At 69.3% G+C, this 57,671-nt stretch carries 45 protein-coding genes, 8 pseudogenes and 3 CRISPR repeat arrays (1 of these 56 running past the window's edge); of the genes and pseudogenes, 23 read left to right on the top strand and 30 right to left on the bottom strand.

Annotation, left to right across the window (positions count from 1 at the left end):
• A partial coding sequence (locus tag K7G61_RS02290) for an Ig-like domain repeat protein (protein ID WP_225844866.1) occupies window positions 1–1,518 on the top strand: 1,518 nt, incomplete at its 5' end.
• Window positions 1,519–1,922: 404 nt separating this feature from the next.
• Window positions 1,923–2,012: pseudogene (locus K7G61_RS02295) on the top strand (GntR family transcriptional regulator); the annotation flags it as partial.
• A gap of 308 nt (window positions 2,013–2,320) precedes the next feature.
• On the opposite strand, the gene K7G61_RS02300 reads toward K7G61_RS02295, so the two are convergent.
• Entirely contained in the window at window positions 2,321–3,106 is a 786-nt protein-coding gene (locus tag K7G61_RS02300) for a hypothetical protein (protein WP_225844867.1), read from the bottom strand.
• A gap of 180 nt (window positions 3,107–3,286) precedes the next feature.
• Window positions 3,287–4,201 (bottom strand): hypothetical protein, encoded by a 915-nt coding sequence (locus tag K7G61_RS02305; protein WP_225844868.1) that lies wholly within the window; start codon window positions 4,199–4,201, stop codon window positions 3,287–3,289.
• 393 nt (window positions 4,202–4,594) lie between these two features.
• Here K7G61_RS02305 and K7G61_RS02310 point away from each other — a divergent pair, with 393 nt between their 5' ends.
• Complete coding sequence (locus tag K7G61_RS02310; RefSeq protein WP_225844869.1) at window positions 4,595–5,038, top strand: adenylyltransferase/cytidyltransferase family protein; 444 nt, start codon at window positions 4,595–4,597, stop codon at window positions 5,036–5,038.
• 231 nt (window positions 5,039–5,269) lie between these two features.
• Here the strand turns inward: K7G61_RS02310 and K7G61_RS02315 are convergent.
• Window positions 5,270–5,476 (bottom strand): annotated as a pseudogene (locus K7G61_RS02315) (hypothetical protein); the annotation flags it as partial.
• Window positions 5,401–5,876 (bottom strand): annotated as a pseudogene (locus K7G61_RS02320) (winged helix-turn-helix domain-containing protein). The pseudogenes K7G61_RS02320 and K7G61_RS02315, both read right to left, overlap by 76 nt.
• 265 nt (window positions 5,877–6,141) lie before the next feature.
• On the opposite strand from K7G61_RS02320, the gene K7G61_RS02325 reads away from it, so the two are divergent.
• Both K7G61_RS02325 and K7G61_RS02330 read left to right on the top strand, forming a co-directional pair.
• Window positions 6,142–6,345 carry a hypothetical protein gene (locus K7G61_RS02325; protein WP_225844870.1) on the top strand — a complete coding sequence of 68 codons (204 nt, stop codon included), beginning with the start codon at window positions 6,142–6,144 and terminating at the stop codon, window positions 6,343–6,345.
• A 274-nt stretch (window positions 6,346–6,619) separates the two neighbouring features.
• Window positions 6,620–7,183, top strand: a pseudogene (locus tag K7G61_RS02330) (chloramphenicol phosphotransferase CPT family protein); the annotation flags it as partial.
• Between the two features lie 125 nt (window positions 7,184–7,308).
• On the opposite strand, the gene K7G61_RS02335 reads toward K7G61_RS02330, so the two are convergent.
• Together K7G61_RS02335 and K7G61_RS02340 are read right to left on the bottom strand one after the other, a co-directional pair.
• The gene (locus tag K7G61_RS02335; protein WP_308190573.1) at window positions 7,309–7,806 is read right to left on the bottom strand and encodes an ankyrin repeat domain-containing protein; all 498 of its coding nucleotides are present in this window, start codon (window positions 7,804–7,806) and stop codon (window positions 7,309–7,311) included.
• Between the two features lie 294 nt (window positions 7,807–8,100).
• Window positions 8,101–8,541 carry a hypothetical protein gene (locus K7G61_RS02340; protein WP_308190574.1) on the bottom strand — a complete coding sequence of 147 codons (441 nt, stop codon included), beginning with the start codon at window positions 8,539–8,541 and terminating at the stop codon, window positions 8,101–8,103.
• Window positions 8,542–9,405: 864 nt separating this feature from the next.
• Here K7G61_RS02340 and K7G61_RS02345 point away from each other — a divergent pair.
• Window positions 9,406–9,954: a hypothetical protein gene (locus tag K7G61_RS02345; protein ID WP_225844876.1), complete on the top strand. Its 549-nt coding sequence runs from the start codon at window positions 9,406–9,408 to the stop codon at window positions 9,952–9,954.
• An 11-nt stretch (window positions 9,955–9,965) separates the two neighbouring features.
• On the opposite strand, the gene K7G61_RS02350 is transcribed toward K7G61_RS02345, so the two are convergent.
• Together K7G61_RS02350 and K7G61_RS02355 are read right to left on the bottom strand one after the other, a co-directional pair.
• The gene (locus K7G61_RS02350; RefSeq protein ID WP_374204027.1) at window positions 9,966–10,358 is read right to left on the bottom strand and encodes a hypothetical protein; all 393 of its coding nucleotides are present in this window, start codon (window positions 10,356–10,358) and stop codon (window positions 9,966–9,968) included.
• 67 nt (window positions 10,359–10,425) lie between these two features.
• A pseudogene (locus tag K7G61_RS02355) lies at window positions 10,426–10,836 on the bottom strand (protein spdB); the annotation flags it as partial.
• A 41-nt stretch (window positions 10,837–10,877) separates the two neighbouring features.
• Between K7G61_RS02355 and K7G61_RS02360 the strand changes: the two are divergent.
• A complete protein-coding gene (locus tag K7G61_RS02360) occupies window positions 10,878–11,606 on the top strand; it encodes a hypothetical protein (RefSeq protein ID WP_225844878.1) in 729 nt (242 codons plus the stop codon).
• 641 nt (window positions 11,607–12,247) lie between these two features.
• Here the strand turns inward: K7G61_RS02360 and K7G61_RS02365 are convergent.
• From K7G61_RS02365 to K7G61_RS02375, 3 genes are all read right to left on the bottom strand, one after another.
• On the bottom strand, window positions 12,248–12,898 hold the full coding sequence (locus tag K7G61_RS02365; protein WP_225844880.1) for a hypothetical protein: 651 nt from the start codon (window positions 12,896–12,898) through the stop codon (window positions 12,248–12,250).
• Between the two features lie 558 nt (window positions 12,899–13,456).
• Window positions 13,457–16,519 carry a hypothetical protein gene (locus tag K7G61_RS02370; protein WP_225844882.1) on the bottom strand — a complete coding sequence of 1,021 codons (3,063 nt, stop codon included), beginning with the start codon at window positions 16,517–16,519 and terminating at the stop codon, window positions 13,457–13,459.
• Window positions 16,520–17,106: 587 nt separating this feature from the next.
• On the bottom strand, window positions 17,107–17,427 hold the full coding sequence (locus K7G61_RS02375) for a hypothetical protein (protein ID WP_225844884.1): 321 nt from the start codon (window positions 17,425–17,427) through the stop codon (window positions 17,107–17,109).
• A 444-nt stretch (window positions 17,428–17,871) separates the two neighbouring features.
• Between K7G61_RS02375 and K7G61_RS36830 the strand changes: the two genes are divergently transcribed.
• Window positions 17,872–20,946, top strand: a complete 3,075-nt coding sequence (locus K7G61_RS36830; protein ID WP_225844886.1) for a VCBS repeat-containing protein — start codon at window positions 17,872–17,874, stop codon at window positions 20,944–20,946.
• A gap of 92 nt (window positions 20,947–21,038) precedes the next feature.
• Here the strand turns inward: K7G61_RS36830 and K7G61_RS02385 are convergent, their stop codons facing one another.
• The 3 genes from K7G61_RS02385 to K7G61_RS02395 all read right to left on the bottom strand — a co-directional run bounded on the left by K7G61_RS02385 (window position 21,039) and on the right by K7G61_RS02395 (window position 24,516).
• Entirely contained in the window at window positions 21,039–21,401 is a 363-nt protein-coding gene (locus K7G61_RS02385) for a hypothetical protein (protein ID WP_225844888.1), read from the bottom strand.
• 316 nt (window positions 21,402–21,717) lie between these two features.
• Entirely contained in the window at window positions 21,718–22,224 is a 507-nt protein-coding gene (locus tag K7G61_RS02390; protein ID WP_308190575.1) for a DUF6000 family protein, read from the bottom strand.
• 551 nt (window positions 22,225–22,775) lie between these two features.
• Window positions 22,776–23,779: direct repeats of the CRISPR family, unit length 29 nt; unit sequence GGGAACAGCCCCGCGCGTGCGGGGAGCAG.
• A gap of 176 nt (window positions 23,780–23,955) precedes the next feature.
• Entirely contained in the window at window positions 23,956–24,516 is a 561-nt protein-coding gene (locus tag K7G61_RS02395) for a hypothetical protein (RefSeq protein WP_225844889.1), read from the bottom strand.
• Window positions 24,517–24,625: 109 nt separating this feature from the next.
• Between K7G61_RS02395 and K7G61_RS02400 the strand changes: the two genes are divergently transcribed.
• A complete protein-coding gene (locus K7G61_RS02400; RefSeq protein WP_225844891.1) occupies window positions 24,626–25,549 on the top strand; it encodes an FkbM family methyltransferase in 924 nt (307 codons plus the stop codon).
• 156 nt (window positions 25,550–25,705) lie between these two features.
• Here the strand turns inward: K7G61_RS02400 and K7G61_RS02405 are convergent, their stop codons facing one another.
• Window positions 25,706–25,912 carry a hypothetical protein gene (locus tag K7G61_RS02405; RefSeq protein ID WP_225844893.1) on the bottom strand — a complete coding sequence of 69 codons (207 nt, stop codon included), beginning with the start codon at window positions 25,910–25,912 and terminating at the stop codon, window positions 25,706–25,708.
• A gap of 82 nt (window positions 25,913–25,994) precedes the next feature.
• Between K7G61_RS02405 and K7G61_RS02410 the strand changes: the two genes are divergently transcribed.
• Window positions 25,995–26,186, top strand: coding sequence for a hypothetical protein (locus tag K7G61_RS02410; RefSeq protein WP_225844894.1), 192 nt, complete (start codon window positions 25,995–25,997; stop codon window positions 26,184–26,186).
• A gap of 555 nt (window positions 26,187–26,741) precedes the next feature.
• Window positions 26,742–28,013: an alpha/beta hydrolase gene (locus tag K7G61_RS02415; protein WP_225844895.1), complete on the top strand. Its 1,272-nt coding sequence runs from the start codon at window positions 26,742–26,744 to the stop codon at window positions 28,011–28,013.
• 402 nt (window positions 28,014–28,415) lie between these two features.
• Here the strand turns inward: K7G61_RS02415 and K7G61_RS02420 are convergent, their stop codons facing one another.
• The 5 genes from K7G61_RS02420 to K7G61_RS02440 all read right to left on the bottom strand — a co-directional run bounded on the left by K7G61_RS02420 (window position 28,416) and on the right by K7G61_RS02440 (window position 30,568).
• Window positions 28,416–28,739 (bottom strand): hypothetical protein, encoded by a 324-nt coding sequence (locus tag K7G61_RS02420; RefSeq protein WP_225844896.1) that lies wholly within the window; start codon window positions 28,737–28,739, stop codon window positions 28,416–28,418.
• A gap of 174 nt (window positions 28,740–28,913) precedes the next feature.
• Window positions 28,914–29,375 carry an ATP-binding protein gene (locus tag K7G61_RS02425; RefSeq protein ID WP_225844897.1) on the bottom strand — a complete coding sequence of 154 codons (462 nt, stop codon included), beginning with the start codon at window positions 29,373–29,375 and terminating at the stop codon, window positions 28,914–28,916.
• On the bottom strand, window positions 29,362–29,970 hold the full coding sequence (locus K7G61_RS02430) for a GntR family transcriptional regulator (RefSeq protein ID WP_308190576.1): 609 nt from the start codon (window positions 29,968–29,970) through the stop codon (window positions 29,362–29,364). Before K7G61_RS02430 ends, K7G61_RS02425 begins: the two co-directional genes overlap by 14 nt.
• Entirely contained in the window at window positions 29,859–30,116 is a 258-nt protein-coding gene (locus tag K7G61_RS36250; protein WP_308190577.1) for a GntR family transcriptional regulator, read from the bottom strand. The genes K7G61_RS02430 and K7G61_RS36250 overlap by 112 nt, the downstream gene beginning before the upstream one ends.
• A gap of 143 nt (window positions 30,117–30,259) precedes the next feature.
• Window positions 30,260–30,568 (bottom strand): hypothetical protein, encoded by a 309-nt coding sequence (locus K7G61_RS02440; RefSeq protein WP_225844898.1) that lies wholly within the window; start codon window positions 30,566–30,568, stop codon window positions 30,260–30,262.
• 116 nt (window positions 30,569–30,684) lie between these two features.
• Here K7G61_RS02440 and K7G61_RS02445 point away from each other — a divergent pair, with 116 nt between their 5' ends.
• The gene (locus K7G61_RS02445) at window positions 30,685–31,437 is read left to right on the top strand and encodes a GntR family transcriptional regulator (RefSeq protein WP_225844899.1); all 753 of its coding nucleotides are present in this window, start codon (window positions 30,685–30,687) and stop codon (window positions 31,435–31,437) included.
• Between the two features lie 85 nt (window positions 31,438–31,522).
• Here the strand turns inward: K7G61_RS02445 and K7G61_RS02450 are convergent, their stop codons facing one another.
• From K7G61_RS02450 to K7G61_RS02470, 5 genes and pseudogenes are all read right to left on the bottom strand, one after another.
• The gene (locus K7G61_RS02450) at window positions 31,523–33,337 is read right to left on the bottom strand and encodes a P-loop NTPase fold protein (RefSeq protein WP_225844900.1); all 1,815 of its coding nucleotides are present in this window, start codon (window positions 33,335–33,337) and stop codon (window positions 31,523–31,525) included.
• A 368-nt stretch (window positions 33,338–33,705) separates the two neighbouring features.
• On the bottom strand, window positions 33,706–34,476 hold the full coding sequence (locus K7G61_RS02455) for a glycosyltransferase family 2 protein (RefSeq protein ID WP_225844901.1): 771 nt from the start codon (window positions 34,474–34,476) through the stop codon (window positions 33,706–33,708).
• Entirely contained in the window at window positions 34,473–35,261 is a 789-nt protein-coding gene (locus tag K7G61_RS02460) for a GntR family transcriptional regulator (protein WP_225844902.1), read from the bottom strand. Before K7G61_RS02460 ends, K7G61_RS02455 begins: the two co-directional genes overlap by 4 nt.
• Window positions 35,262–35,790: 529 nt before the next feature.
• A pseudogene (locus tag K7G61_RS02465) lies at window positions 35,791–36,078 on the bottom strand (transposase); the annotation flags it as partial.
• A gap of 116 nt (window positions 36,079–36,194) precedes the next feature.
• Window positions 36,195–36,920, bottom strand: coding sequence for a dienelactone hydrolase family protein (locus K7G61_RS02470; protein ID WP_225844903.1), 726 nt, complete (start codon window positions 36,918–36,920; stop codon window positions 36,195–36,197).
• Between the two features lie 268 nt (window positions 36,921–37,188).
• Here K7G61_RS02470 and K7G61_RS02475 point away from each other — a divergent pair.
• Window positions 37,189–37,752: pseudogene (locus tag K7G61_RS02475) on the top strand (chloramphenicol phosphotransferase CPT family protein); the annotation flags it as partial.
• A gap of 125 nt (window positions 37,753–37,877) precedes the next feature.
• Here the strand turns inward: K7G61_RS02475 and K7G61_RS02480 are convergent.
• From K7G61_RS02480 to K7G61_RS02490, 3 genes are all read right to left on the bottom strand, one after another.
• On the bottom strand, window positions 37,878–38,309 hold the full coding sequence (locus K7G61_RS02480) for an ankyrin repeat domain-containing protein (protein ID WP_308190578.1): 432 nt from the start codon (window positions 38,307–38,309) through the stop codon (window positions 37,878–37,880).
• A gap of 93 nt (window positions 38,310–38,402) precedes the next feature.
• Window positions 38,403–38,807 carry a hypothetical protein gene (locus tag K7G61_RS02485; RefSeq protein ID WP_225844905.1) on the bottom strand — a complete coding sequence of 135 codons (405 nt, stop codon included), beginning with the start codon at window positions 38,805–38,807 and terminating at the stop codon, window positions 38,403–38,405.
• 266 nt (window positions 38,808–39,073) lie between these two features.
• Window positions 39,074–39,580, bottom strand: coding sequence for an SMI1/KNR4 family protein (locus tag K7G61_RS02490; protein ID WP_225844906.1), 507 nt, complete (start codon window positions 39,578–39,580; stop codon window positions 39,074–39,076).
• A gap of 254 nt (window positions 39,581–39,834) precedes the next feature.
• Here K7G61_RS02490 and mobF point away from each other — a divergent pair.
• A pseudogene (mobF, locus tag K7G61_RS02495) lies at window positions 39,835–41,196 on the top strand (MobF family relaxase).
• A gap of 179 nt (window positions 41,197–41,375) precedes the next feature.
• A complete protein-coding gene (locus K7G61_RS36255; RefSeq protein WP_263983810.1) occupies window positions 41,376–43,256 on the top strand; it encodes an ATP-dependent RecD-like DNA helicase in 1,881 nt (626 codons plus the stop codon).
• Window positions 43,257–43,494: 238 nt separating this feature from the next.
• On the opposite strand, the gene K7G61_RS02510 is transcribed toward K7G61_RS36255, so the two are convergent.
• Entirely contained in the window at window positions 43,495–43,779 is a 285-nt protein-coding gene (locus K7G61_RS02510; protein WP_225844907.1) for a hypothetical protein, read from the bottom strand.
• Between the two features lie 90 nt (window positions 43,780–43,869).
• A CRISPR array of direct repeats spans window positions 43,870–44,305; the repeat unit is 29 nt; unit sequence GGGAACAGCCCCGCGGGCGCGGGGAGCAG.
• A gap of 383 nt (window positions 44,306–44,688) precedes the next feature.
• Here K7G61_RS02510 and cas3 point away from each other — a divergent pair.
• The 8 genes from cas3 to cas2e all read left to right on the top strand — a co-directional run bounded on the left by cas3 (window position 44,689) and on the right by cas2e (window position 54,233).
• Window positions 44,689–47,601, top strand: coding sequence for a CRISPR-associated helicase Cas3' (gene cas3 / locus K7G61_RS02515; protein WP_225844908.1), 2,913 nt, complete (start codon window positions 44,689–44,691; stop codon window positions 47,599–47,601).
• A gap of 7 nt (window positions 47,602–47,608) precedes the next feature.
• The gene (casA, locus tag K7G61_RS02520) at window positions 47,609–49,363 is read left to right on the top strand and encodes a type I-E CRISPR-associated protein Cse1/CasA (RefSeq protein WP_225844909.1); all 1,755 of its coding nucleotides are present in this window, start codon (window positions 47,609–47,611) and stop codon (window positions 49,361–49,363) included.
• Window positions 49,360–50,076 (top strand): type I-E CRISPR-associated protein Cse2/CasB, encoded by a 717-nt coding sequence (gene casB / locus K7G61_RS02525; RefSeq protein WP_225844910.1) that lies wholly within the window; start codon window positions 49,360–49,362, stop codon window positions 50,074–50,076. The genes casA and casB overlap by 4 nt, the downstream gene beginning before the upstream one ends.
• Window positions 50,077–50,264: 188 nt before the next feature.
• Entirely contained in the window at window positions 50,265–51,464 is a 1,200-nt protein-coding gene (gene cas7e / locus K7G61_RS02530) for a type I-E CRISPR-associated protein Cas7/Cse4/CasC (protein WP_225844911.1), read from the top strand.
• Window positions 51,461–52,171, top strand: coding sequence for a type I-E CRISPR-associated protein Cas5/CasD (cas5e, locus tag K7G61_RS02535; protein WP_225844912.1), 711 nt, complete (start codon window positions 51,461–51,463; stop codon window positions 52,169–52,171). The genes cas7e and cas5e overlap by 4 nt, the downstream gene beginning before the upstream one ends.
• Window positions 52,171–52,869, top strand: coding sequence for a type I-E CRISPR-associated protein Cas6/Cse3/CasE (cas6e, locus tag K7G61_RS02540; RefSeq protein WP_225844913.1), 699 nt, complete (start codon window positions 52,171–52,173; stop codon window positions 52,867–52,869). Before cas5e ends, cas6e begins: the two co-directional genes overlap by 1 nt.
• A gap of 3 nt (window positions 52,870–52,872) precedes the next feature.
• Window positions 52,873–53,832 carry a type I-E CRISPR-associated endonuclease Cas1e gene (cas1e, locus tag K7G61_RS02545; protein ID WP_225844914.1) on the top strand — a complete coding sequence of 320 codons (960 nt, stop codon included), beginning with the start codon at window positions 52,873–52,875 and terminating at the stop codon, window positions 53,830–53,832.
• Complete coding sequence (cas2e, locus tag K7G61_RS02550; protein WP_225844915.1) at window positions 53,829–54,233, top strand: type I-E CRISPR-associated endoribonuclease Cas2e; 405 nt, start codon at window positions 53,829–53,831, stop codon at window positions 54,231–54,233. The genes cas1e and cas2e overlap by 4 nt, the downstream gene beginning before the upstream one ends.
• Before the next feature lie 173 nt (window positions 54,234–54,406).
• Window positions 54,407–54,862: direct repeats of the CRISPR family, unit length 29 nt; unit sequence CTGCTCCCCGCGCACGTGGGGCTGTTCCC.
• Window positions 54,863–55,219: 357 nt separating this feature from the next.
• Here cas2e and K7G61_RS02555 read toward each other — a convergent pair.
• A protein-coding gene (locus K7G61_RS02555) for a hypothetical protein (protein WP_225844916.1) crosses the window boundary here: on the bottom strand, window positions 55,220–57,671 show its 3' end. Its footprint extends 3,581 nt past the window's final position; only the last 2,452 of its 6,033 coding nucleotides appear in the window; its start codon lies beyond the right edge, outside the window — the gene reads right to left on this strand; its stop codon occupies window positions 55,220–55,222.

The following is a 57,671-nucleotide window of genomic DNA, read 5'->3' on the forward strand; positions in this document are numbered from 1 at the left end:
ACACCGACGGACACACCGACCACCACCCCGACCCCGCCCCCGGCGAACCCGGTGACGCTCGGGCAGTTCCCGGGGCCGTGGCCGGGCATCTGGGGGCCGGGAATACTCGACACCAACCCGTCGAACCCCGGCGTCCTGGCCATCGGAGAGACCGGCATCTCCACGGACTCGATGTCGGTGGTCGACGTCTCCACCGGCACTCCGCAGTCGACCGCGTGGTACTTCGGCGACTACACCCTGAACTCCGGTATCTCGGACATCGACCTGGTGCCCGGCAGCACCCCGCAGGTACTGGTGAACGGTACGCAGCGGGACGGCTACTCGGGTGGCAAGTTCACTGCCGCGGGGGCCTACCCGGCCGGTGAACGCGCCGACATCGCCGCGAACGGACTGGTCGCCCAGGCGTCCGGCACCAATGTGATGGTGTACAAGCCGAACGCCACCCAGCCGCTGCACAAGTACGCCGTCGGAGGCACCGGAGCCGCCGCGCTGACATGGGCCCCGGACTACTCCCGGATCTTCGCGCTCGTGGGGAACGGCAGCACCTACACCCTCAAGGTGCTCACCGACCCGACGAAGAACGTCCCGACCCTGACACTGAGCGCCCCCGCGACCGCCACCCGCGGCAAGGCCCTCACCGTGAAGGGGAAGCTGTCGGCGACGGTGCCGGTGAGTTCCGGCGCCACCCTCCAGGTCCTGCGCGTGGACCTGGAGAGCCCCAAGGGCAAGGCGCTGGCGGCCGTCCACCCCAAGGCGGACGGGACGTTCGCGTTCAGCGACACCCCGCCGGCGGGCGGCACGGTGACGTACAAGCTCTCCTACGCGGGCGACGCCACGCACACGGCGGTCAGCGCGTCCCGCAACGTGGCGGTCTCCCGCACCGCGACGACGCTCACCGTCAACAACACCGGGAAGGTCTACAACTACAACACCAAGGTGACCTTCACCGCGCACCTCGGGGCCACCTACAGGAACCGCACGGTCGAGATCTGGGCCGACCCCTACGGCGGGGACAAGCCCAACAAGCTCGTGCGTACGGGGACGGTCAATTCCCGGGGCTACATCAGCACGACCGTACAACTGGTGCGGGACACGGCCATCACCGTCGTCTACAAGGGGGACGCCCGCAGCGCCCCGCGGACGGTGAAGGGGACCGCGTACACGCGGGTCGCGATCTCGACCGGCATCAGCAGGTACTACAAGACCGGCAGGATCGGCTCGAGGTCGTACTACTGGTTCCACAAGTCGACCGCTCCGTACGTGACGACGGTCATGACGGCCTACCCGCGCCGCGCCCAGCGCCTGGATCTGGAGATCTACTACGCCGGCAGGTGGTACGCGACGGACTCCGAGTACTTCCTGCTCAGTAGGACCGGAAGGTCGGTCGTCGACCTCGGGGCGCCGGGGGAGTCCGGCATCAGGGCCCGGATCAGGGCGGCGTACATAGACACGTCGTCCGGCGACTACGTCAACACGACGACATACGGGGCCTGGAAGTACCTGTACTTCTCCAACTGAGCCTGTTCGAGCCTTCCCATCGGGGTCAATGCGACGCGCCGCCCGGACACCTTCCGGGCGGCGCGTCGCGAATCCAGCCCTCGGGCCGGGGCCACCTCGACGTTCTGGTCATACGGGGTGAGGCGCCGCCGGCCCGGACGCCAGTCGCCGCACTCCCGGCCCGCCCGTCCTCTCGTCACCGGCGACGAGATCGCTCGTCCGGCCGGGGTCACTCGGGCCGCCGCTCATCTCCACTCCGCCCGGCCTCATCGCCGACGCCCATTCCGCCGCCGCGACCCGCACGAGCCCGGACCAGGCACGGCTGTCCACCGTGTACAGCCTCACCACCGCCGTCCTGGTCAAGATCGGCTCCCACGACCGCGCACGTCTCACCGCCGACCGCGCCCGCACCTGGGCCGAGATCTCCGGCCCCCGCCGACATCGCGGCCCGACTGGGCCTCGCCGAGGGCGACTTGTGCGTCCGCACCTCGTACGAGTTCCTCGCCGGCGGCAAACGCTCTGGGGAGGTTGGGGAGCGGAGAGCCGGTTGTCGGAGCGGTCCCGTAGGGTCGCCACCCGTCTGAGGCCGGTGCTCGTTGCGGGGGGGACGTCGTGAGCCTTGATCTCGGGGTGTGGTCTGAGGAGGCTCGGCCCTCACGTGCCGCGGGGGCAGAGACACTTCGGCGTCTGCGCGCGGGCGAGGAGGCGTTCCAGCATCGCCGCGGCGACCGTCGCGTCGCCGAGGGCCGAGGTCCAGTCCGCGATGCCGACGATGTGCTCAAGATCGTGCTCGACGACTTCCGGCCGCAGCGCTTCGTCTCGTTCAGCCAGCCGCTTTTGCGCGCAGCCGCGCCACGTCGGCGGCGGTCCATGTGTCGGAGGCCGGCGGCGCCGTGACGCGCACGGGAGCACCGTAGTCCGACCAGGTGAACGTCGCGAGGAAGGCGCCGTCGGAGAAGTCGCCGCGTATGGAGGCCTGGTAGGGCAGGTGATCAGGGCCGAGCCACACCTCGAAAGTACCGACTCGCGTGCCGGACTCCTTCAGCCAGGGCAGCACTCCGCTACCCGGCCCGCCCGCCGCGACGGCCTTCGCCACGTGCGCGGCCGACACGGTGCCGCGGTAGCCGGTGAGCACCCGGTCCTGCTCGGTACGGGTACCCACCCGGTGGACGTCGGCCGATGTCAGCAGCGCGCCTACGGCGAACATCGGATCGCTCGCTTCGACCTGCTCCTTGAGCAGCACGACCCCATGGCGGTTCGGCTCGCCCGCGCGCCCGGCGAGGTCGGCCGGGGTGTACTCACCCCAGTGCCTGCCCCGAAGCGACGGGGTCAGGACGGGAGAGCCGGTGTAGAACGCCTCGGGCAGCGACCGCGCCAGCCCGACGTCGCCCTGGCCACTGCTGCGCATGGACTGCAGAACCGGCCCGTCGGTGAACGTGAACGTGACATCCGCGCCCACCTCGTCCACCCAGGTCTGCGAGCCCTTGAGCCGGTCGGTGCCGTAGACGCCGTCGTGCACCACCCCAGCCGCCTTCGCCGAGCCCTTCGCGTTGGCGGCCCATACGGCCAACTGCAGCGCGGTGGCCGCGCCCGAAGGGCCTGTCGCCACGGCGGCGGCCGACCGGGACGCGCTGGGCCCGGTCGGCTTCCCATCTCCCGCACCACCCCGTGCCCCACCACAAGCGGCCGCTGCCGACAGCAATCCTCCGGCCGCCACGGCGGCCACGGTACGCCGGACCCGACCCCTGGGCATGGTCATCCCCCCTCGGCAGGCGGCCCTCGCCCCTGCTCAGGCCTTGGTCGGGGTGCTTCCCGCCAGGTCGGTGAAGTTCACGCAGTCCGAAGCGGGCGGCGCCTGGACGTGAACGGCCACACCGAAGTGCGAGTAGTACACGGTGGTGTCCAGGTCGCCCTTCTTGGTGCGGGCGTGAGTAACGACCTTCACGGGCAGGTGGTCGGCCGTCACCCACAGGTCGACCCGCTCGCTGGTGACGCCCTTCTTCCGCAGCATCGCGCGGACACCGGCCAGATCCGAGGCACTCAGGTGGGGGTGGTCCTGGCGGGCGAGGGCCATCACGTCCACCGTCCCCCGGTAGTGCGTGGCCGGCACACCCCGTACCGTCTCGGTGCCCACCTGCCGAAGGTCCCCCGAGGCCAACGCGAGGTCGACCGAGCGGACCGGGTTGTCGCTCTGGAAAGCGTCCTGGATCGCGGTCCCGGACTGGCCGGTGATACGCGCCAGGTCCGCGTACCCGTACCTGATCCAGTGCTTTCCGCCCAGGAGACCCGCAGCCTTCTGCCCCATGTTCGCGTAGTACGCGCCGGGCAGGTACCGGGCCACCACCGTGCTCTGCCCCGTAGCCCCGCGGATCGCCTGTGCCGCCTTTCCGCCGGTGACGTTCATGGTCAACTGGCCCTCCAGGCCCCGCGACCAGTCGATGTCGCCCTTGGCCGTGGCACTCATCGTCGTACCCACGCGCATGGTGATCTCACCGGTCGCCGAATGCACCTTGCCGGTGTCCGCCCGCACCAGATCCAGTGCCTGCACGGCCTGGACCACGGTGCCGTGGCCGCCGGCCGCCGCACTCGGCGCACCCGCCGGGCCGCTCCCCTTCGCCGTACCACTGCCCAAGGGGCCACAAGCGGCCAGCGAGAGCGCGGCGACGGCGGTGGCAGCGAACACCGCCCCCTTCAACGAACGCATCAGTTCCCTCCCCACCCCGGGAACCCCTCCCGGAGCACCGGTAACCATAGCCCAGAGCAATGACAGCACCGCTGCGGCGGGCGTCCTCCCCAGCCGATCTCCGTCCCCAGTTCTGCCGGAAGCCGGTCCGCGCCCTTGGAGGTGGTCGCGGAGAGCCGACGCGGCACAGACGGAGCGGGCGGGCGAATTGCGGGTCCACGGCTGGTCCGCTGCGCGTCGTCATGCCGGGTCGGGCAGGGAATGTGGCCGTCGACGACCAGTCGGCCGGTGTTCGTGATCAGTTACGACGCGGCCCCCTGGAGACCACCTGTAGCCGTGTCCTCGGACAGGGTTGACAGCCACGGACGATCACTGCAAACTCGGTCGGCTTGACGCTGCAAAGGGGCGAAAGCCGTGGCCGACCGGAACGAGCCGGGCAAGAAGGGGAACGTCTACGTCGACATGGCGGGAGACCTGTTCCACCCTGGACACGTGGCGCTGCTCAAAGCCGCGCGCGCCTTTGGAGAGCGGCTGATCGTCGGCGTGCTCTCGGACGAGGTCGTGGCCCAGTACAAACGGAAGCCCATCATGACCCTGGGCGAGCGGGTCACCGTGATCGAGGCGTGCCGGTACGTCGACGCGGTGATACCGGACGCCCCGTACCGGCTCACGGCCGAGTTCCTGGACGAGCACGACATCGCGGTCGTCGTGCACGGGGACGACCTCCCACCGGAAGCCGTCGAAGAGGTCTTCGGCCCGGTGGCAGCCGTCGGCAAACTGCGGCTCGTGAAATACACCCCCGGCGTCTCCACCACGGATCTCATCCGACGGTGCCGAACGCGAGACCGCAACTGGTGACCTTCATCGGGCGCCGTCTGCCGGACCCGTTCCCCGGTTCAAGACATACAGCCTGCGCCATCACCCGTCGAATCCCCGTAGCGCGCCGGGATAGGCCCACCCCGCGTGCGAGATCGAGCGCACACGGGCTCCACCACTCCCATGCGGGCGTCCCGTTCAGCAGTATCGGTGTGGCCGGCCTGGGCCGTCGCCTGGCCCGGCCACTTCCGGTAGAGCAGGCCGTACTCGCGGGTGAACCAGCCTCGGCTCACCCGCTTTGTGGCAGGCCAAGGCGGCTACCGATAAGCGGCGGCGGGAGCGGCACCTGACGCGGACGACCGGGGTGTGGCCGCGGCGGGACCACGTGCGGGTGATCGGCGGCGTCATCGAGAAGCCGGCCTCGTCTTCGAAGACCAGCCAGGCCCCGAGCGCCGCCACGGTCCTTCCACGTCGGGCCATGTCTCCTTCACCCAGCCGGCCACCGCCGCGTCGCCGCGCTCCATCGCCCGGCCGGCGGGCGCCTGACAGCTCCGCCATGCCGTTTCAGCAGCGCGGCGACGCCCTGGATGGTGCAGCTCTTGTGGAACCGGCGCCCGATCAGGGTCTTGATCCGTGACAGGGCCCAGGTCTGGTCCGGCCAGCCGTGTGCCACCGGCCCCTTGGCCAGCTCCTGCTCCAGCACGGCGAACAGCTCGTCACTGAGCAGCGGCAACGACGCCGGCCCCTTCGAGGCCAGGGCCCCAGCGGCGCCCTGCGACCAGGCCTTGCGCCAGCGCAGTACCGACCGGACGCCGACCAGCAGGTCATGCGCGATGACCGTGCTCTCCTCGCCCTGGGCGAACCGCTCGGCCGCCTCCATCCTCAACCTCTCGCGGAAGACCCGCCGCTCGGCCGTCAGCCCGCCTCCTTGCGCATACCCCATGAAGTCGGCACACCGCAGGGATCATGGACCGTCAGCCCCGCCGACACCGCCCTTTGAAGATCGGTAAGAACTCGTTACGGAATGAGCCGTTTGCGACCGGTCGGATTTCTGGCTCCGTCCCTCTTTCCCAGGTGCGGCAACCTACCCATCGCCGACCGTCAGCCGCTTGGACAGGCTCCGCGGGAGCCCTTCAGGAGGTGTCATGGCGAAGGTCACCATCAGCCTGGACAGCGATTTGGCCATCGAGGTCATGCTGCTGGCCGGCGTCAGGAGCGCTCAGGACGCTGTCGAGTTGATTGTCCGGGACCACCTGGCACGGGGTCACCGCACCGAGGCGCGTGCCGGTAACGCCGCCGACCAGGATCGCCTCGCCGACCGGCGGTCAGCGCCGGAAGAGGGCCGATGAGCACTTCAGGTGAGATCGGCGTGTCGGCTGGTGGTTGCGGGTCCTTCTGGGCGCCGCCGTCAGAACAACGCGAGCACCCCTCTGAAATGCGGCGGTGGCTCACAAGCTTCATCGTCAGTCCACACAACTCACGGTGATCACTGATGGCCGCAGTCGTCTCCGCGCCAGGTCCCACCGGCTCGATCAGGCCGTACGTTCGGACCGGCGGCCGCCTGCGGCCGCCGCTCGCCAAGATCCCCTGAGCGCGGCTCCGGCGACCTGGGATCATGCCGTTATGGCATCTGGTCGCATCATCTTCCTCAACGGCACCTCCAGCTCGGGGAAGTCGAGCATCGCCCGGGAGCTTCTGGAAATTCTCGATGACGGCGTCTTCTTCCACCTGGCGGTCGACGGCTTCAACGCGATGCGCAGCAAGCGGGAACTCGGGGCCGAGGAACTCGAAGAAGCGCTGCGGCGGACCAGGATGGGCTTCCACCGCTCGATCGCGGCCATGGCCGAGGCAGGCAACGACATCGTGGTCGACCATGTGCTGAGCGAGCCGTGGCGACTGCTCGACTGCCTGACGGTGCTGCGGCCCGAGGACGTACTCTTCGTCGGCGTCCACTGCCCGCTCGACGAACTGACCCGCCGCGAGCTGGCCCGGGGCGACCGCCCACCAGGCCTTGCGGCGCACCAATACCACCTGGTCCACGAGCACGGCGACTACGACCTGGAGTGCGACACCAGCACGGCAAGCCCACGCCAATGCGCGCAACAGATCAAGGAGTTCCTCTCGCACCGCCCCAACCCGACCGCCTTCACCCGCCTCCGCGGACGCTACCTGAGGCACCCCTACGCGGCCGTGCGGCACCTGAGCCCCGAGCCTGATCCGTACAGGCAACAGGCTGTGCATGAAGATCCAGCACCTTCCACGAATCACGACCCGCAGAGGCGGCCTGACCTGGGGCGCGAGGCAAGCAGACCCTACGAGGAAGAACCTTTCACGTCCGGCAAGTGGGCCGCGACGTCATAGTTGGCGATCTTGTCGGCCAGACCGCGCGGGCTCACCCCGTGCGCGTTCTCCCGCTCCGGATCGGCCCCCGCCTCCAGCAGCACACGCAGGATCGCGCCCTCCTCGCGAAAGTTGAATACCGCCGTCCACAGGGCGGTATTGCCATACCGGTCAGGCACATCCACCGCTGCCCCAGCGGCTAGAAGAGCCTCGGCGGCCTGCGCGTTCTGGGCCTGCGCGGCGAAATGCAGCGGCGTCCACCCGGCACTGTCTGCAGCGTCCAGATCCACCCCGCTCACCGCAAGCCCACGCAAACAATCAACATCACCGTTCAAAGCGGCATAGTGCGCCGCCGTCCGGCCCGCCCGATCCCGCCCCTGAGCCCCTCGCGTCATGACCCGCATCCTCCCCGGAGCTCGACGAAGGAGAGAGGGGCACCCCCCACATGGATGTTCTGCGACGATCTGCATTCGCGTTTGAGATCGCGCCAGCAACGCCGCAACGATCGCAGCTCGCCCGTCCCCACCGCACCCACCGCGGCACCCAGCACTGCGGCCAGCCCCGCATCCATGACGCTCATTCTCGCCAGCACTGCTTCTACAGGCGGCTATTCGGCAGATCTGGTCGAAGACTGTCAAGCACTCGGGTCGTCTCCGGGCCGTCTGAGACCGCACAACGATGACCAACGCTGACAACCGTTGACGGCTCAGCCGCAGATCACAGCGTTGATCGTTCGTAAGGCCCCAGGTCAGCGGGACCCCTGTTCACTTGTTCGGCATCTGATCGGGCAGGCTCAGTGGTTCGTGGTGATGCCAGATCAAGTAATGATCTTCAGTGCGCAACTCGGCCGAGCCCCATTCGAGCCTCATCACGCCGCGGTCCATCGCGCAGGCATACGCAACCAGAACCAGCCCGACATCCGAAGGAAGGTGGCTGAGGTCGCGGTGTACGTCCTGCTCATCCACCTCGGGGAGACCCAGGTCGAGTTCCCCTTGCATCGGTTCAGGGCCGTGATAACGGATGAGGTCTGCGCGGAGGCCGGTGGCTCGTCGGAGCCGCGCAGCCGTGACGGGTACGTCGGTCTTCGCATAACGTATCGGATAGATGACGTGCCCCGCGATGATCATGACCGTCCGACCCTGAAGGCGTACAGCGGATGCGTCGGGGAAGAGTTCAAGACTGGCGGCCAACTCCTCGTACTGCACCGCATGGAGACCATGGCCGTACGCCTCAAGTGTCTGAGTGTGGACACCTTGGTGACCGCTTCGCGCTCGCTCATGCGCTCGGGTAAGGCACGTGGGAATAGCTCTCATCAACTCCTCGGCCTGGTCACCGAACATCTTCCGGGCCCACGGCGTCACCGGTGCCACAGTCCCACCGCCCTTCCCCCACATGCCGGACGTCATAGGTGCCTGCTTAGACGGTGAGTCTCGAAGCCGGAGCGCACAAGTGCGCGCAGGAGAGTAGGAAACGCACAACCGCACATTCACCAGGCGTAACGGCCCAGCGCGGTCGTGCCCCATCCGTGCCCGATCCACCGGGGAACCGCGGGGAACCCCGGTCACTACCCGACACCGCACACGCCAACGGCCCCTGACCGAATCGCCTGGTCAGGGGCCGTTTCCCGTACCTCTACCGCGGAGGCTGTGGGATTTGAACCCACGGTGACATCGCTGCCACGACGGTTTTCAAGACGGGACACCCGGCAGTGGCCGAGGGGTGGTCTGACCTGCGGCGGGGGTGGCATGGGGGCGTGAACGGTCGGCCGATGGTCCACGGCTGGTCCACCAGCTCGGGAACAGCCCGATGACCGCTACTGCCCTGACGGTACGGGCAGGCGACGGCCTCGCGGGCACGGCGAGCAGGAGCAAGCAGGTGTGCCCGAGGGCGGGCGAGCGCGGACACCTGCGGATAATCAGCGCAGTGGGAGGAGCAGCAGCCCGAGCTAGAGGCCATCGCGCTCGATGAGTGAGCCGTCAGGGCCCCGAGAGAAGAAGCGCGGTGGGCCCATGGCTTCCACGGCCTTCTGCAGCGCCGCTTCCCGCTCCGCGGGTATGTTCCACCACAGTGTGTCTGGACTCTGGCCCGCCGAGTACTTGTGGATGCTTGAGGCAGCGGCCTTGAAAGATGGCGTTACGGCCTTCGAGGTCTACATGGAGAGTGCTCTCCAGGAGACCTTTGAGCACCTCCGCTTCGGGCCCGAAGGCCAGAGAATGCGTCTGCGGCTGAAGACCAACAAGAACCAGGAGTCGCCTCCGTGGTCCTTGCTGGCCTGCGCTCACAAGATCCTCGGCACTACCGTCGACACAAACGGAGTGGAGGAGATAAGAGCTCTCCGCCACCTGCTCACCCATCAGCGGGGGGAGCTGCGCCATGAGCAGTCGTGGCGTCGCTTCCGTGACGAAAGCCTTGAAGCAACGATGCAGGACTATGAGCGATCGTACGTCGGCGGCAAGGTGATGCTAGGCGAGGCGAGGGTTCTGCGGCTTCTCGACGAACTAGGCGCTGTTGTCCGCGAGGCAGACCGGCCCGTGTGGGCGCTGAGGTGGAACAAGGGGACACTTCCTGCGGAGGAGCTCTACCGCGCAAAGTGTGTCGAGCTCGTGCCTGCCGACTAGCTTACGGTTGATCAGCTAGGGTCCCCCGGACTCAAATATCCGCTGTCCTCGTGTTGGGCGAAGCCCTGGTCGATCAAGTCGTTCATACACGTTTCTTCGCTGTCCAGCACCTTGGCGTAGTACCGCTGCAGTACTGCGATGCTCTGGCCTGCCCTGCGCGCGGTCTCGGCGAGGCTGACTCCGGAGCGCAGCCAGAACGAGACGCAGGCATGCCGCAGGTCGTACGGGATCGACGCCAGAGGCGAGGCGACCTGTGCCGGGGTGAGTGCGCGCCGTCGCGCTTCCTTCCACACCGCCCCGTACTCCTGTGACCGGACGGGTCCGCCCCGGGCCGCACGGAACAGCCGACCGTCTGTGACGACCCCTTCCCGCGCGATGTGCTGACGGAGCAACACGTCGGTCATGACGAGGTGGCCTTTCGAATGAGGGGTGACCGATCGGAGGGGTGGGGGGGCCAACCGGTGGTGGTTCGGCAATGACGCGCTTCCACGCAGCCCGCAACCGGACCTCGGCGGCGGTGTGACTGGCAGCGCGGAAACGCACGGCCAGTTCCTGGTACGACGGCGGGGGCGCCTGCTCGGCCAGAAGCGCGGTGACGATGCGGTCCAAGTCCGCATCCGTCAGCGCGGGTGCCTCCAGCGCGGGCGCGGTGTCGACCGGGCCCCACACGGGTGTGACGCGGCCCGTCACGCTGGTCAGGGCACGTGCGGTGTCCTCACCCGCGCGGACCTTCTCCAGCGTCGATCATGCTTCGGACAACGTGGCGGCGGTGGCAGCCTGCACCCGTGCGACGCGCGCCCCAGCCTGCGTCACGGCCGCAAGGCGGGTCTCCTCGGTGGCGGCTTCCGCCCGCAGCCGGGCCCGAGCCACAGCGGCTTCGTCATCTCGCTTTGTCAGTGGGGGCGGCTACTGTGCACCCGCCGATGAAGGCCACACCCTGGGGAGGGGCTTTGGGAGCCAAGACGGGCTTTCTGGTGTACGCCGACGGCGAGGTACCTGGGCTGCTGCGAGAAGCGGGCACAGCGGACCTCGCACGCACGGCCGGCATGATGCGGCTGCTCTACCCGGGCTGCGAGATAGAGGAGATCGCAGGCTCGACTCTCTGGGACGGCGTATACCCCCCGGAGGGGACGGCGTACGCGGCGAGCTGGCCCGGCATCGAGGTCATCGGCGACCAGAGGGTGATGATCGACTTTCCCTCCCAGCTCCCGGAACACCTCGTAGCGTCGAGCGTCGGCCGGCGGCTCGTTCTGCACGCCATGCACAGCGTCGTGGACTGGCTCGCGTTCGCCGTGTGGGAGGACGGCCGACTCGTCCGCTCGCTGAGCCTGTCCCCGGACAGCGGCATCATCGAGAACATCGGCGAACCACTCCCCTTCGAGCTGCCCTACTGGGCTGGAGACCGCCCGGCCGACATCATCCCTTGGCCGGACGAGGACGAAGAGCCGTACCCACTGCCGTTCCACCCCTTGGAACTGGGCGAAGACGCGCTGCGCGCGCTCTGCGGCTTCGTACTGGAGGGCCACCCCGAGCCGGACGACATCGACACGGACAGCATCCGACTGCACGGCTTCCGGGTCCGGGACCCACACGGCCCTGATATCCACGTGCTCGTCGCCTTCATGGCGGTCCGGGTCGAAGATCTCCGCTAGTGACCGCTCCGCCTCAGTCCAAGATTTTTCATAACCAGTCTCAGACCAAGCCGTAGACAGCCGTAGGAAAGCTCGGATGTCAGCCTCAGCGTGCTTCCACTCGTCGAAGGCTTTGCTGACTGTGCCTGAGCTCTCGTTCCACGTCACCACGGCAGCCTACGAACGCACGCAACTTCAGCGCAGGGATTTTTCACGCCTCGGTCACTGCCCCCGATCACGTCGCGGCGGTCTGGCCGCAGGTTGGCCGCGCGCCCTGGTCAACGGTGGTCAATCGTGAGACACCTCACGCACAGAGCGGGTGCCCCTCTCGGAGGGACACCCGCTCTGACCTGCTCTTACTGCTACCTGCGCGGAGGCTGTGGGATTTGAACCCACGGTGACATCGCTGCCACGACGGTTTTCAAGGCCGACTCGCGCGACGGAGGCGCACGCGGTCTGATCAGCGGAAAAGCTGGGTGGCGAGCCCGTGGCCGCGCCGGGCTGACCAAAGGTTGACCACGGGCGGCTGACAAAGCTCGTTGGTGCACGTGGGCCCGTACCCGGGTTGGCAGCGCCACCGTGCTTTCGCAAACGGCCTTGGGCTCGACCCGGCCGCCGTCGACGCGGGCCTCACCGTGCCGAACGCTGAAGCCATGGCCACGTCACCTTGCCGAGTCGTCCCTGGCTTCGGCGTCGCTCGACCGGGCGGTGGCCTTCCGGAGGATCTCCTCACTCAGAGCCCAGCGGTCCGCCCCGGGGTCGAACCTGTGCCCGCGCTGCGAGGTGACCGTTTCGGCAAGCCGCCTGAGCTGCCGGGGGTCGAGGTCATCGATCATTTCTGCCGCGAGCAGCATCGCGTGGTACTGCTCGAAAGCACTGTGAGAGTGTCCGATCGCGTCGAGGACCGTCTCGAAGTCCCGCAACTCACGCTTGGCACGCATCAGAACCAAGGCGGTGATGCGCTTCTCCTCGTTCCCCTCCCGCAGCCAACGCAGAACCTCCGCCGGCTCGAACGACTCCCGTTCCGCCTGACGGCGGGTGCGAGCGACCAGCTCCTCCAGCACCCGGGTGCGCTCCGGGCCGGGAGCCATCGAGTCGCGCAGCCTCCGGTACTCGGCCGCCGCGGGCTCGGCCACACCCAGCAGGGCCCGCGCCTGCTCACGCAAACGACGCGCGGTGGCACTGTCCCCCCGCCGTTCCGCCTCCTCCGCGAGCGCGTACGTATCCGCGGCCGCCGCACGAAGCCTGAGCTTGGCTCCCCCGAACTCAAAACTCTCCAGACGATCCTCGAACAGCGCGAGAACCAGCAGCACACCACCGAGACCGACCAACGCCCCCGTACCCGTCCCGTTCCCGGTCACGAAGACCGCGCACACCCCCGTCCCCAAGGAACCCGCCCCCAGCAGGCCCACGAGCACACGGCGTAAGCGCGCGAACCGCGTCGCTGTCGAGCGCAAGACCACCGAGTTCTCCCCTCCTCGCTGGGAGGAAACTACCGTGCGCCGTCTGCCTCGGCGTGTCGAACCGAACAGATCGACAGGGAGCAGCGCAGGCCACTGCCGACCATGGTGGCCGCGCTCCCACCCTTCCCTGGCAGTAGGGCAGCCGCCCTTCTCGCCCACCGTCCCATTGCGTTGCAGGAGGCGAACCTGCCGGAGCGAGGCGGCCCCCACCGAGCGGGCCGGCGACGTCGAAGACGGCGGCGCACCCTTCGCTGCCCGTCCCGGTCCTACGGGACACGCTCCAGCGGATCCGCGCCTCGCCGACCCCACCCTCGGTGACCGGGAGCCGATGGCCCAGGCAAGGCGCTCTGAGCTGCGGCCCGCGTGCACGTCGCTCCCGGCACCGTTGAATCCTTGACTCGGCAGGTGTCAGACCAGGGACTTGTAGATCTGCCACCCTCGACCGACCTGCACACGTGGTGCGAATCGGCGGTTGCCGAGGCCGTTGTAGCGCCACAGGCCGCCGTTCTTGTCGCGGGCGATGAGGTCGTTGTTGCCGTCGTGGTTGAGATCGCCCACTCCAACGAGGGAGTTGTAGACGTTCCAGCCGGCGCCGATGCGCAGGCGGGCGTTCATGCGGCCTTTCTCGTTGCACTGGTACTCCCACAGCACGCCGGACTTGTCCCGCGCGAGGAGGGAGCCCCACTGCGGCAGGCCCGCTTCCATGGAGTGCACACCGACGATCATGTCGTAGATCTGGTAGCCGTAACCCATTGTGGTCCGCGGGGCGAACACGCCGGACGCTGTTCCCCTGTAGAGGTAGAGGGTGCCCGAGGTGTCGCGGGCTATCAGGTCGGGGAGACCGTCACCATCGGCGTCGCCGGGCGACGTCAGCAGGTTGTAGATGTTCCAGCCCCCGCCGATCAGGTGGGAGGGCGACGCCGGGCTGAGCGGCAAGCCCTTGGCGCCGTCGTAGCGCGTCAGACGGCCGGAGGCATCGCGCACCAGCAGGTCGTTGACCTTGTCGCCGCTGAGGTCGTCGATCGGCACGATGGTCGAACCTGAGGGCCAGCCGGTGGCCTTGAGCGTGGCAGGGCCCACCGATCCGGTGCCGGTACCCGGGCGGACGTCAATGCCGCCATGGGACGTCAGGGCCAGCAGGTCACCGATGTCGTCACCGGTGTAGTCGCGGGGGGCCTCCGGGCCCCCGGACAGCTTCACCGTGCCCGTGACACTACTCGTACCGCCTCGGCGGTCCGCCGGCGTCAGCGTGAGCGTCCAGGTGTAGTCGCCGTCGGGGGTCAGCAGCTCCCGGCTGTCGCGGCCGTCCCAGCACAGGCCGGCCGCCCGCGAAGTCGCCCCGCCGGAGAACGACTTGACGACCGTCGTGGAGCCCTTCTGCCGCAGGTCCACCCGCCAGGACGTCGCCGGCCGGGTCAGCGTCCACTCCGGCCGCCACCCGCATCCGCTGGAGGACACTCCTGCCAATGCGCTCACTTGGCTGCTGAGAACGCCGATCGGAGACGGTGCCACACCCGACGGCAGCACGTGCGTGGTGCCCTGTGGATCGGTATACGCCAGGAAGTCGCCATACTTGTCAAGGGCCCAGGTCATGTCCCGGTCGTCGGAGTACGAGCCGGCCGGCAAGGCCGCCACCACCCGGTCCGGCGCGGCCGATCCGGTGTGCACATCGGTCAGCACCAACTGGTCGCCGGAGTGCCGCAGCACATAGCCGTCACCGAGCAGGGCATGACCCGCGGGGACGGAGACCGACTTGTGCGACACGCCGTCCCAGACCCCGGCCGGACCGTTGCCGCCGCACGACCAGTACAGCCACCGCCCGAGCACCTGGATCTCGTCGGGCACGCAGGGCGCGTCTGTCGCGACCGTACTCGTCACCCTGCCGGTCTTCGCGTCGGCGGCCGTGAACACGCCGGGTGTGGCCGTGGCCGACCACAGCGTGTCGCCCCACAGCGCGGCTGTCGTGGCTGAGCGGGTGGAGAGTATCTGCGACGACGTGACGTCGAGGACGTACTGCTCGCCGTCCGAGCCGTCGAACAGCAAACGGGCACCGCTCCCCGAGACGATCCGACCGCCGTGGGAACCCGGGATCACGATGCTGGCCCGCCGCCCGTGGACGTCGTCGTCCCCGGTCTTCGTGCGCGACACCCAGGCCGAGGAGTCACTCGTGCCGTCATCGCTGTCAGCGAGAGCCAGGCAGCGCAGCCCACCGTCGCAGCGAGGCATACCGGCGTCCGACACGGTCCCGTCATCGAGCGTGAGCCCGAGCGTCGGCGCCGCTCCGCCCCCTACCTCGGTTCCGCTGACGTAGGCCGTGACCGAGGTATCGGGCCCGGTCTCGGCCCGCGAGACAATGCCCCTCGCGACGGAGAGGCCGATGTGCTCCGGTTGGTGGGTCGGATAGCGGTACACGACGGTCGGCGCGCCGCCTGCCGCCGGCACTTTGTAGGCGACCTTGGCGCCGGTGTCGTCGACGCCTGCGACCAGAGCACCGTGATCCGCGCTCGTACGCAACGTTCCCGCATCCTGCAGCAGGACGGTCGCCGGCCCGCCGTCCAGAGGCACGGAGTAGAGCGTGCCGTGCGCTTGGTCGCTCGTGAAGTCCTCTTCGAGAAGGACGGAGTCCGTGAGGACCAGGATCTTGCTGTCACCCGCAGGTCCGGGCAGGCTCAGTTTGCGCGGTGCCGACTGCGGATCGCTGCGCGGGCGCAGCTCCACTGCTCCATCGGCTCCCCAACCGAACAGATCATGGTTGAGCAGGGGCGCGTTGTCCTCGGGACCCGACACGGTCAGCGACGCGGTGTCCGTGTCCAGCAGTCCCGCGGTCCACTGCGGGTCCATGGTTTCGAACTGCATCACCGCGGTACCCGGGGCCACCCGCCAGGCGCCGAAGGAAGTGGTGCCCGCGGCCGGCCAGCCCGTCACCGGGCGATCCGTGAAAACCCCGTCCGCCTGAGGGTCCAGCAGGTGCAGCAACTGCGGCGCATACGGGCTCGTACCTTGCACGGCGCCGGTGGCCGCGACGGTCCAGCCGGACGATGTCGGAAGGACCTGCACAGCCGTTCGGCCGGCGGGGAGCGGGTACGTGTTCCACGTTTCCGCGGCCCGGTCGTAAACCTTGACCCCCGTCCCGCCCTGGACCAGCGCCCACAGCAGCGTGCTGCCGTCGCCGAGCCTGGTCGCCTGCGGGCCCGGGCTCAGGTCCCCCAAGTCGTGGGCCAGAGATCCGTCGTCGTTGTACCAGGCGTAGTGAACGCCGACACCGGCCAGAGAATCCGACCGGAGCAGGTAACCGGTCGCGTCGCCCACGGTCACCGGCCAGCCCACCGGACCCGCCTTCTGCTGCGGCGCGATAGTCAGCTCGGCCGGGGCCGTATCGGCTTGGGCCAGTTGCGGGAGCGGACCGGCCGCCGCCGCGACGGCCGCAAGCGCGGCCACCAGGGCACGGCGGACTGTGGTGCTACCGGTCAACGTGAATCCCTCTCCTGCACGGCCCCCACGCAGCCGCGGCATGGCCTGCGGACAGCCCATGGCAGGTCCGCGTCGACGAGGAGGCGCCGTGGCCCGAAGGCGAGCGGACGGGCGCGCCGCAGCGCATGACAGCACGCTGCCGCGAAACGAGATCGACGAACCCCCCGGCCCCGGTCATCCCCCAACGAGACAGCGAACTTTAACAGTGGCCACACCCCAACGGAATCCCAGGAGGCGGCGGATACGCCCGCCGCGGGCGTTGTTCCCCGCGCCCCCACCGTGGTTGACTCCTGACTCTCGTCCCGCATCTCCGACGCGAGGTGACCTTGCCAGCGGTACACGACGGCGATGGAGTCGATGCAGGCGCCGACTGGGCCGATGACCACCGCTTCGAGGTGATCACCGGCACTCCCCTGGTTCGCAACGCGGTTGGTAGTTGCGCAGCCCACGCTCGTATCCCCATGAGCGCCGAGGAGTTCCTCGCGAGGACCGCCGTCGTGTTTCCGGCCCTCGGCGGAGCCGTAGCCCGCGGGGCAGTGGACCGCGGACGCATATGGGCACTGAAGCGGGGCTTGCGTACCGGGGCGTCACAGGAAGGTGCCATACCGGCACCCATAGGCCGCGTCATCGCCGCCGTTCTGTGCTCCATGGCCTTCCACGGCCAAGCGGTTCGATCCGTCGAGCAGCGTGAGGACGGATGCACCCTGACCGCCGAGATCCCCTCTGACCGCAAGACCTTCGGCGGCGTACTTCGAGTACACGTCGACCGTGGTGCCGACCGCAGCACCACCATGCACGCGGAGGCGCAGATTCCCGGACAGCTCTACGACTGGGGGGAAGAGCAAGCAGACCCTCACCGGCTTGTTCGCCGACGTGCTCGCCCTCCCGAACTCCAAGGTGCGGGCCATCGGGATTACTGCCGCGCCTCCCACTTGCTGAGCAGCGTCGTGTCGAGGCGGCACGGTACACGTCGTTCCTGACTCCCGCCCAAGGCCACGATGAAGGCCAGGTCAGGGCTCACGCTCGGTTTGGCCGGGGCTGGGCACCGAGACGGCGAGCCGGTCACCTGCGCCGGAACAGTCCGCGGGCCATGGAGCAGAGCCGCGACCCCGATCCTGGCAGCCGCTCGCAGTCCACCCGCTGTTATAGTGCGCTTCTTGTTGCTGGGGGGACATCCGGGGGCCGGGGGGCTTTCGATTCTTCCTGCGCTGCCGTGCGCAGGCCGCCGCGTGTCCGTGCGTCTCCGCTTTCTCGACCCCGGGCGCCTCCCCATCGACGGCTGTCCGGCCGACACCGGTCGGCCGCAGGCCCGCGCGTCGCAACGCGGGGACGTGCACGGGAGGGGACCCCACGTGAGCCGTACCACCGCACTCCGGCACGGACTGGTCGCCGCGCTGGCGGCCGTAGCCGCCGCCGTCGGCCCCTTGCCGCCGCTCGCGCACGCCGATACCGCCCCGGTCGAGGTGACGATCCCGACCGCGACCCATGCCGGTCCGGCGGGGGAGCCCGTGTACCGGGCCGGGGCCACGGGTTACCTCATCAGGAGCACGACCGCCTCAGGACAGTTCGACGACGTCTGGCACGGCTACGACGGCACGGACCGCCATTTCGGCGACATCACCCTGGCGCGGCTCATGGACGACGGACACGGCCCGGTCCTGATCGGCGCGCTGCCGAGCGGCGGCCCGCTGCAGATCTACGACGTGGCCACCGGAAGCCGGACCGACTACGCCTTCCCCTCCGGCGAAAAGCCGCTGGGCGTCTTCCCGACCTCCTCCGGCTGGGTCGGCGTCAGCGAGACGGCGGTCCTCGCAGCGGACGGCACCACGACCGGGTACACGCTGCACCTGCTGACCCCCGGTACGGACGGGACCTTCGTCCGTGACGCCGTGATCAGCGGGCAGCCGGCGTCGGGAGTCAAGAACCCCGCGTGGAGGGTGGCCAGGGGCGAGGTGGTGATCGGTTACCTGTCCGGTATCGAGCGCCGGGTTGGCCTGATCGACACCGACAACGCCACTCTGGCCTGGTCGACGGCGGCCGATGTCGGCTCCACCGACCTGGTCCTCGGCCACGGCTACTTCGGCTACCTGGTCGACGGGACGGTCACCGTCCGCGCGGTTACCGATCCCTCCGAAGTCGTCCGTGACATCGCCATCGGCGGTTCTCCCTCGAACCTGGCCTTCACCGGTGACGCGCTGCTCACCGCTCCGGGAGTCGGGGGAATCCAGTCGCCCGCCCACGAGCCGCTGCTGTCCTACCCGCTGGCGGGTGGTCCCGCGACGGCGCTGAACGGCGACGCGGGGATGCTCCTGCAGTCCGACGGCGGGGGCTACGTCTTCGACGCGGCGACCGGCGACGGCAGTTACGGTTCGTACAAGGTGGGCCCCGACGGCGGCACCCCGCAGTTGCTGCGGACATACCCCACCTACCAGCCGCGGTCCATCGGACTCTCGCTCTCGGGCGGAGAACTGACCCGGGTGGAGACGGCGCCGGGCACCCCACCCCAGGCCGAAGCATCCTCCTTCACAATCGGTGAGGATCAGGTGCCGACAGGCCCCACGTCGACCGCCGACGAAGGAACGGAACCCCTCAGCGGCGTCACCGAGTGCGGCGAGGGAAACCCCTGCATGCCGCTCACGGCCTCGTACCGCTACCCCGGGAGAGTCACGCTCATCCGGGACGCGTCCGGCGACGACCACCTCGTCAACGGGCTCCCGCCCTACTCGGTCCTGGACGTCGACCTGCACTCGTCCGGCGGCCGCATCGTGTCCGCGGGTCTGCACCACGTGCTCTACGACAGCGGTTCCGGTGGCTCAGCCGGCGAGCAGTCCGTGATCGACCTGGCAACCCGGCACGTCATCGCCACTCGCCCCACCGTGGCGGCGGCGCTGTGGGGCGAGACCCTGTGGTCGGCCACGGCGACGCCCGGCGTGCTCACCGCCGCCGACGCGGCCACGGGCGCGAATCCCAGGACGGTCACGACCGACGCGCCGTGCGTGCCGGACGAGATCCAGGTGCTCGGCCGCTGGGTCTACTGGTCGTGCGCGGCCGCCGGCCCCGCGGGCGTCTGGGACAGTACGACGGGCCAGTCCGTGCGTGTGGGCGCCGGGCCGGCGCTGCTCGGTGACGGATTCGTGCTCCGGCACACCGAAGGCGCCCTCGTACTCACCGATGTCCACACCGGGACCGCACGGGATCGTACGATCGCGGCCCTGCCCGCGGGGCCGTACGCCGACGACCGCAACATCACGTGGACCGTCGACAAGTACCGGGGCTTCATCGCGTACACGGACACCTCGCTGACCACCCACGTCCTGGCGCCCGGCGTCCCGTACTCCCCGCTCGCCATTCTCGCCGACCAGGTCCCCGCAACCGTCACGGCCGGGCCGCTTGCCTGGGAACCCAGGTGGCAGCTGACCGGCCCCGCGCGCTGGCAGGTCGACCTGCGACGCAAGGGGTCCAGCACGGCCGTCTGGACTCAGCCGGCTGCCTCGGATCTGCTGGAGCAGGACGTGTACGGCGAGTGGGACGGTCATGGCGCGGACGGCCGGGTACTCCCGAACGGCGCCTACACGTGGACGCTCACGGCATGGCCCGCCAACGGTCAAGGGCCCGCCGTCGTCACGAGCGGGACAGTGATGCTGAACGGGGGCGCCTCCGACGCCCGCGACTACACTGGTGACGGCGTCGGCGACCTGCTCGCCCTCACCTCGGCGGGACGTCTCGACGTCCGCCCGGGCACCGGCAGCGCACCCGGCGGGGTACGGGCCGCCTCCGCCTCCGGAACGGGTTGGCCGGCCTCCTCGACGGCCGTACCCATCGGCGACCTGTCCGGCGACGGCATCGCCGACCTCCTCGTCCGCGACGCCTCGGGCCGCCTGAACCGGTACGACGGCACCAACGGACAGTCCTTCGCCCCCTCCTCCCCCAGCCGCCTCGTCGGCTCGGGCTGGAACGTCTACAACTCCCTGGCAGGCGCCGGCGACCTGAACGGCGACGGCCGTCCCGACCTGGTGGCCCGGGACTCCTCAGGCGTCCTGTACTTCTACGCGGGCAACGCGGCGGGTGTCTTCGCGGGACGGGTGAGGATCGGCGGAGGCTGGCAGATCTACACCGCGCTGATCGCCGGGCAGGACCTGAACGGCGACGGCATCGGCGATCTCCTGGCCCGCGACACCGCCGGTGTCCTGTGGCGCTACGACGGCAACGGCAACGGCGGCTTCCACTCCCGTATGAGGATCGGCGGAGGCTGGAACACCTACAACTCCCTCGTCGGCGTCAGCGACCTGAACGGCGACGGCCGCGCCGACCTCCTCGCCCGCGACGCCAACGGCGACCTGTGGCGCTACAACGGCGAGGGCAACGGGCTGTTCGCGCCCCGCGCGAAGATCGGGTGGGGCTGGCAGACGTACAGGACGCTGCTGTGAGCGGAGCCGGGTGGGCGAGGCTTTCCGTAAGGACTCCGACGCCGTGATCACATCCGTCCCCCTGGTGATCGTGCTGCCTGCCGAGAGGGAGATCAGCGCGGTCGGTGGAACTCGTGTACCACCTGGATCTCGCCGACGATGTGGGCGTTGAAGTCGTCGAGTTCCTCAGCGGGAACCCACAGTTCGAGGATGGTGCGCCCGCCGGCCTGCTGGACGGGGTAGCGGGTAAGGAACTCGGTCTCGACCTCGAAGCGGGTGACGAAGCCGGCACCGTCGTGCTTGACGTTCCAGTCCCTGGCGATCCTGATCGCGTAGTCCTCGTTGAGCACGGGATAGAAGATCGGCTGCTCGGGCAGGCGAGGCGGCCAGGCACGCCGGCCGAGCTCCCGCACGAGCTCCAGTTCCTTCGGCCCCGTCGGACGCCACAAGGTCGTTGTCACAGGCCGGTTGGACATGATCGGCGCTCTCCGAGTCATAGGCCCCGCAAGGGCGATGGGCCGAGGAAACGCACGGTACCGCCTCAACCAGCGACCGAGCGATGCGATATCCGCTGAGCCGGCCATAAGGGGGCCGGTCATGGGCAAGCTGAGCCCATCGGCTACGGGACGAGCCCCGGATCGTCCGCCCTCGAACAGGCCTCTGCCGAGCCGGGTGTCATAGGCCCCCTGCCGCGCTGTGCCGCGCGCTCTCCTGTGCGAAAGCACAGAGCTGGTCGATGAGGTCGCGGTAGCTTTCGGGGCTGCCGCAGTTTCTGCCGGCGGGGCCGTCACTTCAGTGCTGCCAAGGACCGCCCGGGGTGAGGAACCGAGCCGCGTTGTCAGCACTAAGCCTGGCGTCGATCAGCAGAAGAGCGCCGATCGCGGGCCCCTGGTCGTAATCGAGGTCGAACCGGGCCAGGTAGCGGTCCAGGTAAGCCGCCAGAAGCCCGGCGTCAGCAGAGGTGCCGAAAGTAGCGAGGGCAACGCAGTAGGCCATACCCGCGTAAGGCCCTTCGCTGGCGAGCAGGAGTTCGCCGAGACGATCGCGAAAGCCGCTTCTGCCGGCCACGGCGATGAGCCACGCGGCAGTCTTGCGCTCACGCCATCCGCCGTCGAGCAGGATGTCCAGCTCACGAGGCGTGATCCTGCCTGCGTCCTCGCCGAGGTTCCGGGCGAACCTGGACCGTTCCCGTCCGTCCCTGGCCAGAAGGCCGCCGCCCAGTTTGAGGTAGCGCCGGCCAGCCGTCACGTAGCGACGGATCACCTGCAACTGCTCAGCCTCATCGGCGGCCTGGTCCATCACGGCATTCTGTCCGGCACCAGGCCGTCCGGCCAATGGTTTCCCCGAGCCAGCCGGACGACATTCCCCGACCCGCAGCCGAACGGCCCTGATGCGCCTGCCACCGACCACACGCTCGACCCGTCGGGCCACCGGGCAGCCTTGAGGGACCCCAAGCCCGGTCCACCACTGGTCCACAAACACTGGTCAACACTGGGATCCGGGCGCCCGGGAGTGAGACAGGCCACACGCCGATGGGGTGCCCCAGAACCTGGGCCACCCCATCTGACCAGCTAGAACGCTGACCTGCGCGGAGGCTGTGGGATTTGAACCCACGGTGACATCGCTGCCACGACGGTTTTCAAGGCCGACTCGCGCGGCGGAGGCGCACGCGGTCTGATCAGCGGAAAAGCTGGGTGGCGAGCCCGTGGCCGAGCCGGGCTGACCAAAGGTTGACCACGGCTACCTTGCAACGTTCGAGCGGACGACATCCGCCCCTAGAAGGCGGACGTCGGGAAACAGCCCCACGGGCAGGAGCAGCTGGTTGTGGCCAGGCCCGCGGTGTCCTTCGCGGGAGCAGCCCCGCGCGTGCGAGGAGCAGTCGGTCAGCCCCTCGACGCGGACCTGCCAGCCGGGAACAGCCCCGCGCGTGCGGGGAGCAGCGTGCTCGGCGTCGATCTTCTCGTCGAGAACGTAGGGAACAGCCCCGCGCGTGCGGGGAGCAGCATTCGGCGCAGGGGTAGCGGCGGTGGGGGATGGGAACAGCCCCGCGCGTGCGGGGAGCAGGTGGCGGGTGGTCAACTCTTCCCGGTCGCCCGGGGAACAGCCCCGCGCGTGCGGGGAGCAGCGGACACCGTTCCGCAACGGTTCCGGAACCCGGGAACAGCCCCGCGCGTGCGGGGAGCAGTTTCCTCTCATGGGAGGCCAGGGCCACCCGTCGGGAACAGCCCCGCGCGTGCGGGGAGCAGAGCCGGCCGAAGCCCGCCGTCTGCAGCTTGCTGGGAACAGCCCCGCGCGTGCGGGGAGCAGCCGGTCACGGCCTGAACCAGTTCGCACAGCTGGGGAACAGCCCCGCGCGTGCGGGGAGCAGACCTCGCCGTACGCGGCCGTGATGATGTTGCGGGGAACAGCCCCGCGCGTGCGGGGAGCAGAGCAGGAACTGGCGGAACGCACGGCAGCTGTTGGGAACAGCCCCGCGCGTGCGGGGAGCAGTCCTCGCCAGCATCGACCCGGCCGGCCGAGCAGGGAACAGCCCCGCGCGTGCGGGGAGCAGCTGCTCGTGGTCGACACCGCGTACGCCGCGGGAACAGCCCCGCGCGTGCGGGGAGCAGCATGATGCTCTTGTCCGGCCGGGGCGCCCAGTGGGGAACAGCCCCGCGCGTGCGGGGAGCAGCCGCGGCGGCGGCGGGGCGGGGTTCCGCCGTTGGGAACAGCCCCGCGCGTGCGGGGAGCAGTCGGCGGCCGCGGCCGGTGGCACCGCGGGCGCGGGAACAGCCCCGCGCGTGCGGGGAGCAGTACGCCTCCCGGTCGTCGAACTGTTGCTGCCGGGGAACAGCCCCGCGCGTGCGGGGAGCAGAGGCCGCGACCTGGGGTTTCATACTGGCAGTCGGCTGTTTTTACTTACAAGCTGAGATTCCGGCATTACCCCTAAAACACTGCAACCAATGCAACAAGTGCCATCAGTTCCGTACTCCTCTTTAGTGTTTCTTCGACAGCGCAGTACCAGCCGCTCAAGGCCGACCTCCCCCGTCCTCACGCCCCCTCCTCCCGTCGAGCTGGCGGGAGCAGCAGGTCGCGGTCCGGGTGGGTGTCGCCGGTGACGCGGCCGCTCACGCCGAGGTCCGCACGCGCTGCCTCGTGGAAGGCGTTGATGGCGGCGAAAGCCCCGCGGTGGCGGGCCCGCCACTCCTCCAGCGTGCCCGGGGTCTTGCCCAGGGCCTGCCAGTCGATCTCCATCGCGACAGCGTTCAGGGAGTGGGCGGCCTCCACGACCTCGTCGCCGGCCAGGAGCATGATGCGTTCGAAGGATCGGCCCCGTAAGCGCGCGGCATCGTTGATGGCGGCCACCATCGCCGCCTCCGGGTCGTCGCTGGGGCGGATGCCCTCGCGGTGTTCGTACAAATCGACGGCGAGGAATATCGAGGCGCGGACCCGGTCGACGTAGTTCTCGTAGGCGTCGAGCTTGCGGGTGTCCCAGCGGGTGAGGTTCTCGCGGCGGATGCGCTGGCGTTCTGTCCAGTAGTTGGTGACGTACGTGGTCAGGGCGCCGAGCAGAACGGCCGCGATCGTTAAGAGCTGTTCCGACGCGCTCAAGCCCGTGCCACCACCCCGCGGTCGTAAAGACGTCTTGAGGATTTTAGGGGGCAGGGCGCTCCCGCGCGGGGTGTTACGGTGCCCGTGGCCCCCTGCGGAGAGGTGATCGATGAGCGGCCCCGTGGAAGACGTCCTGGTCACGCTCGGTCGGTGGTACGTACGCAAGGCCCCGGGCACCCTGCTGAAGGCCCCGCTGGCCGGCGAGTACCTCAACCCCCGCCTCCGCGACGAGCCGAGGCGAAGGGTCACCGAGACCGCCATCGGGGCACGATTCGCCCTCGACACACAGGACCTCATCCAGCGGTACCTGTACCTGTTCGGCGTGTGGGAGCCGCGCATGACGCACTGGCTCCAGCGCCGACTCCGGTCCGGCGACACCTTCGTCGACGTCGGCGCCAACATCGGCTACTTCAGCGTCCTGGCCTCCAAGCTGGTCGGCCCACAGGGGCGGGTCGTAGCCATCGAGGCCTCAGAAGCCTTCAACGCGCGGATTCAGCAGAACGCCCGCCTCAACGACTGCCGCAACATCCGGGTCGTCCACACTGCCGTGTCCGACAAGCGGCAGACGCTCACGTTCATCCTGGCCAGCTCCGCCAACATGGGCGCCAACAGCATCGTCCCGTGGGACGGTCCCGTGGAGTCGAGCTTCGAGATCCAGGCGTACCCGCTCCCGGAGGTGCTGGAGCCGGACGAGATCGCGCGGGCCCGCGTCATCAAGGTGGACGTCGAAGGCGCCGAGGGCGGCGTCGTACGCGGCATGGCCCCGCTCCTCGACCAGCTCCGGCCCGACGCCGAGATCACCGTCGAGGTGACCCCGGACCGTATGGAGCAGCTCGGCGACTCCGTCGACGAACTCCTCGACACCATGCGCAGCGCGGGCTTCCACGTCTACCGCCTCGCCAACGAGTACGCCGCCGCGTCCTACCCCTCCGCGCTGCGGGGCCCCGCCGCCGTCCCCGTACGGTGGCGGGGGCCGGTCACCGAGGAGAGCGACCTCATCTTCTCCAAGGTCGACGCCGAGACGCTGCCCTGAGGGCTGCGCCCTCCTGAACCACCGACTCCGCAGATGCGGTCTGGGCGTACCCCGGCTCCGCACACCGAGCTCGGCCCTCGGACGCCGATCACGTCAGCCCCACGATCAGCGACGGCGATAAGGTCCGTTGCGTGCTCGTGAACCCGAACGATCTGCTCACCGGAGCACACAGCGGAACGCCTGGCCGGCCAGAACGTCGTCGGGTGCGAGACCGACGGTGCCTCCGTCCTGCTCGGCGACGCCGCCACGGTGATCATCACTGACCCTCGGGACGGACTCGACGTGAGCGGCGTATGGAACAGCCGTCGGTTCCACCGTCACGGGCCATTCGTCGACGACGTCAGCGTCCGCCTGTTCGGACATCCCCCGGACTGTCCTGGATGGCTGGAGGCAGCGTTCGGATGCGCGGCCGTTCCACCTGCTGACCCGACTGCCCGAAGGATGCGTGTACCCGGGAATCGGCAAGCCGGCGCAGGCCCGATACGCGAACGGATGTCTGGCCTACGCAGCCCTGACGATCGAGCCGGAACTGACGCCAGGCCTCCTGGACCGGGTCAGACCGCCTGCCGCACCCGAGACCTTGCCGAATCTGGGCTGGCTCACGCAGATCGAGCTGCGGGGCCGCCACGTCGAGTGAGAATGTTCGGCTCGGGATACTCAGCCCGATCCACCGGCTTGATGTCTCTGGACGGTTTCTCGGGGAACGGGGCATCCCCCTGAGTGGTGGACACGCTGATACTGGATCTGCTTGACCCGGAGGAAGTGCGAGGAGTTGGCGTCCTCGCCCGGGGCGGGGTGTCCGCGCGGGAACGCTACGGGGCCCTGAAGTCGCGCTGTCCGTGCGGCTGTTCTGGCCTGGGATGATCGCTGAGGCGACCAGGCGGGTGCCCTTGCCAGGGAGCGAGCCCGGCGGGACCTTGAAGGCGTGGCCGGGGCCCGGCCAATGGCGGCTGGTGAGCGGGTCGACCAGGTGGGTGGTCGTCGCGGTGTCCACCTTGCGGAGCTCGAAGTGCTGCTGGAAGTCGTGCTGCTCCTGCTCGGCGGGCCCGCGGTTGTCGTCCTTACTGTCGGTCAGGCCGGCACGGACCGGCCCCAGGGGGAACACCCCCCTGGCGCGGGTGGGGTAAACCCCTGCATGCCGGGGGTGTTGGCGGGATCGTGCGGGCGGCGGGCGCGCTCGTAGCTTTACGGCATGCGAAGCACGGGACACAGAAGACTGAGCAGCCGGGCTGTGAGCGTCGCCTTCGCCGGTGCGGCGGTGACCGTCTGCGCGGGGGTGCTGGCCGCGGCCAGCGCAGCCGCCGGGACCGGCGGCGCCGTCAAGGCGGACACGGCCGGCCCCGCAGGAGACACCGGCAGGGGGCAGGTGGTGTCGTCCACCCTGATCGCGCATCTGTCGCAGGCCGCGACGGCTCAAGCACTGGAAGACGCGGGATACGAGACGTCGGCGCCGCGCTATGCCATCGACGAGTATCGCGTCGTCTACCGCACGGGCGGGACCACTGGCGCTTCGACCCAGGCAAGCGGGCTGGTCGTGCTGCCCGAGCGGGGCGATCAGCAGCTGCGGGTGGTGTCGTACGACCACGGCACGATGGTCGCCAGGGACGACGCGCCCTCGGAGGACGACAACGCCGGGCGCGCCGCGGTCGAACTGTTCGCCGGGCGCGGCTACGCGGCCGTCGCACCGGACTATCTCGGGCTGGGCCTGGGGCCCGGAGCCCATCCGTACATGGACGCGGCCACCGAGGCGTCCGCGTCCTTGGACATGCTCAGGGCCGCGCGAACCGTCGCGGCCGGCCACGGGCACTCGCTGGAACGCGGTGTGCTGGTCACCGGCTTCTCGCAGGGCGGCCAGGCCGCGATGGCCCTGGCCGGCACACTACGGCGGGGCGGCGACCCCTATTTCCAGGCCGCGGCGGTCGCGCCGGTCAGCGGGCCGTACGACGTGGAGCACGCCGAAATCCCGGCCGCCTTCGACGGGCGGCTCGACCCTAAAGAGGCCACCTTCTACTTCGGGTTCTGGATCACCGCGATGAACCGGACGTACGGGCTGTACGACGCGCCCTCGCAGGCGTTCCTGCCGCCGTACGACCGGACCGTGGAGGACCTCTACGACGGCGCGCACAGCGACGAGCAGGTGTTCGCCGGCCTGCCGGACACGATGCAGCAGCTGCTGACGCCGCGGTTCCTTGACTGGCTGCGGCACCCCAGCGGCGCGCTGGCACGCGCATTGCGCACCAACGACACCACATGCGCCGGGTGGCAGCCGGGCATTCCGGTACGTCTGTACGCCGCCAAGGGCGACCGCGACGTGGCGATCGCCAACGCGCAGTCCTGCCGGCACCAACTCGAAGCGAATGGGGTTTACTCGGACCTGATCAACGTGGGCGACGTCACCCATTTCCCCTCGCAGTTGGTCGCAGTCCCGCGCGTCGCGGACTGGTTCGACCGGCTCGACCGCTGAGGCGGTCCCGTACGCGGTGCGGGCGGGGCGGACGCGGCACCGGTCGTGACCACTCCGCCGGCTACCGGTTGCCACGTCTGACCCGGGGCCGCGTCAGGCCACCGCTCACCGCCCGGGAGGCTGTCTTCCGACCGGACCTCGGTCGGTTCCCGACCGTTCCGGCACGTGACACGTGTGCGGCCTCGCATTGAGCAGCACCCGCGCCCGCCTGATCATCGACGCGCTGCGGACCCCGTCGTCGCCACCCGTACCAACGCCCGACGATCCTCAGCACTCAACGCAACCGGATACTTCTTCTGCGAGGACACAGGCACCCCCTGCCCGACCGAACGGAAGCGGCAAGGGGAGTTTGCCCGACCCCCAACTCCAGCAAGCAGAACAATACTTAGCCGCGACAAGCTACTAGCGCGGCAGCCGCCTGGTACTTGCCGGCTGCGCGGCCTCTTCTTGATAGGCGGTAAGAGTGAGTCGTCCGTCATCCGCTGCCGCGACGACGTTGACGTGCAGCATGCTCTCCTCGTCGAAGCGCAGAGTGAAGAGCGGATCGAGCGCCATCAGGAAGTCGAAGCCCTCCTGATCCTCCCCGGTCAGGGAAGGTTCAAAGGTCGCGTCGCACGTCCAGTCGTTGCCGGTCACGCCAACCGCGACTCGCACGCCGAACCTGGCCAAGCACGTCGACTGGTTAGCCCACCACTCAAGCGTCGCAGTGCCCTCGTAGCTATCCATCGCCCAAGTATCGTGGCAGGTGGACGGCCGAGTATCAGCGGTGCAGCAACTTGAACCACAAGATCGTTTTACGAGCTCTGTGGGGGCCTCCATCCTGATTCCGCGGGTGGAAGGTCCTGGTTGCCGGGCTGGACAGCTACAGCTTCGGCGTTATGCGGGGGGCAGTGCGATGGGTCAGGCACGCCGCTCCCTCGTGCCACTCGGGGATACGACCGCCCACACCAGCTTGCCCACGCCCTCCCGGCTGCTCACCCCCCACCGCGCGCCGGTCAGTGCCTCCACCAGGGCCAGGCTGCGTCCGGACTCCTCGTCCTCCGCGGCCCTGTGCACCTCCGGCCTCGTCTCGTTGGCGTCGTGGACCTCGATGCGTACGCCGTCGCCCGTCCGCTGAAGACGGGTCTCGATCAGGCGGCCCCTCGGCATGCGGGCGTGCCGTACCGCGTTGGTGACCAGTTCGGACACCACCAGTTCGGCGGTGTCCACGAGGGCCGGGGCCAGGCCCCACGCCTCCATCTCCTGGCGCAGGTGGTGGCGGGCGCGCGGGACGCAGCGGGGGCCGTTCGGCCAGCGGCGTACCGAGACGGCGGCCCCGGAGCCGGCCTCCGCCGTCTCGTCCATGGCGTCAGCGCCGTTCATCGCGCGCTCCTCCGAGCGAGCCGGCGGGGTCGTACCCATCTGGTGGTTCCTTCCTGAAATCCCCCGTCGCGAAGGCGACTTGCGCCCGGTCGCCGGGGAGTACGAGCAGGGCGTAGGCGGCGACCGGGCCGCGGTCGGTGAGGAGGGTGCGTTCGACGGCGAGGACGGGCGTGCGGGTGGCGATGCGCAGCGACTGTGCTTCCGCGTCGGTGGGGAACCGGGCGGTGACCTGGTGCGTTTCGCATGCCACGGGCACGCCGGCCCGCGTGACGAGTTGGCGGAGGACGTCGTCTCCCCAGGGGGAGTAGCCGATGTCCGGGACGGCGAACTGGGCGACGCGGTGGGGTACGTAGACGTGGGCGAGGCTGTGCGGGGCGTCGTCGCGGTGGGCGACGTACAGGTACTCGGTGACCGGCGTGCCCGGCGGTGATGCGAGCCGGGCGGCCAGGTCGCCGGTGGCCGTCGTGTCGGCGTAGCTGGCCGTTACGTGGAGGCCTCGGCCGTCGGCTCCGGGGTATTCGAGGCGGGGAAGGGGCGCGCGTACGAAGTTCCCGCGCCCTTGGAACTTCTCCACCAAGCCCTCGATCTGGAGCACCCCGAGGGCTTCACGGAGGGTCGGGACGCTGACCGGTACTGGGCGGCGAGCGCGGATTCGGAGGGCAGGCGCCGGCCCACCGGCAGGTCGCCGGACCGGATACGCCGCCGCAGGTCGTCGGCCACCTGCTGGTGGCGGGCACTCACGCGGGGGCTCCAGCCCGCAGGCTGGACCGTATTCCCGCCTCAATGAGGGGGGTTGGTCGCAGCGACCGTCGACGGCGGCGGCCGGTAGCGGGAAAGAGCCGCGGAACGGCTCGGGGGATGCGGTCGAACACGGTGGTCAGCTCCTACGGCTGAACGTGCGGCCCCTCGTCGGGGTCTGGCGGTACGAGGGGGCTTCGGCGGACGGCGGCCCATAACCAGCGGCCGCGTTTGCTGCTGTCGGTGAGTCCGAACCAGTCGGCGGTCTCCAGGGCGGCCAGGACCTCGGCCCAGGACTCCGCGGACAGGGACGGCGGAACAGCCGCTTCCACGGAGGTGTGGCCGCGGCTCTCCTTGCGTTGCGGCCTGAGCCCGGCGGCGGTGAGGCGCGTGGCGATCTCGGTGATCCGTGCTTCCCGGGGCTCGGCGGCTCCGGGGTTCGAGGGTGGGGGCACAAGGCGGTCCTCCGCTTGGGCGCGGTTGTGCAGAGATCACGAGCACAGCGAGGCATCGTGAGCACTCTGCGTGATGCTAGTTAACTAGATTAGAGCTAGTGGACTAGATTGTGCATATGCCTGATCAGCCGCCGTACCTCCGCATCGCCGACGTGCTCCGCGAGCGCATCGCGGCAGGTGACTGGGCGCCCGGCGACCGCCTCCCCTCCCGCGCCGACCTGGCCGCGCAGTACGGCGTCGGGGACAACGTCGTGCGCCGGGCCCAGGAACTGCTGATCTCCCTGGGCACCCTGGAGGGGCGCGCGGGCTCGGGTACGTACGTCGCCCAGCCGCGCGAGCGCCTCCGTATGGTGCGCTCGATCTACCGCGAGCAGGCGGGCGGTTCGCCGTTCGCCTCGGACATGGCGGTGATGGGCAGGCGCGGCACCTGGGAAAGCCGTACGGACGCCAAGGTCCCGGCGCCCGCCGACATCGCGGCCCGACTCGGCCTGGCCGAGGGCGACTTGTGCGTCCGCACTTCGTACGAGTTCCTCGCCGACGGCAAACCCGTCCAGCTCTCCACCAGCTGGGAGCCGTACACCCTGACCGCCGGCACCCTGATCGTCCTCCCGGAAGGCGGCCCGCACGCGGGCAAGGGCGTGGTCGAGCGGATGGCGGAGATCGGCATCACGGTGAGCCGCGCGGTCGAGCAACCGTCACCGCGAACGGTCACCGCGGAAGAGGCCACCCTGCTCGGCGTCCCCAAGGGCACGCTGGCCACCCACATCCAGCGCACGTACTACGCGGAGGACGGGCGACCGGTGGAGACGGCCGACATCGTGGTGCCGGCCAATGCGTGCGAGATCGTGTACGAGGTGCCCGTACGGTGAGGCCGCGCACGGCTTCATCAGTAGCTGGGCGTACCTGTAAGCACCGGCCGCCCGCAAACCGTCCACCAGCAGCGGCCACGACCGTTCATTGAGACGTGCGCAGCCGCGCCGCCCTGGCGACCAGTTGATGCAGTTCCCGTGCACTCGCCGTGACGCCCAAGGCTCTCAACTCCGCGGCGCGCGCCTCCCGTGCGGGAGTGACTCGCCCCGTGTAGAAGACCACAGGCCCCGAATAGAGGCCCCCGCCGCGGAGGCGTTCGAGATCATCGAAACCAGCGTCGTAGTCAGTACCACGAGTGATGTCGGAGATCAAAAGATCGTGGCTTTCAATGGAAAGGTGCCACTCTGCCTCCGCCCTGTCCTTGACGACCGCCACATGAGCTCCTTCCCGGCGCATCATCCGAGCTTCATGCTCGACGCCCTCCGGCATGTCATCGATCCACAAGATGCGCATACCCCCGAGTGGTTGCTCGGCCCGCGCCCTCCCGTCGTCGGGAGCGGGCCACTCAGGACTATCTGGCACCGCCTCCAGCGCTACGGCAGACTCGGCAGGACCGGAAAGGGGTTGCCGCTGCTGCCGCAACCTCTGGATCAGTTCCTCGGCCTGCGGCAGCGCCATCAGGTCCTCAATAAGCGAGGTGAATCCGCGATCGGAAGCCAGCGCAGGGAATCCACTGGGCAACTGCGACTCCAATTCTGCCAGGGCCCCTCTGTGATCCGGATCCTCCTCCGCCGGCGGCCGCACCTCGTGCTCCACAAAGAAACGAGCGAGATCCACATCGTTGGAGCCGTCGTCCGCTATTTGCCGTAGAGCACGCCTGACCTGGCGATATTCCAGAAATTCAACGAGTACATCACCGTAGGCCGTACCGCTTCCGATGAGCATCCGGTAAAAATCTGGGTACAGATGCTGGAGAAGCAATGTCCTGATTACGGCGTCTACGGCCTGAGGACCGAAATCCCGCCACAGCGGATTCAGACGAATTTCCAGTACGAATCCGTTGATCAGCTTTTTGATGCGTCGCGGGTTGCGTCCCGAACGGTCAGCAATGAGAGAGACGAGATCGGCGTTCAGCAGCGCTTGGATGCCGGATTCTTGAGCACAGCGGCGAACAAAGTCCTCGATCCCGGTTTCGTCGGGCACGGGAACCCGGTAAGTTGTCTGAAAGATTTTCTCCATGAATGCTGAACCGGCCGGTGACAGATCGCGCAGTAGGCCGCTGGGGCCCAGCGCCGATCGGTCACAACCGATGACGAAGGCCAGCCCGGGTACGTCCAGGTATACCTTCACAGCCTCACAAATCGCGAGTACGGTCTTCTCCGAGCAGCGGTCCAGATCGTCGATGAAAACCACCAGCAGTCGCTGCGGTGAGAATTCACTCGTTTCTGCCCACTCTTGCGTTAATTCCTTGATCTCTTTCTGCATCTCGTTACGAGCCTGCGGGCTGACGGAAAAACTTTTCCACAGCTCGTCCGCCAGGCCAGCCACTCCGAGCGGCCCCGTCACCAGCATGGTGAGAGCACGGGCCACTCTTACAAGAGCCCTGCTATCGGAGACTCGCTGCAAGGCCCGGCGCAGCACACGGCGGTCGAAACGCATGAGGACAGACTTGATGAGCCCTTCCAGGGCATCCGCGCCGGTCGAGGTCCATGCGTTGTACCAGACCGTGTATACGTCAGTAGCCTGTGCCAGTTCTGTGTCGACCAGATGCATCAGGCTGCTCTTACCCGTCCCCCATCCGGCGTCGACGGCCAGGGTAAACGGCGTCGAGCCCCGCGAGGCGACAAGCAGGCCAGCGAGTTCTTTTGCCGCACGGCTGGCGCCTAACAAGTCGGTTGCAGCTGTGGCAACCGGCTCGTCGTTGAGCAACGAAAACCGTTGCGAGCTGGGCTCGGACACGCCCTGTCCCCCGTTCTACGCGTCGACGAAACCAGCACCCATCCTAGTGAGGTGTAAGCAACTCGACAGCTCCGACCGCATTTTCTCCACGATCCCGCGCACAAGGCCGTCGATCACATGTCGTGCGTGCCGTACGGCGATTGTCCTGCGAGGCTGTGGATCCGGATGCACCAACTTGTCGGTGATCGGAGTACCGGTTCGTGCCGCTATCGTGCCGTGGCCGGCACGAGACAGAGAACCGTTACTGACGGGGTTCTGAGCGGGGCGTCCTGGACCACCGTGAAGTGGGTCCCCAGGTGGGGCGCCGGGTTCAGCGCCGTGAAGCGTCGGCGCTGGGCCAGGACACCCTTGCCCGGTACTGCGGGCATCTACCTGTCCGTAGGGTACGTCCACCCAGCGCTCAAGATCGACCGCACGCGGGCTCCCACCACCGCCATCCGCGCGTCCCGCTCGGCGGTCTCCGTGTGGCTGGCCTGGGCCGTCGCCTGCCCCGGCCACTTCCGGTAGAGCAGGCCGTACTCGCGGGTGAACCAGCCGCGGCTCACCGCGTTCAACGCCAGCAGCAGGCCGGTGTCCTCGGAGGCCGGGAGGGCCATCCAACCGCCCAGGGCAAGGAGGAGGTCGCGGCGGATGAAGAGGGTGGCCGGGTGGACCTGGGCGCGGTAGTTGTGGGCCGTCCAGTAGTCGAAGACCACGCCGCGGTCCAGGGGGCCGTCGTCCGGGTCGCCGTCGAAGCCGGCCGTCGAGCCGTCGGGGAGCAGGTCCAGGACACGGGAGGTGGCCCAGCCGAGATCGGGGTCGCCTTCGAGTACGGCCAGGTCGCGGGCGAGCGCGCCGGCCGTCAGCTGGTCGTCGGCGTCCAGGACCTTGACGTACGTGCCCGCGGCGTGGGCCAACGCCATCGTGCGCGCCACGCCCGGGCCGCCGGGCCGGCCCTGGGTGAAGGTGATCCGGGGATCGTCCGGGACGTGAGGACGTACGGCGTCGCTCTGGCCGTCCTCCCGGATCAGCCAGTGCCACTCCCACCCGTCCGGCAGCTCCTGTGCGACCAGCGACTTGTAGGCGTCGGCGAGGTAGGGGGCCGCGGGCGCGTGGACGGCCGTGATGACCTCGATGCGGCGAGTTGGCACGGCGGTCACCACCTTTCCAGGTGAGTGGTGAACAGCATCTCCGTACGGTCGCCCGGCAGCGTCACATGCGACAGCTCGACCACCCGCCCATCGGTGTCGTACGACGCCTTGCGGAGCACGATGACGGCCGTGCCGGGCGGCAGGCCCAGCTCCTCGGCCTCCTCCACGGTGGGCGTGCGGGCGGTGACCAGCTCCTCTATGCGGTCCAGCTCGATGCCGACCGTGAACAGCTGGTTCTGGGTGCCGCCGGGCCACGGCTCGTTCGAGTCATCGAGCAGGGCGGGGTTGCCGGCGACCAGATCCCGCGGGAGGTAGGACCGTACAAGCGAGAAAGGAGCGTGCTCCACGCGGTACCGGGTCCGATACGTGCGCTCCAGCATCGCCGTCCCGACGGGAACGTCGAACGCCCCCGCCAGCTCCTCGTCGGCCTTAGTCTCACGGTACGAGGCACGGAAGACCAGGTCGTCCACGGCCAGACCGGTGTCGTGCTCGGTGGCCACAGTCCGCGCCCGCTGCTCCTCCGGCTCACGCGCCCGGTCCTTCTCCCACTGATGGCGCAGGTTGGTACGCCGGACGGGCGTACGGGGGACCCGGACGAAGTTGCCGCGCCCGTGCTGCTTCTCGATCAGCCCCTCGGACTGGAGCAGGCCGAGCGCCTGCCGAAGCGTCGGGAGGCTCTTCCCGTACTCCTCCACCATGGCCGTCTCGGCGGGCAGCCGGTCCCCGGGTCTCAGTTCACCAGCTTGGATGCGCCGACGCAGGTCGTCAGCGATCCGTTCGTATGCCTTGGCCATCGGCGGTCACCCTCCTGATCAACGGGGTGACATCAGCATACAAGTCCTCAAGAGAACTTTACGAGTTGACGGCGGCGGTGGCTGAGGCGGGGAGTCAACCGCTGCACCGCCGACTGGAAGATGAGCCCCGGCCTCGGCCGACCCCTGCACGCATGTCCCGACGGTCACGGAATCCGCAGGTCTCGTCCCGGCCCGGAGCTGGGTCGTCCTGCGTGGCCTTCTCCCCGGTGGCAGACTTCCCGGCATGCCGGACTTCTGGGTGAGCGACAAGGGTGCCAGATACCACGGCTGGGAGGGCTGCGGAGCCCTTGAAGCCGAACGGGTGCCCGCCGACTCGCAGGAGGGCTACGAGCGGCGCGCAGTGAGGTGGTACGACAGCGAGGATGCCGCTCGGGCTGCCGCCAAAGAGCACGCCCGCTGCGAGGCTCACGCATGCTTCGCCCGGGGGCGTGGTGCGGGACTCGCCCGGCTGTCGGTTCAGGTCCTCAAGGCTCTGGACGATTCGAAGGTTCCGCCCGTCCGCACGGACGAGTCGGCGTTGGCAGATCAGGGCTGCGGCGATGCCGACGAAGGCGAGGAAGTGTTCGGCCTTGCGTTCGTAGCGGCGGCGGAGTCTGCGGCGGCCGACCAGCCAGGACATCGACCTTTCGACGACCCAGCGGTGGCGTCCCAGCCGTGCCGATGACTCGATGCCTTTGCGGGCGATACGGGGGCGGATGCCTCGGTGGCTGAGCCATCGGCGCAGGTGGTCGCAGTCGTAGCCTTTGTCGGCGTGGAGCTTGGCCGGCCGCCGGCGGCGTGGCCCGCGTCGGGAGCGGATGGGTGGGATACCCGAAGTGGAGGACCGGCAAGCCGCAGCCTTCCCCCGCCGCCGTGGCAGTGGAGCTCAAGCATCGCGGCGGTCTGCGAGCGCCGGAGCTTGGACTGACCGGATCACTCTGTCATGGGCAGGCACTCGTCGAGCAGGTCGACGACATCGCGCCAGGCCCGCCGCGCGTGCCGTGGGTGGTAGCCGACGCCGGGGACGGTGGGGTGGTCGACCGGCGGGTGGTGGAAGGCGTGCAGGGCGCCGCCGTAGACCACGAGGCGCCAGTCGACACCCGCGGCCTGCATCTCGGCAGCGAACGCCTCCCGTTGCGCGGGCGGCATGATCGGGTCTTCCGACCCGACCCCGGCCCACACCGGGCAGCGAATGCGCGCCGCCTCGCCCGGCCGGCCCGTGGTGAGCGCGTTGACCGTCCCGATCGCGCGCAGGCCGACGCCATCGCGCCCGAGTTCCAGCCCGATCGCGCCCCCGGTGCCGTAACCGACGGCGGCGATCCGGTCGGGGTCGGCCCGCGGCTCAGCGCGCAACACGTCAAGGGCCGCATGCCCGATGCCCCGCATCCGCTCGGGATCGGCGAGCAGCGGCATGCAACGGGCAAGCATCTCCTCCGGGTCGCCCAGATAGCGCCCGCCATGCAGGTCGAAGGCCAGCGCCACGTACCCCAGCTCGGCGAGAGCATCGGCCCGGCGGCGCTCGACATCGCTGAGCCCCATGCCCTCCGGCCCGACCAGCACCGCCGGCCGGCGGCCGGCACCGGTCGGAAGCGCGAGATGCCCGACCATCGTCAAACCGTCCGCCGGGTACCCGACCGCACGCGTCGTAATCGTCCTCATGAGACTGAACCGTAGTGATCGTCAAGCCCCGTCCGGCCGGTGTTCCGCCGCCGGCAGAACAGCGCGGGCACCCCTCTGAAATGCGGCGGTGGCTCACAAGCTTCACCGTCAGTCCACACAACACACGATGATCACTGGTGGCCGCAGCCGTCTCCGCGCCAGGTCCCACCGGCTCGATCAGACTCTACGTTCGGACCGGCGACCGCTTGCGGCCGCCGCTCGCCAAGATCCCCTGAGCGCGGCTCCGGCGACCTGCGATCATGCCGTCATGGCATCTGGTCGCATCATCTTCCTCAACGGCACGTCCAGCTCGGGGAAGTCGAGCATCGCCCGGGAGCTTCTGGAAATCCTCGATGACGGCGTCTTCTTCCACCTGGCGGTCGACGGCTTCAACGCGATGCGCAGCAAGCGGGAACTCGGGGCCGAGGAACTCGAAGAAGCGCTGCGGCGGACCAGGATGGGCTTCCACCGCTCGATCGCGGCCATGGCCGAGGCAGGCAACGACATCGTGGTCGACCATGTGCTGAGCGAGCCGTGGCGACTGCTCGACTGCCTGACGGTGCTGCGGCCCGAGGACGTACTCTTCGTCGGCGTCCACTGCCCGCTCGACGAACTGACCCGCCGCGAGCTGGCCCGGGGCGACCGCCCACCAGGCCTTGCGGCGCACCAATACCACCTGGTCCACGAGCACGGCGACTACGACCTGGAGTGCGACACCAGCACGGCAAGCCCACGCCAATGCGCGCAACAGATCAAGGAGTTCCTCTCGCACCGCCCCAACCCGACCGCCTTCACCCGCCTCCGCGGACGCTACCTGAGGCACCCCTACGCGGCCGTGCGGCACCTGAGCCCCGAGCCTGATCCGTACAGGCAACAGGCTGTGCATGAAGATCCAGCACCTTCCACGAATCACGACCCGCAGAGGCGGCCTGACCTGGGGCGCGAGGCAAGCAGACCCTACGAGGAAGAACCTTTCACGTCCGGCAAGTGGGCCGCGACGTCATAGTTGGCGATCTTGTCGGCCAGACCGCGCGGGCTCACCCCGTGCGCGTTCTCCCGCTCCGGATCGGCCCCCGCCTCCAGCAGCACACGCAGGATCGCGCCCTCCTCGCGAAAGTTGAATACCGCCGTCCACAGGGCGGTATTGCCATACCGGTCAGGCACATCCACCGCTGCCCCAGCGGCTAGAAGAGCCTCGGCGGCCTGCGCGTTCTGGGCCTGCGCGGCGAAATGCAACGGCGTCCATCCGGCACTGTCCGCAGCGTCCAGATCCACCCCGCTCACCGCAAGCCCACGCAAACAATCAACATCACCGTTCAAAGCGGCACAGTGTGCCGCCGTCCGGCCCGCCCGATCCCGCCCCTGAGCCCCTCGCGTCATGACCCGCATCCTCCCCGGAGCTCGACGAAGGAAAGAGGGGCACCCCCCAGATCCATCGGCATGGGCTATTTCCCCCTTTCCAGGCGGGCTGTGTCCCCGAAGTCAGCGAGTGGGACCCACCACGCGGTCGCGGAACTCCTGGAAGGCGTGCCAGCCCGAAGTCCCCGGCGGGGTGATCAGGGCGCCGTCGGAGCAGTCCAGAACCTTGCACTCCAGCGCGGCAGCGAGGCGGAAGACGGGGGTGAGCACGTCGTCGCCGGAGCCACGGATGTGCAGCATGATCGAGTCGACCGGGTCCCTGGAGCCGATGTTCAGTTCCATCGACCAACTCGGCCCCAGCAGCTCGCCCCACGTGGGATCGGAAAGATCCGCTTCAGGAATGGCCCGGCTCACATCGGCGAGGACACCCTGCCGCTGACCGAGCGAGGGCGGAGCGAAGTCGTCAGGAATCTGGTCCACGGAAGTGATATGGGCGGGCAGACGCAGGAGAAGGACGTCCCAACTCATGCAAAACCTTCCAGGTATGTGATGGCAGGTGATCCCGCTTCGGCGAGGGTCGGGTCCATCGGTGTCCGCGTCATCCAGTGCGTTGCAGAAGTCCCCTGCGGCGTCGTTGTCGACGGGGCAGACCGGCCGTTGCGCCTCGGCGACGGCATCAAACCGCCGACGAGCCGTCGGCCTCCGGTGGCGATGGGCCGTGAGCGAGCGTTCCCCTGGGCCGGGGCTGCGTTCGCCAAGTCGACTGTCGGCGCGGACCCGTCCGCGCCGGAGCGTCAGCAATTGGGACACTCCGGATTCTCCGGCGGGTGGGGGAAGGTGCGGTGGCCTTCAAGCCAGTCGGTGAGCCACTCGGCGAGCGTGACCTTCTCCGGGAAGAGGTAGTGGCGTTCACAGCCGCGGTTGGGATCCCAGCCCCACATCCTGCCTTCGGGGGTGCTGAGGTCGATGCACCACCAGATGGCGCAGCCCATTGTCATGATCGGCAGTATGTGGTTCGGGTAGAGGTGCCCGTCCGGTGCGGACCACTCGTGGTGCACGTCGAGAAGCGATTCCTCGTCGCTGAACCATGCGCCCGAGTCGGAGAGCGAGACCACCTCATCGACGCCGAAGCCGCCATTGGCCACCTCGCAGTACAGCCGGCGCAGTAGCGGCGGCATGGGGTATCCCACGGCGGCCTCCAGTTCGGCGGCCGCCTCGATGGGGGCCGGCGGCGGCAGCCGCCGCGCTTCGGCGTATTCGCGGACCTTCGCAACAATCTCGTCGTCGCTCAACGCGGTCATGGCCGGCACCCTGCCACGTCCCACTGACACCCACCGCCGAGCCCTTCCATCCGTCACCACGAGACCTCCTTTCGTGGGTGACCCGCATGGTGTCCGTTCACGCACCCACCTCACAAGATCACAAATAGCGCATGGACAAAGGGGCCTCCCCTCCCGGGGAGACCCGGCTCCGCCACGCCCACCACCACACCCCCGAACCCCCTTCACACCGGAAAGGAGGTGACCCCATGGCCTGGGTCACGAAGATCATCGCAATGCAGCAGGTCGACTACCGGCTCGCCGAGCACGCCGGGTGCTTCGTCGCCCCGCCGGACGGCACCCCCACCCCCGCAACCTCCACGCCCGGCGCCGACCCGACCGTCGACTACCGCCTGCGCGCCGAACACGACGGCGCCCTCGTCTGGATGGGCAGCGGCCTGTCCGCCTTCGGTCTTCGGCCCGGGCAGCGGATGGACGAGGCGGGCAAGCAGGCCGCCCGGCTGATCATGAACGGCACCCACCCCGCCACCGGCGCCCGCCTCGTCCCCGCCGAAGTCCGCGCCCACGACAAGGCCCAGCTCACCGCCGCCCGCCTCCTCGAAGCCCTCCGTATCGAGGCCGAGCGGCGCGGCCTGCCCGATCCAGCCGCCCTCTTGGACGGCAAGCCCAAGCAACAGCGCCAGCTCGCCTCCCTCACCCGCCAGGTCCACAAGTCCGGCGACGCCTACCGCCTCCAGTACGACACCCTCCACCGTCTGGCCCGGGCCGCCGGCCTCGACCTCGCCGACGTCTACGCCCCCACCGAACTCGCCGAGGCCCGTGCCCACCAGCACCACCGCGTCAACGTCCGCGTCCGCGGCTGGGACCTGGTCGCCGACCTGCCCAAATCCCTCAGCGTCGTGCACGCCCTCATGGACGACAGTGACGCCCGCGAGCTGCGCGCTCTGGTCCACCAGGCCAAGGACGACGCCTTCGCCCAGCTGGAGCAGTGGATCGGTTACGCGGTCGCCGGCCGCGACGGCCACCCGGTCCGTATCGCCACCGGCGGCCTGATCGCCTGGAGCGTCGAGCACCACTCCGCCCGCCCCGTCGACGACACCACCCCCGGCGACCCCCACCTGCACCTCCACCTCACCATCGCCAACCTCGCCCGTTGCGCCGACGGTCACTGGCGGGCCGTGGCCAACTCCGGCCGCGACCTGCACCGCCACGCCAAAGCCTTCGACGCCCTGTTCAAAGCCCGCGTCCGCGCCCTCACCCGCGAACGCTTCGGCATGCGCTAGGCCCAAGACCCGGTCACCGGTGCCTGGGAGGTCGTCGGCGTACCGCCCGAGCTACGCGAGGTGTTCTCCCGCCGCGCCGCCCAGGTCAACGCCGCCGCCAGCCCGGACGCGACCCGCGCGGACAAGCTCCGCGTCTCCCAGCAGACCCGCCACGCCAAACACGACACCGGCACCGCCACCGACCAGCGCCGCTCGTGGCGAGAACGCGCCCACCAGGCCGGGTACGAGGCCGGGGCGGTCGTGACCGCCGCCGCTCCCCACAGGGCCCACCACCGTAACGACCCCGCCACCGACCCCACCTCCCGTCGCCTACGGCCCTCGCGGCGACCGTTTTCGACCCCGCGACCGGTCTGACCTCCCACGACAAGGCCTTCTCCCGCGCCCAGCTCCTGACCGCCCTCGCCCACGCCCTCCCCCACGGCATCGCGCCCGGCACCGGCCGCCTGGACGCCCTGGCCGACCAGGTCCTGACCGCCACCGCCACGCCCGGCACCCCCGCCCCCGTACCGCTGCCGCACCGCGGCTCGACCGTCATGACCAACACCGAACGCCACACCACCACCGACATCCTCACCGCCGAACACACCCTCACCGCCCAGGCCCGCGAACGCTACGCCGACGGCACCGCCCAGCTCACCCCCGCCCAAGCCGACGCCGCCCTCGGCGTCTTCGAGGTCGCCGCCGGATTCCCCCTGTCCACCGAGCAACGCGCCGTCGTCGAACGCCTGCTGACCGCCGGACACGGCATCGACGCGGTCATCGGCGTCGCGGGCGCCGGCAAGACCACCCTCATGGACGCCTGCCGCATCGGCTGGGACACCGCCGGCCTCGTCCACGCGGGCGCCGCCCTGTCCGCCGTCGCCGCCCAGAACCTCCAGGCCGAGGCCGGCATCCCGTCGCGCACCATCGCCTCCTGGCTCCACCGGATCCGCGAGGGCGAGGGCCTGACCGGCATCGACGTCCTCGTACTCGACGAAGCCGCCATGACCGACGACCGCGCGGTCGCCGTCCTGCTCACCGAAGCCGCCCGCACCCGTACGAAAATCGTTGCGATCGGCGACCCGCTCCAGCTCCAGGCCGTCGGCCCGGGCGGAGGGTTCGCCGAGGTCCACCGCCTGGTCGGCGGCCCGACCCTGACCGAGAACCGCCGCCAGCGCGACGAAGCGGAACGGGCGGCTCTGCGCACCTGGCGCACCGGCGCCCGCCGCAAAGCCCTCCAAGTCTTCGCCGACAGCGGCCGCGTCCACGCCACCGACACCGCCGAAGACGCCCGAGCCGAGATCATCGGCGCGTGGGACAAGCTGCGCAAGCGCTGGCCCGACCCGCACGACCTGCTCGCCCACCTCGTCGTCCTCGCCCCCCGCAACCACGACGTCGACCACCTCAACGCCCAGGCCCAGGCCCTGCGCGCCACCGCCGGCGAACTCGGCCCGGCCCACACGTACGCCCTCACCGCCGGCCGTCACCTGACCCTCGCGGTCGGCGACCTGGTACGGGTACGCGCCAACGACTACCGCTCCCGCCACGGCGCCGGCCCCGACATCCTCAATGGCCAACGCGCCCTCATCACCGCCCTCAACCCGACCGACGCCCGCAAGACCGTACGCATCACCTGGCGCCACCCCACCCCCGACGGCCCACCCACCCTCACCTCCGCCTGGCTCACCCTCAACCAGATCGTGGGCGGCCACCTCTCCCTCGGCTACGCCATGACCGTGGCCGCCAGCCAGGGCATGACCACCGACACCTCCCTCACCTACGGCCACGGCGCCGACGCCTTCGCCCTCTACGCCGCCCTCACCCGCGCCCGTACCGCCAACCACCTCTGGCTCCCCACCGCCGCCCTCGAACCCCCCGAAACACGCACCCGCCTCGGCGAACCTCGTACGGAAGCCGAACTTCTCACCCGCGCCTTGGACGCCTTCGCCGACCTCCTCCACCAGTCCCGCCCCGACGGAATGATCACCCACGAATTCGGTCGGGCCCCGGCTCCCGCCATCCCCAGCTGGCGGGACCGCCAATACGGCCACCTCACGGACACAGCTCTGACCACACGGGTCGCCAGCGCGGAATCGGCCCTCACCCGCCTCTGTGACCGGATGGCAACCCTGTCCCGCCAGGCCAAGACGGCCCCCGCGACGGCCGCAGAGGCAATCACCGCCGACCTCAACCACCTCGACACCAAACGCATGGCCCTGCAGACCACCCTCACGACCCTCCGCACCGAAGAGTCCGTGCGAACAACCCTCCAACGCACCCACCCAGCCCGCCACGCAGTCGAAACCGCAGAACGCGCGTCGGCGAAGCCACAGGAAGAGGTGACCTCAAGGGGCCGATCACGACAGCAGAGCACCCCCCTCCCGCCTCAGCCGTATAGCAAACGATCAGCGCCTGGACCGGCTCATCACCGCTGACCTGAAAGACATCGCCGATGAGCCAGGTTCTCCACTGCCCGACCACCAGCTCGCCGCCCCGCCTCCCCCTGGTGACCGGGGCTTCCGACGTCTACCTCGCCTGGCACCGTGGCGGCGGTCGGGACGCTTTACCGAAGAGTGCTGCTGTCCGATTCTGGACCACCAGAGCGACCACGATCGAGCAAAGCCGATCGACCACAGCCTGCAGCTGAGTACCTCCGCGTGATCAGGATGTGGCTCAGGCTGAGTCCTCGGGCTCCTCGACCAGGCCGAAAGCGATAGGGAAAGCCTCCAAGAACGCCCGTCGGCCCGGGTCCTGCTCGGACTCGGCCAGATCCGCGATGACCTTGAGCAACCGGGCGCATTGGTCCTGCGGCAACTGCCCCAAAACCCAGCTCACGCTCTCCATCATCTTCACCGCGGAATCGGGGTCGACCTCGTCGTCCTCGCAACTGTCGAGGAAGCAGACGACATCGACGACCAGCCCGGCAAGAACGGGCACCAACGGGTCCATGTCAGTCATTCCGGCAACATATCCCGACCCTCACCACGGCAACACCACCAACTGGTGCGCGGAGCAGCGATCAACTTTACAAGGCCTGGCTCCGCGCCGGGGAACAGCCCCGCAGGTGCGGGGAGCAGATCGTGGCCGCGGGCCGAACGCCGGGCTTGGTGGGAACAGCCCCGCAGGCGCGGGGAGCAGGCCTGCGCGGCCGCGTCGGTCACGGTCAACGGGGGAACAGCCCCGCGGGCGCGGGGAGCAGGTCCGGCCGACCGGCGTCTACGCGATCCCGCGGGGAACAGCCCCGCGGGCGCGGGGAGCAGTACCAGACCTACGGGGCGCGGGGTACGGGCGCGGGGAGCAGGACACCAAGCTGCGGGATGGGACGCTCGCCGAGGGAACAGCCCCGCGGGCGCGGGGAGCAGGTCGGCAGGGTGGAGTACACCGCGGACGACGGGGGAACAGCCCCGCGGGCGCGGGGAGCAGAACGTCGCCTCCCTGGTGACCGTCAAGGACGCGGGAACAGCCCCGCGGGCGCGGGGAGCAGAGGCCGCCACCAGGCACGTTACCGGCGGCGCTTGCGGTTTTTACTTACTTTGCCAAATTCCGGCAAGTCACATAAAAGCCTCAAGTCAACGCACCCGCACATGTCACCCGCTCACCACCTCAAGATCGGAACGATCCAAGTCACCGACGTCCCTCATCGGCCTCCGCCTCCGGCACGCAAACCTAAGCATCGCCCCTCGAACCGCAGCGCCAGGGTCCCATCCACTTCCTCACGGCCCCGCGTCGAGCGCGGCGCCGCCTGTCGGATCATCTGGAAGACCCCCGATCGGTCGCCCATTGTCAGTTTCGATCAAAAGCGTGCAACTCCGTACCTTTCTTCGAATTCTCATCCGTGGGCATGCCGCCATGCTGTCCAATGTCGCCATGCACCGTGATTTACCCGCATCCGCGGGTGCCTTCGGCGCGCTGTCCAAGGCGGCGCGGCGGACTTGGGGGAAGCACGACCGGGACACCGAGGACTGGCTGCCGCTCAGGCAGCACATGGCCGACAGTGCCGCCGTAGCGGGCAAGTTGTGGGACGAGTGGCTGCCGCGGAACATCAGGGAGCTCGTCGCTGAAGTGCTCCCGACAGGCATGGACGACGGGCGGCGGCTCGCGGTGTGGCTCGCGGCCTCCCACGACATCGGGAAGGCGACGCCGGCCTTCGCATGTCAGGTGGACGGCCTGGCGAACCGCATGCGGCGGGCCGGGTTGGACATGCCGGATCAGAAGCAGTTCGGAACCGATCGTGTGTTGGCACCCCACGGACTCGCGGGGCAAGTGCTCATCCAAGAGTGGCTGAATGAGCGGTTCGGGTGGACCGTCCGCACCAGTGCCCAGTTCGCCATCGTCGCCGGAGGTCACCACGGGGTACCGCCCGGCGACCGGAAGCTGCACGACTTGGCCCAGCATCCGGAGCTGATACGTACGCCCGGGCCGAGCGAGGCGAAGTGGCTTGCCGTCCAGCGTGAACTGCTCGACGCCTGCGCGCGGGAAGCCGGTGTCGAGGACAGATTCAGCGCCTGGGCGGCGGTGAAGCTGACCCAGCCCGTACAAGTCGCTCTCACCGCACTCGTCATCCTGGCGGACTGGATCGCCAGTTCCGCGGAGCTGTTCCCGTACGCGACCGCGTCCAGCGAGGCGAACCTCGACGGCAAGCACACCCCTGGCAAACGGCTGGACGCGGCATGGCAAGGCCTGGAGCTACCGCCCGCCTGGGAACCCGCCGAGCCAGAACCCGAAGGCGGCGCCGCAGAGCTGTTCGCCGCCCGCTTCGACCTTCCCCCGCAGGCCACGATCCGTCCCGTGCAGGAGGAAGCGGTCCGGGTCGCACGCCAGATGCCGGCCACCGGGTTGCTGATCATCGAAGCACCCATGGGTGAGGGCAAGACCGAGGCTGCGCTGGCGGCAGCGGAAATCCTCGCCGCCCGCACCGGAGCCGGCGGCTGCCTGATCGCGCTGCCGACCCGGGCGACCAGCGACGCGATGTTCTCCCGGCTGCTGACGTGGCTGGAGCACCTGCCCGCCGCCAAAGCGCAGTCCGTCTTCCTGGCTCACGCCAAAGCCGCTCTCAACGACAAGTGGTCGGGCCTGGTACGCGAGGGCAATCGGACCATCGCCGCCGTGGAGGCCGACGACACCACCAGGATGCCGAAGCCCGGCGACCCCATACGCCGGAGCCCGGCCGGTCTCCAGGCCCACCAGTGGCTGCGCGGCCGTAAGAAGGGGCTCCTGGCGTCCTTCACCGTGGGGACCATCGACCAGGTGCTCTTCGCCGCCCTCAAAAGCCGCCACCTCGCGCTACGGCATCTGGCCCTCGCCGGAAAGGTCGTCGTCATCGACGAGGTCCACGCCTACGACGCCTACATGAACACCTACCTGGAACGCGTGCTGGAGTGGCTGTCGGCCTACCGGGTCCCGGTCGTCCTTCTGTCCGCCACCCTCCCCGCGGCCCGTCGGCGCGCCCTCGCGGAGGCGTACGCGGGCCAGGACGTCTCCGGGATCGATCTGCCCGCCGACGCGTACCCGCTGGTCACCGCGGTGTCGCCTGGTGGCCGTACGCTGACCGCTCGCCCACCGGCCGCATCCGGGCGCCGTACACCCGTCGCGGTGGAAGCACTCGACGACGATGTCACGGCCCTGGCTGACCGGCTCGCGACGGAACTGGAGGACGGCGGCTGCGCCCTGGTCGTGCGCAACACCGTGGACCGCGTGCTGGAGGCCGCGCAGGAGCTGCGGCGGCGCTTCGGCGAACACCGGGTCACCGTCGCCCACTCGCGCTTCCTCGCCGCGGACCGGGCCCGCAACGACGCCGAGCTGCTGCGGATGTTCGGCCCCGACGGGGACCGGCCGGAGGGCGCCCACATCGTCGTCGCCAGTCAGGTCGTCGAGCAGTCGCTCGACATCGACTTCGACCTCCTCGTCACCGACTTGGCACCGGTCGACCTGATGCTGCAGCGCATGGGCCGGCTGCATCGCCATCCCCGGACGCGACCCGCCCGCCTGACGAACGCACGATGCCTGGTCACCGGGGTCGCGGACTGGGCGGCCGATCCGCCGGCCCCCGTCCCGGGCTCGCTCAGCGTGTACGAGGGCCCGTACCTCCTGCTGCGCGCCCTCGCCGTACTGCAGCCCCACCTGACCGGGGCGCGCCCCCTGGAACTGCCCGGCGACATCAGTCCGCTCGTCCAGGCCGCGTACGACGATGAACCCGCGGGCCCCGAGCACTGGGCCTCGGAGCTGGACAAGGCGCGGCACGCCTACCGGACCAAGCTCGTCGACAAGCGCGAGCGGGCGGAGATGTTCCGGCTGGGCCCGGTGCGCAAACCCGGGCGAGCCGTGATCGGCTGGCTCGACGCCGGTGTGGGCGACGCGGACGACACCCCGCAGGGTCGGGCGCAGGTGCGCGACAGCGAGGAGAGCGTCGAGGTGCTCGTCGTCCAGCGCAGGCGGGACGGCGTGCTCACCACCGTGCCGTGGCTGGACCGTGGCTGCGGCGGCCTGGAGCTGCCCGAGCACGCGCCGCCGTCCGCCCGGGCGGCGCAGGCGGTGGCGGCGAGCGCGATCTCGCTTCCCTGGCAGTTCTCCAAGCCCTGGCTGGTCGACCGGACCATCGCGGAACTGGAGAAGTTCTGCGTGCCGGCCTGGCAGGTGAAGCAATGCCCTTGGCTGGCAGGCGAGTTGGTGCTCGTTCTCGATGAGGAGTGTCGGACCCGTCTGTCAGGCTTCCACCTCCGGTACAGCCGGAGTGACGGACTTGTGGTGACGGCCGACCGCTCGGCCGAGGTTCAGGAGTAGCGGGTTGGTGACTTCCTTCGATCTGGTCTCCCGTCCATGGCTGCCGGTGCTGCGCGAGGACGGGACGACGGCGGAACTCTCGCTCGACGACGTCTTCCGTCACGCGGCCGGCATCCGGCGGCTCGTGGGTGATCTCCCCACCCAGGAGCTGGCCCTCCTGCGGCTCTTGCTCGCGATCCTGTACGACGCGCTGGACGGGCCTGAGGACATCGAGGACTGGGAGGAACTCTGGGAGGACGAGGAGCCTTTCGCCCCGGTCGCCGCGTACCTCGAACGGCACCGGGACCGCTTCGACCTCCTTCACCCCCGCCAGCCCTTTTTCCAGGTCGCCGGCCTGCACACCGAGAAGGACGAGGTCTTCTCGCTGAACCGGATCGTCGCCGACGTACCGAACGGCGATCCCTTCTTCTCCATGCGGCAGCCGTCGGTCAATCGGCTGAGCTTCGCTGAGGCCGCCCGCTGGCTGGTGCACGCGCACGCCTTCGACCCGTCCGGGATCAAGTCGGGAGCCGTCGGCGATCCGCGGGTCAAACCCGGCAGCGGCAAGGGCTACCCGCTCGGCGTCGCCTTGACGGGGAATCTCGGCGGTGTCTTCGCCGAAGGCGACAAGCTCCAGCGGACGCTGCTGCTCAACCTGATCGCGGCCGACAACGACTTCCTCCGGGCCGGCAAGAAGGACGCACCGGCGTGGCGCCGCCCGCCGTCGGGCCCTGGCCCGGCCCGGGAGGATCTGGAGGACTTGGACGAACCGCGCCCCTCGGGCCCGCGCGACCTCTACACCTGGCAGTCCCGCCGGGCACGGCTGCATTTCGACGCCGACGGCGTCACGGGCGTGGTCCTCGGTTACGGGGACCCGAAGGCCGCCCCGGACATGCTGAACCGCGAGCCGATGACGGCTTGGCGGCGCAGCCCGGCCCAGGAGAAGAAACTCGGCGGGCCGCTGGTCTACCTGCCGCTGGAGCACGATCCGGCCAGGTCCGCCTGGCGCGGTCTGGCCGCCCTTCTCCCGGCCCAGCAGCGGGCCGAGGACGGGGCGGACCAGCGGCAGGAGGCCGCGCGTACTCTCCCACCGGGTGTCGTCCAGTGGCTGGCGCGGCTGGCGAACAGGGAAGCCCTGCCCGCCAGGAGCCTCATCCGGACGCGGGTCGTCGGCGCCAAGTACGGTACGCAGCAGTCGGTGATCGACGAGGTCGTGGACGACAGCGTGAACCTCCCCGTCGTCCTCCTCCACGAGGAGCGCCCGGACTTCGGTGCCGCGGCCGTGGCGGCCGTGGGCGACGCCGACTCGGCGGTATGGGCGCTCGGGCAGCTCGCGGGCAACCTCGCCCGAGCGGCGGGCGCCGATCCCGACGGTCCGGCTGAGGCGGCCCGCAACCTGGGCTTCGCCGCACTCGACACGCCGTACCGCCAGTGGCTCGCCTCCTTGGCGACGAGCGACGACCCACGGCAGGCACGCGCCGCGTGGCAGGTGGAGACCGCCGAGATCGTCCGCGGCCTCGGCAAGCGGCTGCTCGACCAGGCTCCGCCTGCCGCCGCCGAGGGGCGGTTCATCGACGTGAAGGACGGAGGGGGCAACGGGGGCGGCACCCGCTGGGTCGACGACACCCAGGCCGACCTGTGGTTCCGCATGCGGCTCAACCGCGTGCTCCCGGCAGCCGCCGCCGTCTCCCCGGACGGGCCACCCCAGCCGCCCTCCTCCACGGATGCCGCCGATGCCGATGCCGATGCCGCCGACGACGAGCCCACGGAGGCCCTCGTATGACGAACGCCGAGACCGCCGCGCCGACCTCCACCGCGACATCGACCGCCCCTCCCCGGTACGGGCCGATCGGCACGGCGGCCGACCAGTGCATCCGGGCGCTGCAAAGGGGCTATCGGGACGACCGTCCCTACGCGGTTGCGGCGCTCGCCCGGCTCAGGCGCGGCGCCGGGCGGCAGGCCAACGACCTCACCGAGCTGTGGGGTCAGACCGGCACCGAGCAGCTGGCCGCCGAGCTCGCCGTGCTGCCCGACGACGAGCGCCGACGGGTGGACTTCGATCGCGCCGACCAGGCGCTGCACCTCGTGACCACGCTGTGGGCGCTTCACCAGCAGTCCCACCGCGACGCCAACATGCACGTCGCCAGCAGCGGGCTCGGGCGGGCCGTCCGCGAGCTCATGCGGGCGGTGTCACCGGGTGGCGGTGCCGCGGGCGAGTCCTCGGCCCAGGATCTCGACGAGCCGATCCGCCGCCGCTTCGTGCGGGTCGGCAACGCCGGTTCGCTGGACATGCTGGGTGCCCGGCTGCGAGAGGTCGTGCAGTTGCTGCGCAACCGGCGCATCCCGCTGGACTACGCGCTCCTCGCCGAGCAGCTCTACCGGTGGCAGAACCCGGCGCAGAGGGCGGACGTCCGCCGCGCCTGGGGCCGCGACTTCCACCTGGCCGCCATGCGCCGCAAGCCGGAGGCCGGCGACAAGGGCGCCGGTTCCTCGTAGATCCGTACGGGCAGGGACCTCGCCAGCCGGTCTGCCGACGGCCCCTGCGCACCTCCCCCGCAGCAGTTCCGGGCTTTCCCGACCGGCGCCCGAAAGCAACAGGCAGCAGCAGTTCACAGCAGCAGCACGTGCGGCACGCGCGACACGTGCGGCACGTGCGCACATCCAGCCGATAGGAAAGAACCGACGTGACCCGAACCATCCTCGACATCCACATCCTGCAGACCGTCCCGCCGAGCAACATCAACCGTGACGACACCGGTTCGCCCAAGACGGCGTTCTACGGCGGCGTGCGCCGGTCGCGCGTGTCGAGCCAGGCGTGGAAGCGCGCGACCCGGAAGCGGTTCGAGTCGCTCCTGGACCCGTCCGAGCTGGGTGTCCGGACGAAGAAGGTCGCGGAGGCGCTGGCTGAGAAGATCACGGCTCTCGACTCCTCACTGGACCGGACGACGGCCCTCGACCTGGCGGCCGAGACGCTGCGCACGGCCACGGGGTCGAAGATCGAGCCGCCGAAGCGCAAGGCCAAGGAGGGTGAGGACGATCCGGCGCCCGAGTCGTCGTATCTGATGTTCCTCAGCGCGCACCAACTGGAGGGGCTCGCGGAGCTGGCCGTCGAAGGCAGCGAGGGCAGCGGCGACATCAAGGTGCTGAAGGAGTTCCTCAAGGCCAAGGAGAACAGGGCCCGGGCGCGCGGCCTCGTCGACACCCGGCACTCCGTGGACATCGCGCTCTTCGGCCGCATGGTCGCCGACGCCACGGACCTCAACGTCGAGGCGGCCACGCAGGTCGCGCACGCCATCAGCGTCCACACCGTGGACAACGAGTCCGACTACTACACCGCCGTGGACGATCGGAACACGGACGCGGAGACCGGCGCCGGAATGATCGGTGTCGTCGACTTCAACTCCGCCACCCTGTACCGCTACGCGGCGCTGGACGCCGACCGCCTTCACGCCAACCTCGGCGCCGGCCTCGCCGAGGACAAGTCGCCCGCGACCCCCACCCGCCGGGCCGTCGAGGCCTTCGTCAAGGGCTTCATCACCTCCCTGCCCACCGGCAAGGTGAACACCTTCGGCAACCACACCCTGCCGACCGTCGTGATCGCCAAGCTGCGCACGGAGCGGCCGATCAGCTTCGTCGCGGCCTTCGAGAGGCCGGTGCCGCTGAAGACGGAAGGGGGATACGTGTACGAGAGCTGCGCCCGCCTCGCCCGGTACGTGCCGGAGCTGGAGCAGGCGTACGGCGTCGCGGACGGCGAGAGCACGTGGATCATGCGCGTCGGCGAGGACACCGAGCCGCTGGCCGCTCTCGGCCCGTCGGTGGGCCTGGACGAGCTGGTGGAGGCGGTCGGCGCCGCGGTCGCCGGCCGCCTGGAGACCACGGCATGACCGTGCTCCTGCTGCGTCTGGCGGGCCCCTTGCAGTCCTGGGGATCGTCGGCCCGCTTCGTACGGCGCACGACGGAGAACGCGCCGACCAAGAGCGGGGTGATCGGCCTGCTCGCGGCCGCCCAAGGACGTGATCGGGACGCGGACGTCTCCGATCTGGTCCGCCTGCGGTACGGCGTGCGCATCGACCAGGCGGGGACACCCGTACGCGACTTCCAGACCGCCCACCACCAGGACTCCGACAAGGCCATGCCGCTCTCGGAGCGCTTCTACCTCGCCGACGCCGTGTTCGTGGCGGGCCTGGAAGGCGACAGTGCGCTCGTCCGCGCGCTGCACGACGCCGTCCGCAAGCCGGTGTACCTCCCGTACCTCGGCCGCCGTTCCTGTCCCCCCTCTGCACCGCTCGACCTCGGCGTGCGGGAGGACGTCGGGCTCCTGGACGCGCTGCGGCAGGCACCCTGGCAGGCCTCGGAGTGGTACCAGCGCACGCTCGGGGCCCGGAGCCCCCTTCGGCTCAGCGTCCTGTTCGACTGCCCTCCGGACGAGTCGCCGGAACTCACCCTGCGGGACGAGCCGATCAGCTTCGACCTCCGCCACCGGCGCTACGCCCTGCGCGGCCTTAAGTCGGCGCAGGTCCCCGTGCCCGGGTCGGCCGGCACGCAAGAGCCACCCGTACACGATCCGACTTCCGTTCTGGGACCCGCCTGATGTTTCTCACCCGCTTCCGTATCAACACCGCCCGCCGGGAGGGCAGGGAACTGCTCGGCTCGCCGCACCGGATGCACGCCGCCGTCGCCATGTCCTTCCCCGACCTGCCCTCGCGCGACGGAGACGGCCCGCGAGTCCTGTGGCGGGTGGACCGCAACTCAAGCGCTGAGGTGCTGCTGTTCCTTGTCAGCCCCGGCCGCCCGGACCTGACCCACCTCGTGGAGCAGGCCGGATGGCCGGCGTCGCAGACCGCCGGCTGGCAGACGTACGACTACAGTCCCTTCCTCGGCCGGCTCACCGAAGGCAGCACCTGGGCGTTCCGGCTCACCGCCAACCCGGTGCACGCGATCCGCCGCAAGGAGGGGGAGCCCACCAAGCGCACAGCGCACATCACGCCCCGGCACCAGGCGGCATGGCTACTCGCGAAGCAGGAGTCGGCCGGCTTCGCCGTGGTCGAGACTCCGGCGGACAAGCGCGTCCTGCAGCACGGCGACGAACACCAACTGGTGGTCCGTGACCAGCGCGCGCTGCGGTTCGCGAAGGCCTCGGAACAGCGCACGGTCACGCTCACCACGGTCACGTACGACGGCCTGCTCCGCGTCACGGACCCGGCGGCTCTGCGCCGCACCCTCACCCAGGGGTTGGGGAAGGCGAAGGCGTACGGATGCGGGTTGATGACGCTGGCCCCGGTGGGCTGAGAGGTGAGCACGGTTGGGCGCCGGGGAGCGTCGACGCCTCGCGAACTCGCCCGCGTCGGCGACCGGCTGTCGTTCGTCTACCTGGAACGGTGCGTCGTCCACCGTGACGACAACGCCATCACCGCGGAGGACGCCGACGGCGTCACCCACATCCCCTCCGCCACGATCGGGACGCTGCTGCTCGGGCCGGGAACCCGCATCACCCACCAGGCCATGACGGTGCTCGGCGAGTGCGGTGCGGGTGTGGTGTGGGTCGGCGAGCAGGGTGTGCGGTTCTACGCAGGGGGCCGCGCGCTGACCCGCTCCTCCGGCCTGGTGGAGGCGCAGGCGATGGCGTGGGCGAACCAGCGCACCCGGCTCGATGTCGCCCGCGCCATGTACCGGCTCCGCTTCCCGGACGAGGACCCGGCAGGGCGTACCCGGCAGCAGTTGCTGAACATGGAGGGCCGCCGGCTTAAGGCCTGTTACCGGAGCGAGTCGGCCCGGACCGGCGTGCCATGGGTTCGCCGGGAATACCACCGCGACGACTTCTCGGCCGGTGACCCGCCGAACCAGGCCGTGACGGCCGCGGCCCAGTGCATGTACGGCGTCGCCCACGCGGTGGTGGCCGCACTCGGCTGCTCACCGGGCCTGGGCTTCGTCCACTCCGGCCACGAACGGTCCTTCGTGCTCGACATAGCCGACCTGTACAAGACGGACGTGGCCATCCCGGCGGCCTTCGACGCGGCAGCCGAAGGCCCCGAGGACATCGCCGCCCGCACCCGACGCGCCCTGCGGGACCGCATCAACAAGACCCGCCTACTGGACCGGTGCGTCAAGGACATCAAGGACCTGCTGCACTACGACGTCGCCCAGGAAGCCGCCGAGAGTGCGGAGGACCGCGTCACCCTGCAATCCGACCACGGCCGCCACGTCGAAGCGGGCCGCAACTGGGACGGGGACGCGGACGAGGTCATCTGGTGACCGTAATCATCCTCACCAACTGCCCGGCCGGTCTGCGCGGCTTCCTCACACGATGGCTCCTGGAGATCTCCCCCGGCGTCTTCCTCGGCTCCCCCAACGCCCGCATCCGCGACATCCTGTGGGCCGAGGTGCGCACCTACGCCCATCAGGGCCGCGCCCTTCTCGCCTACCAGACCGACAACGAGCAGGGCTACACCTTCGAAACCCACGACCACGCCTGGCACCCCATCGACCACGAGGGCCTGACCCTCATCCACCGCCCCGCCGCGCAGCGTCCCGGCGGGTCGCCCGGTGGAAAACCCGGTGGCGCGGGACCGGGCGCGCCGTCCGCGTCGGAGGGCGGCACCCCGCGCCCCGGCTGGAGCAAGGCGGGCAAGCGCCGAAGGTACGGTGGGCGATAGGTGCCGGCGGCCGGGCGCGGCGGTGGCGACGACTGGGAGTGCTCGATACGGCGGAGGGTTCGCTTGTGGGTGACGAGCAGGGACCGATTGTGCGGCTTTTGAGCGATATGCCGGAACCTTTGAAGCTGAGTAAAATCGAGCGCTCGCCGGTTTAAGTCCGCAGGTCACGCCCTCTGCTCCCCGCGCACGTGGGGCTGTTCCCCCGGTTGAGAGGACATGCGCATGTACGACATCCTGCTCCCCGCGCACGTGGGGCTGTTCCCGTGACGACCGACCACCACCCGCCCTACCCTGCCTGCTCCCCGCGCACGTGGGGCTGTTCCCGGAGCTCCGCCGGTACCTGGTGCGGCGCGCCGCTGCTCCCCGCGCACGTGGGGCTGTTCCCCGGGAGACGATCCGCCGGACGGCGTCCGGGTGCTGCTCCCCGCGCACGCGGGGCTGTTCCCGGCCGAACAGTTCGACGGCGCGTGCGCTGACGCTGCTCCCCGCGCACGCGGGGCTGTTCCCCAGGCCATGCTGATGACCGACCTGGTCCTCCACCGCTCCCCACGTACGCGGGGCTGTTCCCGTGTCCAGGGCGAACGCGCCGTTTTCGTCGTTCTGCTCCCCGCGCACGCGGGGGTGTTCCCGTGCCCGCAGTCATGATGAACGCGAACGGCGCCTGCTCCCCTGGCCAGCAGGCAAAGTTCCGTGCAAGAGTCTCTCCCGACCCAGGAATTCCGGTCAGCCCGTGCCGACAGCCGACGTCTCCCCCGCGCGCAATGTAAGGCTGTTCCTGAAGACGTAGGCCTGCTCGATCTCAGAGCCAGCGCCGGTATAGCCGACCTGCGGTGGACTATCGCCCCCAGCAGGCCGGCGCGCAGAACTGTTAGCCACGCCGAGGGCCTCCATGGGGCACAGGCGGTGGGCATAGACACCAACCGACACTGACATGACCGTGCGGAGGTGGGCCCTCGGGTAGATGCCACCTCCGCACGGTCTTCCACTCAGATACGCGACCAGCAGCTGAAAAGCACTGGCTCCAGCCGACGCCGTAGACCTTCCTGCTCAAGTACCTGGAAGGCATCGAGGCAGGCGCACGCCCATCGGGCCTCTTCTTCTGTCAACCCTGCCAGTTCCATCGCGACCAAAAGATCATCTTCGGTGGTCCAGCCAGAGCCGAACTCCTCGGCGACAGCCCGATAGGCGGCCGCGATGAGAGGATCCGCAGCGAGGCCCGCAGCGTCCACTAGGTTCGCTCCGCATGCCCTCTTTTGAAGCTCGTCGCTGAGAGCTTGTAGAGCCTGATCCTGGTTCCGGGACTTTTCATGCAGTTCGATAGCCCAGTCCAGCACCAACGGCCAGCCTCCGGTTACCTCGAAGAGCCTGCTTTGTTGGCTTTCAGTGTCGAAGAGTTCACTTCGATGAGTCCACGACTTCAGACCGTGCCGATCGTAGCGCCTCAGCACAACTGACGTGGACGCAGCAGCTTCTGGATCCGAAAGCAGATCACGCCACAGGCCGAGCTGGTTGACTCCGGCTACCAGGACGACTGCCCGGGTAACGCCGGGCCGATCGGGGACTACATTCCTGGCCAGCTCCAGCGACTCACGGCAGCCAGCCTCGTTCACATGCAGGGCAGCGAGATCACTGACAACGAGCCGTCTCTCACCCGGCCTTCCTGCGGACAACTCCTGGCGAAAGAGGCGGTTCGTGCCGATCGAGGGCATCTTCCAACCGATCCGGTCGGTAACAGCGCGCAACGCACCACTGACGTCCCCGATCCCAGTGGCGGGCGTGCCCAGAACGATACGCGTCTGGTTTGCGTGATCGCCCAACAGATCGTTTACCTGAGTGACAGTGAGTGGCGCCGACCGGCCATCGTGCAACTCCGGCCGTCCCTCCAGAACGACGGTTTCCTCAAGCCTGCACTCACTCTCTGCACTAAGCAGACGGGTCTCCACCTCCTGGGCGGTTCCGATCATGCGCAGTGCGTTGGGGCCTCGCAAATGCCAGCCGCGACCGTCGTGGTTGGGTGCCAGGATGCCGAGGCCGACCATCTCCTGGAGATAGGCACGAAAGCCCTCGCTGTCGAGCTGCCGAAATCCGACAGGCCACCAACTGGAACACTCATCGCGCAGCTCAATATCGGTGAGTCTGGCCTCTAGGCCGTTGTCGCGTGCGTGGCGTGCTAGGACGTTGGCAATCACGTTGTAGCGGTCGTCCAGGGTGAGGGTGTCCTTGAAGGCCGCAGTGATGTCTGCCCGCAACGAAGGGTCCGACTCAACTGCTTGTACGTCTTCGGCCTCGACGGAAAATGGGAGGCCGCTCCCCTCTCTCCGGGCGCGCTTGCGCTGCATTCCCTCTACCAGCCTGCTTCCAAACATCTGCAGGAGGAAGGGCTGGTACGAACAATAGCCCAGAACGCGGTTGACGAGGTCGACGTCAGCAAACTCGAATCCCAGCGCTCGCATGGGCAGAGTCAGCAGGTCGGCAGCGAATTGCGGAGCCAGCGGCCCGACTACTGTCGGGGTCTGAGCGAGGTGGCTGAACGGCCCGTTCCGGGCAAGCCGCGTGAACCGTTGCACAGAATGAAGGCCCGCGAATACGACCTTGAGTCGGCCACGCGTCTCTACACACAACCCCTTCAAGCGGCGGGTCTGAGTGCAATGCGGTGCGTCTGCCTCGAAGAAGCGATCACACTCATCCATCAGGATCAGCAGCCGGTGCTGCGCTTCGCTGTCGAGCCACTCCTTGATGCCCGAACGCACTCGCTCGAAGGGATCGGCCGTTTGGAACTGACGGCGTGTCTTCTGAGGAAGCACGTTCAGACTGGTGAGTTCCGCGTCCAGCACATTCCAGATCGTTTCAGGGCCGAGCGCAGTTCCTTTACCAATGTTGTGGTGGTCCAGATTGATGTAGACGGGCCGATGGTAAGTGGGTTGTTGCTCGGCAAAACGGTCACCGGCGTCGTTGAGGAGCGCCGACTTGCCGAGGCCACGGCCGCCGAAGATGATCTGGGTGCCGTCGGGGTCGAGTATGCTCTTGCGTTCGGCGTCGCGCCCGTAGAACATCTCCCGGCCGATTCTCCCACGCTTCTCTTTGATGTACGGATTTACACCAGAAAACGGGAGCAGCGTCTCGGTGGCTACGCTGACCTGACGGTTTCCACGGGCGGCCAGGTACGCCAAAGCCGCATCATCCACCACCATGAGGGGGGCGCGCCCCACGGAAGCGGCGAGTGCGGCGCGATCGTCGGTGCTCAGAGTGCCGAAGTAGGCGACCAGCAGACTTTCGCCGCTCGGCTCTCGCGTGGCTCGGCTCAGCAGTAGCTGTGCCGAGGGGCGACCCCAGACCATGAGAACGCGCAACCTGCCGCCCTGTTCGAGGATTTTCGAACCGAAAGCCGGGGCCCAGGCTCGGCCATTGATCTGGATATCGGACACGTCGACGAAGCGG

Source organism: Streptomyces sp. HPF1205, assembly GCF_020400825.1.
In the GTDB taxonomy this organism is placed as follows: Bacteria; Actinomycetota; Actinomycetes; order Streptomycetales; family Streptomycetaceae; genus Actinacidiphila.

Excerpts from the sequence above, each read along its gene's own strand:
- K7G61_RS02305 (WP_225844868.1), bottom strand. The coding sequence starts at position 4,201 with ATGCGTTCGTTGAAGGGGGCGGTGTTCGCTGCCACCGCCGTCGCCGCG.
- K7G61_RS02325 (WP_225844870.1), top strand. The coding sequence starts at position 6,142 with ATGGCGAAGGTCACCATCAGCCTGGACAGCGATTTGGCCATCGAGGTC.
- K7G61_RS02335 (WP_308190573.1), bottom strand. The coding sequence starts at position 7,806 with ATGCAGATCGTCGCAGAACATCCATGTGGGGGGTGCCCCTCTCTCCTT.
- K7G61_RS02350 (WP_374204027.1), bottom strand. The coding sequence starts at position 10,358 with ATGACCGACGTGTTGCTCCGTCAGCACATCGCGCGGGAAGGGGTCGTC.
- K7G61_RS02360 (WP_225844878.1), top strand. The coding sequence starts at position 10,878 with ATGAAGGCCACACCCTGGGGAGGGGCTTTGGGAGCCAAGACGGGCTTT.
- K7G61_RS02375 (WP_225844884.1), bottom strand. The coding sequence starts at position 17,427 with ATGGCCCGCACCTTGGAGTTCGGGAGGGCGAGCACGTCGGCGAACAAG.
- K7G61_RS02385 (WP_225844888.1), bottom strand. The coding sequence starts at position 21,401 with ATGTCCAACCGGCCTGTGACAACGACCTTGTGGCGTCCGACGGGGCCG.
- K7G61_RS02390 (WP_308190575.1), bottom strand. The coding sequence starts at position 22,224 with ATGGACCAGGCCGCCGATGAGGCTGAGCAGTTGCAGGTGATCCGTCGC.
- K7G61_RS02400 (WP_225844891.1), top strand. The coding sequence starts at position 24,626 with ATGAGCGGCCCCGTGGAAGACGTCCTGGTCACGCTCGGTCGGTGGTAC.
- K7G61_RS02405 (WP_225844893.1), bottom strand. The coding sequence starts at position 25,912 with ATGTCCGAACAGGCGGACGCTGACGTCGTCGACGAATGGCCCGTGACG.
- K7G61_RS02415 (WP_225844895.1), top strand. The coding sequence starts at position 26,742 with ATGCGAAGCACGGGACACAGAAGACTGAGCAGCCGGGCTGTGAGCGTC.
- K7G61_RS02420 (WP_225844896.1), bottom strand. The coding sequence starts at position 28,739 with ATGGATAGCTACGAGGGCACTGCGACGCTTGAGTGGTGGGCTAACCAG.
- K7G61_RS02425 (WP_225844897.1), bottom strand. The coding sequence starts at position 29,375 with ATGAACGGCGCTGACGCCATGGACGAGACGGCGGAGGCCGGCTCCGGG.
- K7G61_RS02445 (WP_225844899.1), top strand. The coding sequence starts at position 30,685 with ATGCCTGATCAGCCGCCGTACCTCCGCATCGCCGACGTGCTCCGCGAG.
- K7G61_RS02460 (WP_225844902.1), bottom strand. The coding sequence starts at position 35,261 with ATGGCCAAGGCATACGAACGGATCGCTGACGACCTGCGTCGGCGCATC.
- K7G61_RS02470 (WP_225844903.1), bottom strand. The coding sequence starts at position 36,920 with ATGAGGACGATTACGACGCGTGCGGTCGGGTACCCGGCGGACGGTTTG.
- K7G61_RS02480 (WP_308190578.1), bottom strand. The coding sequence starts at position 38,309 with ATGCGGGTCATGACGCGAGGGGCTCAGGGGCGGGATCGGGCGGGCCGG.
- K7G61_RS02485 (WP_225844905.1), bottom strand. The coding sequence starts at position 38,807 with ATGAGTTGGGACGTCCTTCTCCTGCGTCTGCCCGCCCATATCACTTCC.
- K7G61_RS02490 (WP_225844906.1), bottom strand. The coding sequence starts at position 39,580 with ATGACCGCGTTGAGCGACGACGAGATTGTTGCGAAGGTCCGCGAATAC.
- K7G61_RS36255 (WP_263983810.1), top strand. The coding sequence starts at position 41,376 with ATGACCAACACCGAACGCCACACCACCACCGACATCCTCACCGCCGAA.
- K7G61_RS02510 (WP_225844907.1), bottom strand. The coding sequence starts at position 43,779 with ATGACTGACATGGACCCGTTGGTGCCCGTTCTTGCCGGGCTGGTCGTC.
- cas3 (WP_225844908.1), top strand. The coding sequence starts at position 44,689 with ATGCACCGTGATTTACCCGCATCCGCGGGTGCCTTCGGCGCGCTGTCC.
- casB (WP_225844910.1), top strand. The coding sequence starts at position 49,360 with ATGACGAACGCCGAGACCGCCGCGCCGACCTCCACCGCGACATCGACC.
- cas5e (WP_225844912.1), top strand. The coding sequence starts at position 51,461 with ATGACCGTGCTCCTGCTGCGTCTGGCGGGCCCCTTGCAGTCCTGGGGA.
- cas6e (WP_225844913.1), top strand. The coding sequence starts at position 52,171 with ATGTTTCTCACCCGCTTCCGTATCAACACCGCCCGCCGGGAGGGCAGG.